Annotated in this window: 65 protein-coding genes (2 of these 65 running past the window's edge); 43 read left to right on the top strand and 22 right to left on the bottom strand. The window is 39.7% G+C overall.

What is annotated here, in order from left to right:
* The 5 genes from QI30_RS08410 to QI30_RS08395 all read right to left on the bottom strand — a co-directional run.
* Positions 1–874 carry the 5' portion of a sigma factor regulator N-terminal domain-containing protein gene (locus tag QI30_RS08410; RefSeq protein WP_126990490.1) on the bottom strand. It extends 26 nt beyond the left edge of the window, so the window shows 874 of its 900 coding nt (coding positions 1–874); the start codon lies at positions 872–874; the stop codon falls past the left edge of the window.
* Positions 847–1,365 (bottom strand): RNA polymerase sigma factor, encoded by a 519-nt coding sequence (locus QI30_RS08405; RefSeq protein WP_126990489.1) that lies wholly within the window; start codon positions 1,363–1,365, stop codon positions 847–849. Before QI30_RS08405 ends, QI30_RS08410 begins: the two co-directional genes overlap by 28 nt.
* A 141-nt stretch (positions 1,366–1,506) precedes the next feature.
* A complete protein-coding gene (locus QI30_RS20425; protein WP_158621006.1) occupies positions 1,507–1,650 on the bottom strand; it encodes a hypothetical protein in 144 nt (47 codons plus the stop codon).
* 104 nt (positions 1,651–1,754) lie between these two features.
* A complete protein-coding gene (locus QI30_RS08400; RefSeq protein WP_126990488.1) occupies positions 1,755–2,054 on the bottom strand; it encodes a hypothetical protein in 300 nt (99 codons plus the stop codon).
* Between the two features lie 180 nt (positions 2,055–2,234).
* Positions 2,235–2,531 (bottom strand): hypothetical protein, encoded by a 297-nt coding sequence (locus tag QI30_RS08395; RefSeq protein ID WP_126990487.1) that lies wholly within the window; start codon positions 2,529–2,531, stop codon positions 2,235–2,237.
* Between the two features lie 206 nt (positions 2,532–2,737).
* On the opposite strand from QI30_RS08395, the gene QI30_RS08390 reads away from it, so the two are divergent.
* Complete coding sequence (locus QI30_RS08390) at positions 2,738–4,048, top strand: polysaccharide deacetylase family protein (RefSeq protein ID WP_126990486.1); 1,311 nt, start codon at positions 2,738–2,740, stop codon at positions 4,046–4,048.
* 39 nt (positions 4,049–4,087) lie between these two features.
* On the opposite strand, the gene QI30_RS08385 is transcribed toward QI30_RS08390, so the two are convergent.
* Positions 4,088–4,375: a hypothetical protein gene (locus QI30_RS08385; protein ID WP_126990485.1), complete on the bottom strand. Its 288-nt coding sequence runs from the start codon at positions 4,373–4,375 to the stop codon at positions 4,088–4,090.
* Between the two features lie 225 nt (positions 4,376–4,600).
* Between QI30_RS08385 and QI30_RS08380 the strand changes: the two genes are divergently transcribed.
* The 4 genes from QI30_RS08380 (at position 4,601) to QI30_RS08365 (ending at position 7,953) form a co-directional block, all read left to right on the top strand.
* Positions 4,601–5,359 (top strand): SH3 domain-containing protein, encoded by a 759-nt coding sequence (locus QI30_RS08380; RefSeq protein ID WP_126990484.1) that lies wholly within the window; start codon positions 4,601–4,603, stop codon positions 5,357–5,359.
* 237 nt (positions 5,360–5,596) lie between these two features.
* Complete coding sequence (locus tag QI30_RS08375) at positions 5,597–6,205, top strand: hypothetical protein (protein WP_126990483.1); 609 nt, start codon at positions 5,597–5,599, stop codon at positions 6,203–6,205.
* Between the two features lie 214 nt (positions 6,206–6,419).
* Positions 6,420–6,779, top strand: coding sequence for a VOC family protein (locus QI30_RS08370; RefSeq protein ID WP_126990482.1), 360 nt, complete (start codon positions 6,420–6,422; stop codon positions 6,777–6,779).
* 196 nt (positions 6,780–6,975) lie between these two features.
* On the top strand, positions 6,976–7,953 hold the full coding sequence (locus QI30_RS08365; RefSeq protein ID WP_148113857.1) for a hypothetical protein: 978 nt from the start codon (positions 6,976–6,978) through the stop codon (positions 7,951–7,953).
* Between the two features lie 51 nt (positions 7,954–8,004).
* Here the strand turns inward: QI30_RS08365 and QI30_RS08360 are convergent, their stop codons facing one another.
* Genes QI30_RS08360 through QI30_RS08350 form a run of 3 tightly spaced genes read right to left on the bottom strand, consistent with a single transcriptional unit; the run spans position 8,005 to position 9,852 of the window.
* On the bottom strand, positions 8,005–8,613 hold the full coding sequence (locus QI30_RS08360; protein WP_158621005.1) for an ABC-2 transporter permease: 609 nt from the start codon (positions 8,611–8,613) through the stop codon (positions 8,005–8,007).
* Positions 8,597–9,475 (bottom strand): ABC transporter ATP-binding protein, encoded by an 879-nt coding sequence (locus QI30_RS08355; protein WP_126990479.1) that lies wholly within the window; start codon positions 9,473–9,475, stop codon positions 8,597–8,599. Before QI30_RS08355 ends, QI30_RS08360 begins: the two co-directional genes overlap by 17 nt.
* Positions 9,475–9,852 (bottom strand): GntR family transcriptional regulator, encoded by a 378-nt coding sequence (locus tag QI30_RS08350; protein ID WP_126990478.1) that lies wholly within the window; start codon positions 9,850–9,852, stop codon positions 9,475–9,477. Before QI30_RS08350 ends, QI30_RS08355 begins: the two co-directional genes overlap by 1 nt.
* A gap of 140 nt (positions 9,853–9,992) precedes the next feature.
* On the opposite strand from QI30_RS08350, the gene QI30_RS20925 reads away from it, so the two are divergent.
* The 3 genes from QI30_RS20925 (at position 9,993) to QI30_RS08335 (ending at position 12,083) form a co-directional block, all read left to right on the top strand.
* Positions 9,993–10,316, top strand: a complete 324-nt coding sequence (locus QI30_RS20925) for a CPCC family cysteine-rich protein (protein ID WP_233600557.1) — start codon at positions 9,993–9,995, stop codon at positions 10,314–10,316.
* Between the two features lie 694 nt (positions 10,317–11,010).
* Positions 11,011–11,559: a chromate transporter gene (locus QI30_RS08340; RefSeq protein ID WP_126990477.1), complete on the top strand. Its 549-nt coding sequence runs from the start codon at positions 11,011–11,013 to the stop codon at positions 11,557–11,559.
* Positions 11,556–12,083, top strand: a complete 528-nt coding sequence (locus tag QI30_RS08335; protein WP_126990476.1) for a chromate transporter — start codon at positions 11,556–11,558, stop codon at positions 12,081–12,083. The genes QI30_RS08340 and QI30_RS08335 overlap by 4 nt, the downstream gene beginning before the upstream one ends.
* A gap of 681 nt (positions 12,084–12,764) precedes the next feature.
* On the opposite strand, the gene QI30_RS08330 is transcribed toward QI30_RS08335, so the two are convergent.
* On the bottom strand, positions 12,765–12,986 hold the full coding sequence (locus tag QI30_RS08330) for a hypothetical protein (RefSeq protein ID WP_126990475.1): 222 nt from the start codon (positions 12,984–12,986) through the stop codon (positions 12,765–12,767).
* A 66-nt stretch (positions 12,987–13,052) separates the two neighbouring features.
* Positions 13,053–13,367: a hypothetical protein gene (locus tag QI30_RS08325; protein ID WP_126990474.1), complete on the bottom strand. Its 315-nt coding sequence runs from the start codon at positions 13,365–13,367 to the stop codon at positions 13,053–13,055.
* A 328-nt stretch (positions 13,368–13,695) separates the two neighbouring features.
* On the opposite strand from QI30_RS08325, the gene tnpB (QI30_RS08320) reads away from it, so the two are divergent.
* The 3 genes from tnpB (QI30_RS08320) to QI30_RS08310 all read left to right on the top strand — a co-directional run bounded on the left by tnpB (QI30_RS08320) (position 13,696) and on the right by QI30_RS08310 (position 16,008).
* Positions 13,696–14,841, top strand: coding sequence for an IS200/IS605 family element RNA-guided endonuclease TnpB (tnpB, locus tag QI30_RS08320; RefSeq protein WP_126990473.1), 1,146 nt, complete (start codon positions 13,696–13,698; stop codon positions 14,839–14,841).
* A gap of 221 nt (positions 14,842–15,062) precedes the next feature.
* Positions 15,063–15,650 carry a hypothetical protein gene (locus QI30_RS08315; RefSeq protein ID WP_158621004.1) on the top strand — a complete coding sequence of 196 codons (588 nt, stop codon included), beginning with the start codon at positions 15,063–15,065 and terminating at the stop codon, positions 15,648–15,650.
* Positions 15,651–15,792: 142 nt separating this feature from the next.
* Entirely contained in the window at positions 15,793–16,008 is a 216-nt protein-coding gene (locus QI30_RS08310; RefSeq protein WP_126990471.1) for a hypothetical protein, read from the top strand.
* A 47-nt stretch (positions 16,009–16,055) separates the two neighbouring features.
* Here the strand turns inward: QI30_RS08310 and QI30_RS08305 are convergent, their stop codons facing one another.
* The 3 genes from QI30_RS08305 to QI30_RS08295 all read right to left on the bottom strand — a co-directional run bounded on the left by QI30_RS08305 (position 16,056) and on the right by QI30_RS08295 (position 17,614).
* Positions 16,056–16,310, bottom strand: a complete 255-nt coding sequence (locus QI30_RS08305; RefSeq protein WP_126990470.1) for a hypothetical protein — start codon at positions 16,308–16,310, stop codon at positions 16,056–16,058.
* 20 nt (positions 16,311–16,330) lie between these two features.
* The gene (locus QI30_RS08300; protein WP_126990469.1) at positions 16,331–16,627 is read right to left on the bottom strand and encodes a hypothetical protein; all 297 of its coding nucleotides are present in this window, start codon (positions 16,625–16,627) and stop codon (positions 16,331–16,333) included.
* A 255-nt stretch (positions 16,628–16,882) separates the two neighbouring features.
* Complete coding sequence (locus QI30_RS08295; protein ID WP_126990468.1) at positions 16,883–17,614, bottom strand: sulfite exporter TauE/SafE family protein; 732 nt, start codon at positions 17,612–17,614, stop codon at positions 16,883–16,885.
* A gap of 99 nt (positions 17,615–17,713) precedes the next feature.
* Between QI30_RS08295 and QI30_RS08290 the strand changes: the two genes are divergently transcribed.
* The 21 genes from QI30_RS08290 to QI30_RS08190 all read left to right on the top strand — a co-directional run bounded on the left by QI30_RS08290 (position 17,714) and on the right by QI30_RS08190 (position 38,176).
* Positions 17,714–18,595 carry a LysR family transcriptional regulator gene (locus tag QI30_RS08290; protein WP_126990467.1) on the top strand — a complete coding sequence of 294 codons (882 nt, stop codon included), beginning with the start codon at positions 17,714–17,716 and terminating at the stop codon, positions 18,593–18,595.
* 2 nt (positions 18,596–18,597) lie between these two features.
* The gene (locus QI30_RS08285; protein WP_126990466.1) at positions 18,598–19,272 is read left to right on the top strand and encodes a hypothetical protein; all 675 of its coding nucleotides are present in this window, start codon (positions 18,598–18,600) and stop codon (positions 19,270–19,272) included.
* 4 nt (positions 19,273–19,276) lie between these two features.
* Positions 19,277–20,080 carry an HNH endonuclease gene (locus QI30_RS20920; protein ID WP_233600556.1) on the top strand — a complete coding sequence of 268 codons (804 nt, stop codon included), beginning with the start codon at positions 19,277–19,279 and terminating at the stop codon, positions 20,078–20,080.
* 69 nt (positions 20,081–20,149) lie between these two features.
* Entirely contained in the window at positions 20,150–20,767 is a 618-nt protein-coding gene (locus tag QI30_RS08275; protein ID WP_126990465.1) for a TerD family protein, read from the top strand.
* 25 nt (positions 20,768–20,792) lie between these two features.
* A complete protein-coding gene (locus QI30_RS08270) occupies positions 20,793–21,371 on the top strand; it encodes a TerD family protein (protein ID WP_126990464.1) in 579 nt (192 codons plus the stop codon).
* 14 nt (positions 21,372–21,385) lie between these two features.
* Positions 21,386–22,138, top strand: coding sequence for a TerC family protein (locus QI30_RS08265; RefSeq protein ID WP_126990463.1), 753 nt, complete (start codon positions 21,386–21,388; stop codon positions 22,136–22,138).
* A 155-nt stretch (positions 22,139–22,293) separates the two neighbouring features.
* Positions 22,294–23,412: an HpcH/HpaI aldolase/citrate lyase family protein gene (locus QI30_RS08260; RefSeq protein WP_126990462.1), complete on the top strand. Its 1,119-nt coding sequence runs from the start codon at positions 22,294–22,296 to the stop codon at positions 23,410–23,412.
* Between the two features lie 11 nt (positions 23,413–23,423).
* Positions 23,424–24,755 (top strand): phosphoribosyltransferase domain-containing protein, encoded by a 1,332-nt coding sequence (locus tag QI30_RS08255; protein ID WP_126990461.1) that lies wholly within the window; start codon positions 23,424–23,426, stop codon positions 24,753–24,755.
* Positions 24,721–25,800, top strand: a complete 1,080-nt coding sequence (locus QI30_RS08250) for a cysteine protease StiP family protein (protein ID WP_126990460.1) — start codon at positions 24,721–24,723, stop codon at positions 25,798–25,800. Before QI30_RS08255 ends, QI30_RS08250 begins: the two co-directional genes overlap by 35 nt.
* The gene (locus QI30_RS08245) at positions 25,800–26,588 is read left to right on the top strand and encodes a hypothetical protein (RefSeq protein ID WP_126990459.1); all 789 of its coding nucleotides are present in this window, start codon (positions 25,800–25,802) and stop codon (positions 26,586–26,588) included. Before QI30_RS08250 ends, QI30_RS08245 begins: the two co-directional genes overlap by 1 nt.
* A 94-nt stretch (positions 26,589–26,682) precedes the next feature.
* Entirely contained in the window at positions 26,683–27,849 is a 1,167-nt protein-coding gene (trpB, locus tag QI30_RS08240) for a tryptophan synthase subunit beta (RefSeq protein ID WP_126990458.1), read from the top strand.
* A 344-nt stretch (positions 27,850–28,193) separates the two neighbouring features.
* On the top strand, positions 28,194–29,132 hold the full coding sequence (locus QI30_RS08235) for an ABC transporter permease (RefSeq protein ID WP_126990457.1): 939 nt from the start codon (positions 28,194–28,196) through the stop codon (positions 29,130–29,132).
* Positions 29,129–30,055 (top strand): ABC transporter permease, encoded by a 927-nt coding sequence (locus QI30_RS08230; RefSeq protein WP_126990456.1) that lies wholly within the window; start codon positions 29,129–29,131, stop codon positions 30,053–30,055. The genes QI30_RS08235 and QI30_RS08230 overlap by 4 nt, the downstream gene beginning before the upstream one ends.
* Positions 30,056–30,059: 4 nt before the next feature.
* The gene (locus QI30_RS08225; RefSeq protein WP_304999925.1) at positions 30,060–31,094 is read left to right on the top strand and encodes an ABC transporter ATP-binding protein; all 1,035 of its coding nucleotides are present in this window, start codon (positions 30,060–30,062) and stop codon (positions 31,092–31,094) included.
* 54 nt (positions 31,095–31,148) lie between these two features.
* A complete protein-coding gene (locus QI30_RS08220; RefSeq protein ID WP_158621003.1) occupies positions 31,149–32,774 on the top strand; it encodes a peptide ABC transporter substrate-binding protein in 1,626 nt (541 codons plus the stop codon).
* 79 nt (positions 32,775–32,853) lie between these two features.
* Positions 32,854–33,777 carry a S66 peptidase family protein gene (locus QI30_RS08215; RefSeq protein ID WP_126990454.1) on the top strand — a complete coding sequence of 308 codons (924 nt, stop codon included), beginning with the start codon at positions 32,854–32,856 and terminating at the stop codon, positions 33,775–33,777.
* 17 nt (positions 33,778–33,794) lie between these two features.
* Positions 33,795–34,799 (top strand): ABC transporter ATP-binding protein, encoded by a 1,005-nt coding sequence (locus QI30_RS08210; protein WP_126990453.1) that lies wholly within the window; start codon positions 33,795–33,797, stop codon positions 34,797–34,799.
* A gap of 264 nt (positions 34,800–35,063) precedes the next feature.
* The gene (locus QI30_RS08205; RefSeq protein WP_233600555.1) at positions 35,064–35,687 is read left to right on the top strand and encodes a hypothetical protein; all 624 of its coding nucleotides are present in this window, start codon (positions 35,064–35,066) and stop codon (positions 35,685–35,687) included.
* A 54-nt stretch (positions 35,688–35,741) separates the two neighbouring features.
* Positions 35,742–36,344 carry a hypothetical protein gene (locus QI30_RS08200; protein WP_126990452.1) on the top strand — a complete coding sequence of 201 codons (603 nt, stop codon included), beginning with the start codon at positions 35,742–35,744 and terminating at the stop codon, positions 36,342–36,344.
* A gap of 1 nt (position 36,345) precedes the next feature.
* Positions 36,346–37,485 (top strand): ABC transporter substrate-binding protein, encoded by a 1,140-nt coding sequence (locus QI30_RS08195; RefSeq protein ID WP_126990451.1) that lies wholly within the window; start codon positions 36,346–36,348, stop codon positions 37,483–37,485.
* 109 nt (positions 37,486–37,594) lie between these two features.
* The gene (locus QI30_RS08190; protein ID WP_126990450.1) at positions 37,595–38,176 is read left to right on the top strand and encodes a GNAT family N-acetyltransferase; all 582 of its coding nucleotides are present in this window, start codon (positions 37,595–37,597) and stop codon (positions 38,174–38,176) included.
* Here QI30_RS08190 and QI30_RS08185 read toward each other — a convergent pair.
* Positions 38,173–38,769, bottom strand: a complete 597-nt coding sequence (locus QI30_RS08185) for a DUF4166 domain-containing protein (RefSeq protein ID WP_126990449.1) — start codon at positions 38,767–38,769, stop codon at positions 38,173–38,175. The genes QI30_RS08190 and QI30_RS08185 overlap by 4 nt on opposite strands.
* Before the next feature lie 162 nt (positions 38,770–38,931).
* On the opposite strand from QI30_RS08185, the gene QI30_RS08180 reads away from it, so the two are divergent.
* The 5 genes from QI30_RS08180 to QI30_RS08160 all read left to right on the top strand — a co-directional run bounded on the left by QI30_RS08180 (position 38,932) and on the right by QI30_RS08160 (position 43,265).
* Entirely contained in the window at positions 38,932–39,525 is a 594-nt protein-coding gene (locus QI30_RS08180; RefSeq protein ID WP_126990448.1) for a class I SAM-dependent methyltransferase, read from the top strand.
* A 380-nt stretch (positions 39,526–39,905) separates the two neighbouring features.
* Positions 39,906–41,072, top strand: a complete 1,167-nt coding sequence (locus QI30_RS08175; protein WP_126990447.1) for an RNA-guided endonuclease InsQ/TnpB family protein — start codon at positions 39,906–39,908, stop codon at positions 41,070–41,072.
* Positions 41,073–41,242: 170 nt separating this feature from the next.
* The gene (locus tag QI30_RS08170; RefSeq protein WP_126990446.1) at positions 41,243–41,452 is read left to right on the top strand and encodes a helix-turn-helix domain-containing protein; all 210 of its coding nucleotides are present in this window, start codon (positions 41,243–41,245) and stop codon (positions 41,450–41,452) included.
* A gap of 77 nt (positions 41,453–41,529) precedes the next feature.
* Entirely contained in the window at positions 41,530–41,844 is a 315-nt protein-coding gene (locus QI30_RS08165; protein ID WP_126990445.1) for a hypothetical protein, read from the top strand.
* Positions 41,845–42,239: 395 nt separating this feature from the next.
* Positions 42,240–43,265, top strand: a complete 1,026-nt coding sequence (locus QI30_RS08160) for a threonine aldolase family protein (RefSeq protein WP_126990444.1) — start codon at positions 42,240–42,242, stop codon at positions 43,263–43,265.
* Positions 43,266–43,570: 305 nt separating this feature from the next.
* Here the strand turns inward: QI30_RS08160 and QI30_RS08155 are convergent, their stop codons facing one another.
* Both QI30_RS08155 and QI30_RS08150 read right to left on the bottom strand, forming a co-directional pair.
* Positions 43,571–44,611 (bottom strand): beta-carotene 15,15'-monooxygenase, encoded by a 1,041-nt coding sequence (locus tag QI30_RS08155; RefSeq protein ID WP_126990443.1) that lies wholly within the window; start codon positions 44,609–44,611, stop codon positions 43,571–43,573.
* A gap of 220 nt (positions 44,612–44,831) precedes the next feature.
* Positions 44,832–45,233 (bottom strand): DUF3139 domain-containing protein, encoded by a 402-nt coding sequence (locus QI30_RS08150; RefSeq protein WP_126990442.1) that lies wholly within the window; start codon positions 45,231–45,233, stop codon positions 44,832–44,834.
* A 75-nt stretch (positions 45,234–45,308) separates the two neighbouring features.
* Here QI30_RS08150 and QI30_RS08145 point away from each other — a divergent pair, with 75 nt between their 5' ends.
* Together QI30_RS08145 and QI30_RS08140 are read left to right on the top strand one after the other, a co-directional pair.
* Entirely contained in the window at positions 45,309–45,527 is a 219-nt protein-coding gene (locus QI30_RS08145) for a hypothetical protein (RefSeq protein WP_126990441.1), read from the top strand.
* Positions 45,528–45,627: 100 nt separating this feature from the next.
* Positions 45,628–46,317 carry a ZinT/AdcA family metal-binding protein gene (locus QI30_RS08140; RefSeq protein ID WP_126990440.1) on the top strand — a complete coding sequence of 230 codons (690 nt, stop codon included), beginning with the start codon at positions 45,628–45,630 and terminating at the stop codon, positions 46,315–46,317.
* A gap of 127 nt (positions 46,318–46,444) precedes the next feature.
* On the opposite strand, the gene QI30_RS08135 is transcribed toward QI30_RS08140, so the two are convergent.
* Positions 46,445–47,470 carry an ABC transporter permease gene (locus tag QI30_RS08135; RefSeq protein WP_126990439.1) on the bottom strand — a complete coding sequence of 342 codons (1,026 nt, stop codon included), beginning with the start codon at positions 47,468–47,470 and terminating at the stop codon, positions 46,445–46,447.
* The gene (locus tag QI30_RS08130) at positions 47,467–48,189 is read right to left on the bottom strand and encodes an ABC transporter ATP-binding protein (protein ID WP_126990438.1); all 723 of its coding nucleotides are present in this window, start codon (positions 48,187–48,189) and stop codon (positions 47,467–47,469) included. The genes QI30_RS08135 and QI30_RS08130 overlap by 4 nt, the downstream gene beginning before the upstream one ends.
* A 117-nt stretch (positions 48,190–48,306) precedes the next feature.
* Between QI30_RS08130 and QI30_RS08125 the strand changes: the two genes are divergently transcribed.
* Entirely contained in the window at positions 48,307–49,158 is an 852-nt protein-coding gene (locus QI30_RS08125) for a Rossmann-like and DUF2520 domain-containing protein (RefSeq protein ID WP_158621002.1), read from the top strand.
* A 604-nt stretch (positions 49,159–49,762) separates the two neighbouring features.
* Here QI30_RS08125 and QI30_RS08120 read toward each other — a convergent pair.
* Entirely contained in the window at positions 49,763–50,959 is a 1,197-nt protein-coding gene (locus tag QI30_RS08120) for an MFS transporter (RefSeq protein ID WP_126990436.1), read from the bottom strand.
* Between the two features lie 219 nt (positions 50,960–51,178).
* Here QI30_RS08120 and QI30_RS08115 point away from each other — a divergent pair, with 219 nt between their 5' ends.
* The 3 genes from QI30_RS08115 (at position 51,179) to QI30_RS08105 (ending at position 55,074) form a co-directional block, all read left to right on the top strand.
* Positions 51,179–52,174, top strand: coding sequence for an Ldh family oxidoreductase (locus QI30_RS08115; RefSeq protein ID WP_126990435.1), 996 nt, complete (start codon positions 51,179–51,181; stop codon positions 52,172–52,174).
* The gene (locus QI30_RS08110) at positions 52,174–52,380 is read left to right on the top strand and encodes a hypothetical protein (RefSeq protein ID WP_233600554.1); all 207 of its coding nucleotides are present in this window, start codon (positions 52,174–52,176) and stop codon (positions 52,378–52,380) included. The genes QI30_RS08115 and QI30_RS08110 overlap by 1 nt, the downstream gene beginning before the upstream one ends.
* A gap of 81 nt (positions 52,381–52,461) precedes the next feature.
* Entirely contained in the window at positions 52,462–55,074 is a 2,613-nt protein-coding gene (locus QI30_RS08105) for a hypothetical protein (protein WP_126990433.1), read from the top strand.
* Positions 55,075–55,196: 122 nt separating this feature from the next.
* Here QI30_RS08105 and tnpB (QI30_RS08100) read toward each other — a convergent pair whose 3' ends face one another.
* Positions 55,197–56,342 (bottom strand): IS200/IS605 family element RNA-guided endonuclease TnpB, encoded by a 1,146-nt coding sequence (gene tnpB, locus QI30_RS08100; RefSeq protein ID WP_126990432.1) that lies wholly within the window; start codon positions 56,340–56,342, stop codon positions 55,197–55,199.
* A 604-nt stretch (positions 56,343–56,946) separates the two neighbouring features.
* On the bottom strand, positions 56,947–57,147 hold the 3' end of the coding sequence (locus QI30_RS08095; protein WP_126990431.1) for a vWA domain-containing protein. 468 nt of this gene lie beyond the right edge of the window; only the last 201 of its 669 coding nucleotides appear in the window; the start codon falls outside the window, past its right edge; its stop codon occupies positions 56,947–56,949.

Here is a 57,147-nt window from a genome sequence, read left to right as displayed (position 1 = left end):
CGACGGGAGCGGTTACGCCTACAGATGCTCCTCGAATAAAGTCTTTCCCTATTAATTCATGAAAGTTTTTTGTTTGTCCCGTAACCATTACACCTAATACGGTCACCTCATTAAATGGTTTATGCTCATTTTCGTTAATGTAACGTTGAATGGCTTCCATTGAATTATTGCTGTCATATGTTTTTAAATCATCAATAAATGTCTCGAAAGAATCCTTTGATAGCTCCGTATCTGCATAGCCATATACTGGTAACCCCGCTGGACCTTTCGATTCGTCAGCAATTTCCGAATGCATATAAAGCCATGCAATATTTAAATTTTCAGGAATGCGATCCTTTACTTGTTTCATCGTCAAAGGTTTTTTAAATGAAATCGCCACTTCTGCTACATGATTTTTCAATTCTCCAACTGCTTCAAGCTGATTTTGAACCCCGCCATAATAGTCTTTGATTGCTGGATTATAAAACGTAGCTACCTTTTGTTTCGTTTGTTTATCGTATTCGTAATCAGTCTTTCCGCTTGAATGGGAACCTGGTGTTAACTCATTAAAATCTACAGAGGAACCCATCCAGGAATAGGAACTTGTAAGCGTACTCCACGGAATTAAATAACCATCTACGTTTTTCGAGCGATTCGTAATAATGTTACCACCAAAAGCTGTGTTATTCGCCGTCACTTGCGAATCAATAGTCACATTTGGCTGAGATATACGATGTTCTAAAAATAAACGGTCATGCAATTGAGTTGTATGCCTAGTCGATAAACTATCAGAAATAAAAATGAGTATAAGGCAACTAGCCATAGAAATAACAACAATACTAAGCCAGTGCTTTATTTTCGCTTTTTTTAATGCTTTTTGAATCGATGAACCCATGCTTTGATTCCTCCAACCTCTTTTTGAATTGATTTTCGTGCTCTGTATAATTTTTTCTTCACCGTTTCTGTCCGTAGCTGCAATAATTGACCAATTTCCTTGTAGGATAATTCATAATAATATTTCAAGACAAATAGTTCTCGATATTCCTTTTTGACATTTTGTAATAAATACATTATTTCGTCCTGATTAAAAAGCTTTTCGAAGTCATCATCGCCATTTGCTAATTTTGATTGAAGCTCTTCTGACAGTGGTATGTTCGTTTTAAATTTTTTTCGTTTTAAATCAATGAGTTCATTTAATGCTACGCGGTAAAACCAAGGACGAATCGTTTTTTCATCTAAATCTGGTAATAAGGAATACGTTTTAAAAAATGTATTTTGAATAATATCCTCGGCATCGTCCTTTGAAGCGCCTTTTGAGCGTAAAAGTATAATCACTTCCTCTCCAAGTTGAATTAAATAAGAGGCGAACGCGTCTTTTTGATTCATTTCTCTCCCCCTCATGTATACAACGGTTGAAACCGTGAAAAAGTGGACGCATAGAAATCATTTATTTTTAGTCACGCACATTAAAAAGCCGCTTCCTCCAGAGACGAGGTTACGGCTTTTGTGAAATTATGTATGAGATAGCTAAAATTCGACAATATAAGTATGACTGTCCTTAAAATGCCCTATACCAATAGTTACATCAAAAATAAATAACATAAGAATAACCAGCAGCATCAAAACAGCAATGGCTAAATCTCTACTAGTCGAGTCTGGATTTTTCCGCATCAATATCCCCTCTTTTAATTGTAATATTTTCCATAATATCATAGTTATTAATGACTGAACAAAAAAACAGCCAAAACACGATGTGTTCTAGCTGTATATCAGGCTTAAGAATAAAACGCTTTTATTTTTTTAGGCGAGAAATGATGCATCACCATGCTACCACACGCCAATGCGATAACGATGCAAAAAATCGTGAATAGATTTCGTAACCACATTGTTTCCATCATTGACGTGAGTTTCGAGGCCCCCATAACAATGAGGATGGCGACCGTCCAGGCTAGTAAAAATACACCTATTGTTTGTAGCCATTCTTGTCGTGTAAGTTTCTTAAAGAGTGCGCGGCTTTTATAAAGTTTTACGAATGTAAATAACCCTAATACTATAAAGATTATCGTACTAATCATCTAACCAACCTTCCTTTACCATGACTGTAATCCATTCTTGAAATTCATTCAAGCTGTTTATAAAAACTTTCTGTGTCTTTAGCAGATGAGGTTGACTTAATTTGACTTTCCCTTTTGCCAAACGACGCGCCTAAAATAAACAGATCCTTTTTCTCGTTCCTAAAACATGATGTTATCTTATTATAAAGGGGGTTGTGTTCGTTTCCGTATAAAGAAAGCAACCGCAACGACAAAAGCCACTACGGTTAAATTCCAAACAAGGATAAAGAGTAGTCCCAAGCCAATATTCGCATCTGTATAGTTCATTACATCATCAGAAATGACGGTAATTACGAGTAAAACTGCCACAATGCCATAAATAATACCGGAAATCCATTTTGCGCGTATTTTGTGCGTGCGTACGTTTTTTACAATAATGAAAAATGGGATGAAGAAAACGACCAATGTCGCAAGAAGCATAATGTAATTGTAATACATATAAAGCCCTCCCTTTATTGATTATACGTAAAAATGGGTGGTGAAGTTTCAAGTCATCTACCTAAATAATTCGTTGATTAGAAATTTTTTATCCATAGGTGTATATCATATGAGTTCTATTGTTTTTGTTTATTTACAAAAACGTAAAACTTTTAACATCATTATTACGTCTAATTAATGATATTGAAAAACAGGTGGTGTGTTCCATGCAATGGCTTCCTAAAACAAAATTAGGAAAAGTAAATTTCGTACTCTTTTTCATCGTGATTATAGGGTGCGGAGCGTTGTTCTTATTGTGGCAGCACAACAAGACAAGCTACGATTCAGTAGATGCTGCACAAGATGCGGTAAAGGACCCGAAAGTGACGACCAAAGAATCGCCCTTTAAGGGAATTTCGTATGTCGAAGAACGCTCAAAAACGCATCATTACACACTGACCTATCCTAAAACAGGGATAAAAGCGGTGGATAATGCCATTAAAAAATCAATTTATGCAAAACGTGATGCTTTTCTAGCTTCTAATGCAACACGTTTTCATGCAACAGTTTCAGCAACAACTTCAGGACATTATATTAGCTTTTTAATTAAAAATGATGTCTTTTTACCAACGAAACAGGTGGAAAGCTCTGTACAGACGTTTACATATAATCGCCAGGATAAAAAACTTGTGACATTAAAGCAGTTTATCAAGACAGAAGCGCGTCTGAATCGTCTTTCAAAGGAAATTCGTACAGAAATTCAGCGTCAAAATGACCATTTACAATGGAGTGCCAAAAAGATTGATCACTTAACACAAGATACATGGGAAACGTTTTCCGACTTTGGATTAGACGGCAAAAACTTTATCGTGTATTACGAGCCAAATACATTAGTGAATCATCTTTCCGTTATTAGTATTCCGATTACAGCCATTGACAAAAAACGTGATACAACGGTATTCCGTTTAAATACACATGATAAAAAATACGTTGCGCTAACTTTTGACGATGGTCCGAATAAAACGGTAACACCACGTATTTTAGAAACATTAAAAAAACATGATGTGAAAGCAACCTTCTTTATGCTAGGAAGCTCGGTGGAAGAAGCACCAGAATTGGCGAAGGAAGTATTAAAAAATGGCCACGAAATTGGCAATCACTCCTATGGACATGAAAATTTATCAAAAATGACAGGTGTCGAGGCAGAAGCCAATATTAATAAAGCTAATCAACTAATTAAAGATGCAACGGGGCATGAACCATTGACGATTCGCCCGCCGTACGGAGCGCGTAATGCGGAACTAGAGCAGCTATCTGCACAACCTATGATTTTATGGGGAGTGGATACGTTAGACTGGAAAACGCGAAATGCCGCTTCCACACTCAAAGAAGTACAGCAACATGTTTATCCGGGCGCAATCGTATTAATGCACGATATTCACCCAACGACCGCAGATGCATTAGATGCGGTACTAACTTATTTACAACAGCAAGGCTATACATGTGTAACTGTTTCACAACTAGAGGGCCTACAATAAAAAGCAGCAATCGTTTTCGAAGCGATTGCTGCTTTTTTTCTATGCGCGTACTTTTCGAATGACTAAAATAATTGCCATGATAAATGCGACAACGGTTAAACTCCATATGAGTAAAAACAGGAAGCTGAGCTCAGGTGATGCATCAGTAGGCGCCATCACTTTGTTGGCAATCACCATGCTAATTAAAGGAACTGCAATTACTGCATAGGCAATCCCACAAATTCTTGCCGATTTCTGTCTAGCATACGGTGTATTTTGTACAATGATGAGCAATGGAAGCATGAAAATCAGCAGAGACATCATAAGGATTAGTGGAATCGGTAGCATGATGTGCCCTCCTTTTTGTAAAAATCACTATTTTTCTTCTCTCAAGTAGGTCAAAAGATTAAAGTGTCTTGAAAAAAACAAAATTTTTAGGATAAAAAAATTTTTTTAACTTTTTTTTAACCTTTCGTCCTCATACTGAACTATGTTAGCGATAGTTCAATCTATCGTAGTAGTCTTATTTACTACTATTCATCTAATTAAACATACACTCAGGAGGATAATTTTATGAAAAAATCGACATTTTTAACAATCGCGCTGTCAGGAAGCTTAGCCTTTTCTTCACTAGCACTCCCTACGATTTCTCAAGCAGAGGTAACAAAAGTATCATTAAAAACGACAACAATGTATACAACACAAGGAGTCTATGCGCGTGATGCACCAAGCTTGAATTCAAATGTAGTGACAACACTTCCACGTAATACGGCCATTAAAGTATTAGGAACCTCACAAAAATCATGGTATCGCGTTTTACTTAATAAAGAAATTGTCTATGTCTATAAAGAGTATGTTTCAGCAAAGCTACTACCAGCCATTGTAAAAACGGGCTATGTAAAGCAAACAAATAACCTTGCTGTAAGAACAACCGCATCGAATAAAGGGACAAAAATTGGCACCCTTAAAAATGGCGCTGCTGTCCAACTAACAAAAAATTATACAGCCGCTTCAAAGGATGCCTTTTTCCAAATTATTTATAACAACCAAGTAGCATACGTTTCTTCTAGCAAAATCGGCTTTTCTAAAGCAGCACCTGCTACACCGACGACAAAAGTAGGCGTCGTTCGCAATACGAGTAGCGTTGTGTTAAAAGTACGTGAAAAGCCTTCTACACAAAGCACAATCGTTGGCACGCTTAAAAATGGTGCTACTGTAAAATTTGCTAAAGCGTATAAAAAAGGCGCTACGGATTCTTGGTACAAAATTACTTACAAAGGCAAAACAGCTTATGTTGCAGCACAATATGTTTCTCCTTTATTTCCAGAATAACAAAGAGAAATGGTGTAATGAGAAAATGAAGCCAACGTTAATTAAAGCTGTCAGCGCGGCAGTATTAACGAGTACATTACTGGTATCTTCTTATACACCTTTTACAAGCCAGCAAGTAAGTGCGAAAACAGCATCTGACGTAAAAAAAGATGTGCAAGTAACAATGCAAATAAAAACGATAAGGCAGCACATAAACTACCACCAGGCACCTATGTTAAAAAATCAGATACTGTAGAAGTGAATGGCGAAAAATATTACACTATCACATATTCCAATGCCTATAAAATCACATCTGAAACTAATTTTTATAAAAAATTCAAAGTGTTAAAAGGCTATGTAAAGGTCGCAGATACTACAAAAGAAAAAATAACAATTAGCGGCTTCAAGTCCCTATTTTCAAATTATCCAGAGAACATAACGAATTTAAGCACCACGACTCGATATGTAGTGTTAGACAATCTCGTTTCGTATCTATCATCTGCTCGTTTTGATGACTTTGAATACCCTAATCATTTTATGTTTATAGAAAAAGGGACTATTTTAACAGTTCTTGATACATTTACGATTAATGGCCAAACATATGATGCAAGAAATTATGGCTTACTGCAGCGTATCATCCCCGCTACTTCGATTAAAAAAGTCAAAACACCAACAAAAGTGTATACAGCTGCAGAACGTAAAATAGTCTATAAAACAACAAAAGATACATTTAGTCGTGAATCTTTCGGTAAACAATTTTTAACAGAAGATCATAAACTAAATAAAATCAAAGCAGGTACACAACTGCAAGTATTAAAAGAAGTAACAGCTGATAGAAAGAACTATGTCTTTATAAAAGTGAAATAATGAAAAAAGAGGCTGGGACATAAGCGTAAAAACAACCTCTCCTATAAGCATAAGAAAAACTGGAATTGCGCTGTGGCGCGGTTCCAGTTTTTCGTTGCGAACCCTAAAAGAAGGAAAGTAACATGTTTTGTCCTAGTCTATTTTAATTTTGTAAAAAAGGTATATGTGATTTTAAATGGTATAATTAACCAAGTGGTATAAGGAGGTTTTTTTGATGTTTAAAGGAATAGATCATGTACAACTAGCCGCTCCAAAAAATAGTGAACAGCAATGTCGTGCTTTTTTTGGCGACATTCTAGGAATGACTGAAATTGAAAAACCAGAAAATCTAAAAAAACGAGGTGGTGTTTGGTTCGAATGTGGCGCGCATCAGCTTCATATCGGCATTCAAGAGCCATTCACCCCAGCCTTAAAAGCACATCCAGCATTTTTAATGACAGACATTAAGGCATTCAAGCAACAATTACAGCACCACCAAGTCGACATAAAAGAAGATGAGCCATTAGAAGGCGCTAGTCGCTTCTATTTGGACGATCCATTTGGTAATCGCCTTGAATTTATTCAATGGCTATAGGCGGGTGTTGATTGTTTAAGAATTACAAAAATGAACCGTTTACACTACTTCAAGAAATCATTTTGATAGGTACTAATGCTTGTTTTAAATACTTTGCGTGTTAATTCATAGTTTCCTCTACTAAATATGACAAATTTATCATAAAATTATTAATATATACTAAACAGTATATGAAAACATATGAATTGGGGCTATTATGATGACATCAACATTCGTTAAAACTGCAAGTGCGGCAGTGTTAACAGGTACATTACTTGTATCTTCTTACACACCATTTACTGCTAAAGCAAATACAACAAGCGTACAATTAAAATCAACTGATAAAGAAGACGTAAAAGTAACCACTCAAGTAAAAACAACAACGGCTACAAATGTATATGCAAAATATGCAGATATTAAAAAAGGTAAGGTAGCTCATACATTACCAGCCGGTACGTACATTAAAAAGATAGACACTGTTGAATTAAACGGTAAAAAATATTACAGCATTACGTACTCGAATGCGCATGAAATTACATCTAAAAAAGATTTTGATAAAAACTTTGATATTTTTAAAGGCTATGTGAAAGTATCAGATACCCTTAAAGAAAAAGTAACAATTAGTGGCTATGACTCACTATTCTCATCATGGGATGATATTGAGGAAGCAGACTTAAATAAATTCGTAAAAAGCTACATCGGCAATACAACACGTACTGTCGTAACAAAAAATACGATTTCAAATTCATTCTCACCACGTTTTGATAACTTTGAAGATGCCGTTTTCTTCGATTTCACTAAAAAAGGTGAAATTTTAATCTTAGCGGATAAGATTAAAATCAACAATAAAACGTATTATGTAGGCATTACACAAGAAACACTTGCAATGATCCCTGCGACTTCAACTAAAAAAGTAAAAACACCGACGAAAGTATACACTACCGCAGAGCGCAAAGTATCATATAAAGTAACAAAAGATACATTTACACGCTTATCTTTCGGTAAACAATTCTTAACATCCGATTATGCAATGGATAAAGTCAAAGCTGGCACGAAAGTTCAAGTATTAAAAGAAGTGACAGCGGATGGTAAAAAATATGTCTTTATTAAACTAAAATACTCTAAAAAACAATTAGATGAAGGATACACGCCTTATGGTTGGATTTTAAAAGACCGTATTAAAAAAGTGAAATAATAACAAAAGCAGCCTAAGTGGCTGCTTTTTTATTACAATTTAATAATGCACTTATAAAGCTTTTTTTTCATAAATTTTAATGGATAAAAACCATGAAATAACATAGAAGATTAAAACAATGATTGCAGCACTAAGTAGGAATCTAACCTCCATAAATTTCATAAATAACCCTACCATAATGCGGATTTGATCATTTATATCATGAATAAATACGCTCATTGTTAAAAAATAAAGCGCGCATAAAATAATACCTGCAAACATCAAATACTTACTTGAAAATTTATATGAAAATGGATAGATACATGAAATAATAAGCAATGAGCAAATAATGATTAGACTAATATTAGTAAAACTCGGGAACCCTTTTTGAATAATCAAACTGTTAATTACTAAAATTATGCTAATTAATAATACATATAAGAAAGCAGAAATATATTTTGAACTCACTATTTCTTTACGCGTTAATGGTAGTGAGCTCAAAAGAATTCGAGCTGTATTTTTTTCATCACTCGAAAAAATATGCATCGCCATTGTAGAAGCGAATAGTATGCCAATGAATAGCAAGGATATACCCGTAAACATGTATATACTAATTGTAGCAAACATAATAATAATAATGTTTTTATGAATTAAAAAGTCTTTTTTAATCAATTGTAGCAAACGTATCACTCCTTTTCTTCGTATAAAACATAATATCTTCTAGTGAAGCTGATTCATACATGGCTAAATTACCGAATAGAGACATTATGTGCTTTTTATCTTTTGCTAAACCTTCAAAACCTAACTCTGTTTTATGAAGAGAAATAAATTCTTTTTCAATGTCTCTATCAAGTAAATCGAGGGAGCCTTTTACTAAAGTAAAGTTTTCATCTATTGTTAAAAGCTCGTCTACAAATTGTATTTTGCCATCATGTAAAAAGACAATGTAATCCGCAATATGCTCTAAATCAGATGTGATATGTGTTGAGAAGAAAATTGTTTTTTCTTCATCTTCAACCAGCTCATGTAAAATTGCTAAAAATTCTCGACGAAATATGGGGTCTAACCCAGCAGTTGGCTCATCCATAATAATTAATTTAGCATGATGTGATAGAGCAATCGCGAGGGAGCTTTTCATAAGCATTCCTTTTGAAAATGTTTTTAATTTTTTGGTAAGTGGTAATTGAAATTTTATTACATAATGTTTAAACAATTCTTCATCCCAATTAGTATATAAAGGGGCAATTATTTTTTTCATATTGTTTAACGTCAAATTTTCATAAAAGACATGATCATCATAAACAAATGCTATATGTTCTTTAATTTCTTTCTCATGTGTTTTATAATCTAGTCCGAAAATACGAATTTCACCACTATCTGGCTGTAATAAATTCATAATTAATTTAATAACTGTTGATTTCCCAGCGCCATTTGCACCTACAAATCCCGTTACAAAGCCTTTTTTTATTTGAAAGGATACATTATTTATTTTAAAATCTTTAAATGTTTTTGTGACATTGGATAATTCAATAACTGTGTCCATTACACTTCCTCCTCATATAAAAGTGCAACAAGCTCTTGCACATCTTCTAAACTAATTCCTAATTCTTTACTATTTACAATAGCCTGCGTTAATTGTTCTTCAATCATTTTTTTCTTACGCTCTTTCATCATTTCTATACTTTGTTCTGCTACGAATGAGCCCTTACCTACAATTGAGTAAATCATATTCAATTTTTCTAGTTCTTCAAAAGCTCTCTTAGTTGTGATAACACTAACATCTAAATCTTTTGCCATTTTTCGCATTGATGGTAATGCAAACCCTGGTGCTAGAGTTCCAGCTAAAATATTTCGTTTGATTTGATTAACAATTTGTTCGTAAATTGGCTCTTTTGAATTATGAGAGATTATAATTTGCATGCACATTCCTCAATTCACATTGTATATATATTACATATACAATATATATATTTCTTTATATTGTCAATAATTAATTAATAATCCATTAATTACAAAATATAAGTAAAATTTGCTACAATAAATTTAAAGAAGGTGATTTTTTGAATAATAAAAAAAGACGTAAGAAGATATTTGCATCCTATTTGTCTAAGGTAGAACCACTTATAGAAGAACCAATAGTTAAGGCTACGCATCCCTGTCCCTGTTGTGGTTATATTACGATGCCGGGTATCAGTCCTACTGCATATATTTGCCCCGTATGCTTTTGGGAGATAGATGATTTTATTGATAGTGATGATGAGCCTAGTGATTCGAATCATGGCATTTCATTAAATATAGCAAGAAAAAATTATCAGGCCTACGGTGCTATGTCACAGCATTTAATCAAATATTGTCGATCAGCAACGCTCGAAGAACAGCCATAAAAAAAGAGGCTTTGACATACGTATAAAAACAACCGTTCATATGAGCATAAGAAAAACCGGAATCGCGCTGTAGTGCGGTTCCGGTTTTTCGTTGCGAACGCTAAAAAAGGAAAATGACGTGTTTTGTCCCAGCCTTTTTTTATTACAATTTAATGGTTTCATGCTGTCTATTAAGCGATTTCAACACATCTTTTGCTACGACTAAGCGCGGCTCGTCTGCAATATGCTGCATCTCTGTAACCATTTTATTTGATGAATCTGCTAATACATTAGAGTTTGCGCCATCTGTTGAATACCTGTCATGATTTCCTCAAGCACTATTGATGATTTAATAGCTGTTGCTCTGCTACTTTATTAGTTGATTATTGATTGTAAAATTCCATTTCTACAGAAAAAATAACAAACATAATCAAAACAATTAAACTAATCCGTTTTTAATCGTCCTATTTAGAAATCTTTTAATCATAGTGCACCTTATTATCTTATTTTAATTCTGTTACATAGTTATCTTTTTTCTACAAAAATTAAGTATACAATACGATTCAAAATTTTATTTATTATGGTTTTTCTAATAAAAAAAATTAGTTAATATATTAATTAGTAAATTGTTTTATTTATTAATTTATAAATAGCTTGGTAAATTAGGCAAAATAACGATACTATAAGAAGAGATTTGTTTAGAAAGTGATAGATTATGATTCAGAAACAATTATTTTTAGCTTTTTTCCGCTCCGGGTTAGTTGGTTTTGGCGGAGGCCCAGCGACGATTCCGTTAATACAAAAGGAAGTCGTCGAACAATACAGCATGCTTACTGCTGATGAATTTTATGAAATTATGGCAATTGGCAATACATTACCGGGACCCATTGTTACAAAAATGGCTGGCTATATCGGCTTTCGGGTTGGTGGCGTGTTAGGTATGCTAAATGCAATTTTAGCTGCCATTTTACCATCCATTTTTATGATGTTTATTGGCTTTCAATTATTATTTCAAGTGAAGAACCCTAGCATGATTCAAGGAATGTTAAACGGTGTATTACCGGTTGTTAGTGTCATGATGTTTATGACCTTCCTTGACTGCCTGAAAAAAACTAATCGTTCCTTTGGCGTATATAAAGGCATTGCGACCATTTTTGGCTGCTTGATTGCCATTGTTGTCTTACATATTGATGCATCACTTGTTATTTGCGCGGCCATTCTGCTTGCGCTGTTACTCCCTGTAAAGGAAGTGGCAAAAGCATGATTTACCTACATTTGTTTTTAGCCTTTTTCATTCCGGGTTTAATTGGCTTTGGTGGTGGACCTTCGACAATTCCACTGATTCAAAAAGAAGTTGTCGATCATTATCAAATGATGACACTTAAGGAATATAGTAGTGTCATCGCAATCGGTAATATTTTCCTGGGGCCTATTGCTACAAAGCTCGCAGGCTATATTGGCTACGAATTAGCAGGCATTCCCGGCGCAGCCATTGCGATTTTTGCGACAGTTGCACCAACAACCTTGATGATGATTGGATTACTTAGTGTTATTGCGAAACACCGAAAATCATTACGTGTCAAACGCTTAACAATGTTTGTCATTCCAATCGTTGGCGTATTGATGCTACAGCTGACATTGAAATTTTTTATGCAAGCCGTGCAAACAAACAGTTGGATTCCAACAGTACTCATTGCCATCTTTGCTTACTTTGCACTTCAACGGTGGAAAATTAATCCGGCATGGGTCATCATCAGTGCATTAGTCGTTGGCGCGATTTTTTTATAAAAGCGCGTATTTCGTTTTCTAGCAATAGCTTATTACGCTAGAAAGCGCTTTTTGGCTACAACATATTTTTTAATAAGTGTCATCTGTAAGCGAATAGGCTCGATTGTTTAGTAATCATTTGTTTCCATTTAGCAAATACACATATAGTTATTAATACATTGCCGATAACTATCAAAACATTGCACAAAGCATCCGCAAAAATGGGCCCTTACAGTGGCTCTAACGGGTGTTTTCTGTCTATTTACGGTCATTTTAGGGGCTTTTCCACACAGAGATCTGACATAAAAAGCTTCTATCGTGCAAAAATGTCGTTTTTTTGAATAAAAATAGATTTAGTTATGTAAGATGCCTTTTAAACGTATGAAAAAGGCTACTTTTTTCAATAAAATTACCCCTCAGAGCTCCTATTTCATGTTGAAAATGTTTTTTCCGGTAATTAGCAATTGTATTTATTTGTGATGATGTCGTGAAATAACTGTTTTTGTTGACAGGTTTTACAGTATTATTAGGGAAAAGCTGCATTTTCATCAAACAATAGTCATAAGTTGGCACATATTTAAAATTATGTCGTATCCAAAACCCGCTTCTTGAGGTCATCAGCGATTTCTAGTAAACGATTTTGTGATGCTAATAATTAAATGAATACAAAAAAGGAAGTGTGATTTTATTCACACTTCCTTTTTAAATTCCAGCTGTATTCATTAAAACGACACGCCAGCCATCTGGATCTGCGATAGTGACACCCTTTTCCGCCCAGTACGAATTTTCAGGTGGAACTGCAGGATAACCCCTATGACCACCAAACTCGCCTACTTTTTCAAGGCCTAACCCCTCGCAGTAAAATTGTTCAAGTAATTGAATCTGATCCGTTGGTCGTGCAATACGGAATTGTGTAAAGTTCATTGTCATCCCCTCCTCTAGTTAGTTTACAAAGAAAGGCATGCAAAAACAGTTAGACCTTTGAATGAATTATCGGCCTTTACGTTCTTCAAATGTAATATGATAGTCCGTCGCAAGTGCGTAAATTTCACTTTTAGCGCCATCTTGATATTGGCGAGTAACCGGAATCTGTATCGCGGTTTTATCATTTTTCGTGAATGTGTAGGTTTCATAGCCGTCTTCGTCATATTCAAGTACAATATCGTGAATATCATCCCATTCGAGCGTCGTTTTCTTTAGGATTTCTTTAACGACAATTTTATTATGTCTGTAGCAGAAGACGCTCACCTCAAGGAGCGAAGTGAGTAGGTGGGCGATGCATGCTGTGCTTTTGACGAATAGCACGTTTCAGGAGATAATCCGTATGATAAGTATGAAAGATTGATGTGGCAATGAAATTAGATAGTAATAACCAGTCCGTATTTTCGTTAAAATACCATTCAATCCGGACTGTTACAAATCGAAAAAGGGTATGGAAAGACTAGAAATCCACTTACGCAAAGGATATTTTCGAAAGAATAGGCGCTAAATATCCTATTCAAAGCGCCTCCTAACACGGGAATGTCAAAATTCATTTATGCCTATTAATCGGCAAATTCTAGGTGAATAAAATGAGACTAGCGGTGCTTCAATCGAAACGATTAAAAACGAACGAGCGGAAGAGGTGAATGTCATGTCACAAAATAAAGCCTACAAATTTAGGTTATATCCAAATAAGGAGCAGCAAGCACGCATCCATCAAACACACGGTCATTGTCGTTTTGTCTATAACCATTTTCTTGCACTTTGGAACACTTCCTACAAAGAAGAAGGTAAAGGGCTCAATCGCTCATTGATGTCTAAAGTTCTCACGAAGATGAAGAAACAAGATGAAACAGCTTGGCTGAGAAACGTAGACAGTGTGGCATTACAAGCCTCTTATGAATGGTTAATCGATGCCTTCAATCGATTCTTTAAGAAGCAAAACAATTATCCTCGTTTCAAAAGTAAAAAGAATCCCGTACAAAGCTATACAACCAAAAATACAAATAACAATATCGCGATTGTCGGCAAACGAATCAAACTGCCGAAGCTTGGGCTTGTGAAGTTCAAACAAACTTGTGTAGTGGAAGGTCGGATTATGCGCGCAACGATCAAATATCATGCGAGTGGCCATTTTTACGTATCGATTGCATGTGAAGTACCGGACGTTCAGCCGTTACCGAAAACCAATCAAGCTGTCGGCATCGATTTAGGTATCACCGATTTTGCGATGCTGTCTGATGGCCGTAAAGTGGATAACCAACGCTTTACGGCGAAGATGGAGCAGCAGCTCAAGCGGGAACAACGCAAGTTATCACGTCGCTACGAACAAGCAAAAAAAGAAAACCGCGATTTACGTGACTGCATGAACTACCAAAAGCAACGCATGAAAGTTGCGCGTTTGCGTGAACGTGTTGCATTTCAACGGGAAGACTTCTTGAACAAGCTATCGACAGAGTTAATACGCCAATATGACGTTATTTGTCTAGAAGACTTACACACCAAAGGCATGTTGAAAAATCATAAACTAGCAAAAGCGATTTGTGACGTTTCGTGGTCTTCGTTTGTGCAAAAACTGATGTATAAGGCGACATGGTATGGCCGAAAAATAATAAAGATTTCACGTTTCTATCCATCAAGCCAACTTTGTCATGTCTGTGGGCATCGAGACGGTAAGAAGTCCCTCGACATTCGTGAATGGATTTGTCCGTCATGCGGGGCGGTACTAGACAGGGACATCAACGCAAGTCGGAATATTTTAGCCGAAGGGCTCGCGCTGTTAACACAACAACCGTAGGAACTACGGGGCTCGCCTACTCAAGAAGTGAAGCCGCTGTTCGAGCTGTCGGAACAAGCAAGCACTGTTCGTAGGAATCCCCCACTTCAAGCGCATTCAAAGAATGGCTAAGTGGGGGTAGTTCAATACTGCATACAGAAGAAATTATTTTAGATATAGCACTTGAATGCCAATTTCAGTCCCAAGAATCGTTTGCCCGTGCATTTAAAGAATTGTATAGCATGCCACCAGGGAAATATCGCCAAATGATGCGTGATTTATACGTGAAGGAGGAAAAAGAGATGGTACAAAATGAAGTGAAGGGCTGGTTACTGACAGGAACCAATCCAGCTCTCTATACAATAAAGGCAGATTATGAAGTGTTTCATACAGGCTCAAAATCAGGTTATTTAGGTGCTATTCAGCCTGCTGAAGAGGGTCAGTTCGGTACGATGATGCAAGTTTTTTCAGCTAAAAATTGGCTTGGTAAACGTATGAAAATGTCCTGCTTCATTAAAACAAAGGATGCTATGAAATGTGGAGCTTGGTGTCGAATTGATACAAGAAATGGTGATTTACTTCAGTTTGATAATATGGATAACCGTGCAATCAACGGCACAACAGATTGGAATTATTACTCGATTGTTTTAGATGTAGTAGAGGAAAGTGCTGCCATTCATTTTGGTGTACTACTCGTTGGGTCAGGCGAAGTATGGATTGATGGCATTGTGTTTGAAGAGGTAGACACATCTGTCCTTTCTACAAATTTAGCGAGCTCTGCAGAGGAACTGCCTTTAGAGCCCGTGAATTTAGGATTTGATGAGCTATGATACTTGTTGAAGTGTGGGGGGATTTTAATTGAATTGTACATGTCATTAGGGAGAAAAGTGAAAAAATAGTCTATTATTGAAAAATGCTAGTTTCTCATATGATATACTAAAAATTGACATAATATTCAAAAGGAGCGGTGTCATGCCACAAATTAGCCGTCGTACCTCTGGAGGTTCAATCATTTTGATTGTACTGATTATCACGTCATTATTGCTTGCTTTAGCCTGCCAATATTTCAATACCCAAGAAATAAATGCGCTTGTAAGTGGGGCAGAAGCGAATGATTTAGCATATGAAGTCGTGATTCATAACGAATTTTTACAAACGTATAGCTTCCGAATAATTGAAGGTAAGTAGACAAAAAAACCAGCTCAAATGGATGCGCTGGTTTTTTGTCTACTACTTTATTTTTGTTTGTAATGAGGTAGTGTCTCTTTTGTATCAGAAAATAGCATTTCTTTTATGAGTACGGCACAGCCATTAACTGTTTCAAAATAGTTGCCACTTTTTATGTTATACCAAATATCATGTTGGTTATCATTTTGATCAAGTGCTGAAAAATAAAGTCGTGTATCTTTTTTTCTAATATATTGTACATGATGATACTTTAAAATGCTTCGGATTTTACTCATGGATAGCTGAATGTCTGTATTTTTCATAAAAACCTCCAAATATTTTTTTAATAAACATTAAATGGTACCTTATAATCTCGTTCACTAGAGGCTGCTAAATCTAAGCGTTCATTCAAATATAATTGATACGATTTTCCGGCTGTATAACCATTCACCGGTGCATGGATAATCAATGTGTTGGGATCTTTAATGGCAATTCTAATCGGTACCATTACGTCTTTTTCATCTAAGACATATATACTGCTGTTTAAAAGATTATTTCGATTAAAGCCATTATCAAATAAAATCACCCAATTACATGTCGCATCTACATTTTGTGGGCGTAGCTTAATTGGACGTTTCATTTTCATATTCGCTTTGATTTTTAAAAATATATGTAGGATAAACAAAAACAAGCAAATGCTATTTGCGATATAAAGAAAAGTAAAATTCAACTGTCGTCACCCCACCTATAAAATCAACTTCCTCAGATTAACGGATAAAGGTTAAATTAACGTTAAAAAATTACTTAAACTTTCAACAAGAATCAAAAGAGTATTATTTTCCAGCGCATACAAAAAACTAGCTCACATGGATGCGCTAGTTTTTTGTATGCGTAATTAAAGTAACTTCCATAACACTTGCCCAATTAACACTAAAAAGATAATCGGTAAAATCCAGCGTAGCCAAGCACCTTTTAAATAAGGGGTCAGGCGCATGCCGATATGTGAGCCGACAATAGAGCCCAGTGTGACAGGAATCGCGATGTCCCAGTGAACAATGCCGTATAAATAATAGAAGCCAAATGCGCCCATACAGCTTGCGAACATAAGGAAGCGCGTGTGCTCGGCGGCTTGTACATAGGAATAACGTTGCTTTAAAAAATACGTAATGTTCATGAGCGCAGAACCGGGGCCAAAGCCACCGTCATAAATGCCAATGAAAAATGGTGTGATGGAGCGGTGATGTCGAATAGACTCCTTGTCTTCTAGTTGCGATGAGGGGGTTCCTTTTAACACAACGAAGAACATCGCAATCAAAATGATGCAGGCAACGATATTCATCGTGTCATCGCTAAGGCGTGTCGCTAAAAATGCGCCACTAATCCCGCCCAAAACAGCGAGTAGCATCAGTGTGCTCATTTTTTTGAGGGATACTTTTTTATGTAGTATGAGAGTGAGTGCGGTCGTGAGAGATGAAACGCCGGTTGCAAATTTATTGGCGGCAATTGTTGTGTGAATCGGGATGCCAAATAAGAGCATGGCGGGTAATAGCACAAAGCCTGCCGCACCAAACATAACGCCGATGATGGCTGCGAAAATACCGATAAAAAATAATAATAGGAAATCCATAACTGTCACCTCTTACAATTATCGTAATGCTATACTACTTATAAATCTAATAGATAGTTATCGATAATTTATAAATTAAATTGATAAATGGAGGGCTAAATGAATTTACATGCATTTAAAATTTTCACAGCAGTGGCGTCCTGTGGTAGTGTGACAGCGGCCGCTGAAAAACTTAATTTGACGCAGCCGGCTGTAACGATGCAGCTTCGAAAGCTCGAGCAGGAGCTAGATACGGCACTCGTTGAAGGAAGAGGTCGAGGCATTCAATTAACGGAAGCGGGCGCGTATTTATACGAGCACGGGGACTCGTTATTTAAGCATGAGCAGATGATTGAGCAAAAATTTCATACTTTCTTAGCGGGGCAACAGACGATTAAAGTGGCTGCTTCATATATTTCCACGAATTATGTACTGCCACATGTGATGGCGATGTATCAAAAACAGTATCCGACAACGAAATTTGAGCTCTCGCTCGGCAATGTGCAGTCTGTGAAGGAGCGGATTTTGCGGCATGAGGTTGATTTTGGCTATGTTGTACAGCAGCAGGTTAAAGACGATGAGCTACGATTTGAGCATGTGCGCGATCTCGATTTTATTTTCATCGTGCATCCGAGCCACCCGCTAGCCAATCAAAAGGTATCACTAGAAGCAATCTGTGCTGAGCCCTTTGTCTATCGTGAAAAGGGAAGCTCTACACGAACATTATTAGAAAGTGTTTTTGCGGCAAATAATAAAAAGCTACCACCAGCTTTTGTGGAAATTCAAGGAGTAGAAGAGTCTATTCGCGTTGTAGAGGCCGGACTTGGGATGACACTTGCGCCGCTTATTAGCATAGAGGAGCGACTTGCGCAGCAAAAGCTCGCACGCGTTTTGATTGATTGCCCAGCCATTCAGCAAAGCTTGTATATTTGTACACGCAATGAGGATGTAGCAGAGCATCCATTTAATACGTGCTTGAAGCAGATGATGAAAGGAGAATAACGATGACAAATTTATATTATTATTGCTCGCACTCATTTCCGACAACAATCAAAATGGTTCGCTATTTTGACCAGCTAAAGCTGATTCCAAAGGGCTTTACAATTGGAGAAGAGCGAGAACTAGCCTCTTGTTTGAAACAGTTACATTTCACAAAAGGGAATCAGTCCACTCATCTGTATGTCTATATGAATGAACAGTTAAATGAATTATTTCTATTTGTACAAGAAGGACCGCTGAAGGAAAAGCTAATCCGTTATGCACCAAAGCCTTTTTTAACGCTTGGGTTTTCCGAAGAGCTATTTATAGATGAAACGACGCCTCAAGGAATCATAACTCGGATTGATACGCATTTAGCAGCACTTGATAAGGAAATGACGGATGCGCGACCAGATTGTTTACATCTCTATGGGCAAAGTCAGTGGCATGACGATGCATACATTGTTGGGAATGGAGCTGCGCTTGAGCGATTACATAAAAGTATTGGAGAGGCACTGCAGTATGGTGAAAGTCGAAAATGCTTCGTACCAAGTGATGACGAGGCATATGACGTCTATATTAGCTGTGTGGACGATACGTTTGATTTTGAAACGCTACCGCTGCAGTATCATGATACAGAGTTCTTCCCAAAACAAGTACCGCCTCTTGAAGCCTTTAAATTCTATAAACTAGAGGAGTGATTCAATGAGAAAATGTGCAAATTGCGCGCGCGAAAATCGACCGTTATCGTGGCTTGATGCAACTACACCTTATTTCGGGAGTAAGCTCTGTGCAGCATGTCGTATCGAAAAGCTCCTCGCAAAGCCGTCGATTCCGACTGCGCATGTGACGGGTCTTTATTTTGCACTCCTAACATTAGTAGAGCAACCGGAGTTACAGCCACGTATTTCAAAGACGATTCAGCGGAAAATGCTGCCGTTTCTTGTGCTTCTTTATGAAGATACGGCGCGTGATAGCTTTCAAGAATTTTGTGAGCAGTTTAAAAAGCCAGATAATACAGCGCTTGCGGCATATGTTGACGAGCCAATGCGTGTTTTAACATGGTATGAGGTAGAAGGGGTGGCGCTTATGCGAACGACTCCTTCAAATGAAGAAAAGGCATTTTTAGCTCAGTTTCTTGCGTCCTGGCATCTTGACATGGGGCTGATTGAGCAGATGACACAAACAGAAGCGGCAGTAGCGCCTGTTGAAGAGATATCAGAAGAGGAAAGCTTCTCTGTGCCACCTCATTTATACGGTGTTTCATGTGCCTACTGTGGTGAACAGGCAGAGAGCATTGACCATATTGTGCCGCGCGCTTTTGGTGGGCCAGACCATGAAAGTAACTATGTAGCTTCTTGTCTTTATTGCAACCAACTAAAAGGGCATGATACATTTCAGCAGTTTTTGATGTTTCGTATTCACTTTGATTTGGAACAATGGCGGCAGTTTAAACGTCATCATTGGACAAAGCAGGAGATTGCTGCGTATAAATCGCAGCAATCTTAGCCTTTAGGGTAGAATTTCAGTTGGTAGTTACTGTAAAATAGAAGTAACTTCATATAAAGGGGGTTCTGCATGGTTAATTTAGATAAAATTGAGTTGACGAAAAAAGGGCAGTCGATTAATCTCGACAAAAAGCAGGAGCTTGGTCCGATTACCGTTAACTTGAATTGGAACCAGCAAACTGGCAAGTCAGGTGGATTTTTGAAGTCACTGTTTGGTGGCAATCAAGGTATTGACCTCGACTTAGGTTGTTTAGTCGAATTAACATCAGGTGAAAAAGGCTGTGTACAGGCGCTTGGCAATGCCTTTGGTGCGTACGAGCAAAAGCCGTTTATTCAGTTAGACGGAGATGATCGTACAGGTGCGGTTTCTGCAGGTGAAAATCTGCGTATCAACGGCTTACAGGTGGCAAGGATTAAACGTATTTTAGTCTACACGTTTATTTATGAAGGTGTGACAAATTGGACCGAGGCAGATGGTGTCGTCACACTCAGCTATCCGGGCGGGCAGGATATTGTGGTGCGTCTTGATGAGCATAGTAAAGACAAGCGCATGTGTGCCATTGCGATGATTGAAAACGTCAACAATGAAACCTTTAGTGTCAAACGACTTGTTGAGTATTTTGATAGTCATCAAAACCTTGACAAAGCATATAGCTTTGGTATGAAGTGGCAAGCAGGTAGCAAATAATATACTTATAATGGAGGAATTTCTCATGGCAATTCAACTAAGTAAAGGGCAACGTATTGATTTAACGAAAGACAATCCAACGTTAAGTAAAATTATTATTGGTTTAGGATGGGATATTAAAAACTATGATGGCGGGCAAGATTATGATTTAGATGCTTCAGCCTTCTTATTAAATAGTGCAGGCAAATGCCGCCAAGATTTAGATTTTATTTTCTATAACAATCTACAAAGTACAGATGGTTCTGTTCGCCATACAGGGGACAACCGTACAGGTGAAGGGGATGGCGATGATGAGCAAATCACTGTCGATCTATCAGCTGTACCAGCGGATGTCGATAAAATCGCCTTTACGGTAACGATTCATGATGCGGAAGTACGTAATCAAAACTTCGGTCAAGTATCTAATGCGTTTGCACGTCTTGTAGACGAAAATACAGGACAAGAAATCTTACGCTTTGACTTAGGAGAAGATTTCTCAATCGAAACAGCAGTCGTATTCTGTGAGCTATATCGTCATAATAGTGACTGGAAATTTAATGCAGTAGGCGCAGGCTTCCAAGGTGGCTTAGGTGCATTAGTAAATGCATACGGCTTATCTGTTTAATCCGGTAGCCCTCTATGGAAATTATTAATCAAATTTTATCTACCTACGCGTTATTTTTTGATTGGGATCACTGGGTAGAGGTTTTATCCAATCCAGTCAACTGGGGCTTAATTTTATCACTTGTTGTACTGGAAGGCCTTTTATCAGCCGATAATGCATTGGTGTTAGCTGTTCTCGTCAAGCATTTACCAGAAAAACAACGAAAAAAAGCATTGTTATATGGTTTACTAGGTGCCTATATTTTCCGCTTCATTTTTATCGGAATCGGCGTCTACCTTGTGAAGTTCTGGTTTATCAAAGTGCTAGGTGCCGCATATTTAATGTGGATTAGTATTGATTATTTCCGCAAAAAAGGCTCAGGCGATGATGAGGCGAAAGAATTCAATAAAAAGGGACTGCTTGTTAAGATGTTTGGGATGTTTTGGGGAACGGTTGTAGCTGTTGAGTTAATGGACATCGCGTTCTCTGTGGATTCTATTCTAGCAGCATTTGCGATTTCAAGTGAGGTATGGGTGCTATTAATTGGTGGAATGCTTGGTATCTTAATGATGCGTACCATTGCCGGCGTGTTCGTCAATTTAATTGACCGGGTACCAGAGCTTGAAACGACAGCCTTTGTGTTGATTTTCATTATCGCATTAAAAATGCTCCTTGGCGTCTTCGGTATTCATATTTCGCATTATGTATTCTTTGCGATTTTAGTAATTGCATTCGCCGCAACCTTTGTTGTGCATAAAATAAATAAAAAAAGGGAAGGTACTTCTTAGAAGGGGTGCCTTCTTTTCTTTTTACAGCACAAATTTGATTTGAAGATTATACTCACCGTATAATTAAAAAAAGATATTTCAAGAAACGATGATTTCAAATGAAGGGGGGGCTGTTCGAATGAAAAACAGCCCCTTTTATTAAGGAGGCGTTACATATGCGATTTCACAATCATTTATCAGAGCAACAACTAACGATGATTTTATCGAAACTGCCGAAGCCTTTTACAAAGCACACTAACAAAGAGGATTTAGCTCTTGGTTTAGGCGCTGCAATGTATACACCAGGAACACGCACACAAATTTCTGAGGATGTGCGTACGAAAAAGTTTCCACAGCTGACGACGCTCATCATCGATTTAGAGGATGCTGTCGCCGATCATGATGTGGCGCTAGCACTTGAAAATACGTATGCAACATTATTAGAAATCGACCGTTTTTTAGCAACAAACCAGCTGACAGAAGATGAACTGCCGTTATTATTTGTGCGCGCACGAACACCGAAGCATCTTGAAGAGGTAGTGACGAAATTGCGCCCCGTCCAGCATCTTTTGACAGGTTATGTCATGCCAAAGTTTGAACTTGAAAACGGAGCGGCTTATTTGCATGTGTTAAAACGTGAACGGGCGAAGGGCTACCAATTGTATGCGATGCCTGTACTAGAAACAGCGAATTTATTGTATAAGGAAAATCGTCTTGCACAGCTAAAAAATTTACATGAATTATTACATGAACACCGAGAAATGATTTTAAACGTGCGTATTGGCGCAACGGATTTCTTAGGGGTTTATGGCATTCGCCGCAAGCGCCATCAAAGTCTGTATGACGTCTTAGTATTACGGGATGGGCTAACGGATATTTTAAATATTTTTGGGCGCCAAGAGGATGGCTTTATTATCTCTGGTGCGGTATGGGAATATTTTGATTCACCAACAACATTGCAGGATGGCCCTGTCGCAACGAAGACGCTGACACCGGCACTGCAAGGTCTGCAAAAAGAATGTGAGCTTGATAAATTGAATGGCTTCCAAGGGAAAACCGTCATTCATCCAACGCATGTTCAATTTGTAAATGCCTATTATGCGGTATCACAGGAGGACTATGCCGATGCACTAGCCATTCTTGATCATGCTGAGGATGCAGGCGTATTAAAAAGTACGTATGGCAATAAAATGAATGAAATGAAGCCCCATCATTACTGGGCAACACGAATTGTACGCCAGGCAGAAATGTATGGTGTCTTACTACCACAAAAAACACATCTTGATTTAATGTAGGGGGCTATAAAATGGGTGCTTTTTCAATTGACGAGCGGCTACGTGTCACAACGACAATTCGCGACAATCCATATGAGTTTGAGGAAAAACAATTATTTGATTTGGCGCTACGCATTAATAAAAAACGCCAATTTTTATTCGTATCAAAGGTGCTCGGGAAGCATTTACATGTAAAGCCATTCGTACCACTTTATACAGGCTTTTTATTAGCGTGTCGCTTTTTAGAAACACAATATGGTCAAATGCATCCGGCCGCTAAGCAATTAGTCGCTGGTCTAAAGGCAAATGAACCAACCGTGTCGCTTGCTGAGCAGCGTATGGCAGCTCCTGAAAAAATCGCGGTCATTGGCTTTGCGGAGACCGCAACAGCGCTTGGACATGCCTTTTTTAATGCATTTTCAGCTAATGCCACGTATATCCATACGACACGTGAGAAGATTCAGGAGCGCGCCTCTTCAATTGCCTTTGAAGAGGAGCATTCTCATGCGACAAGTCATCGTCTCTATGCGCCGGAGGGTTTTTTTGACGAGGCTGCACAAATCGTACTTGTAGACGATGAAATGTCGACAGGAAAAACGAATTTGAATATTATCGCAGAACTTGCGGCATATTATCCGCATATTAAGCGCTATACGGTCGTATCCATTTTAGATTGGCGAAATGAAGCGGAGCGCGCGGCATATGAAACGTTTGCGAACGAGCATCACATTACGCTAAATGTCGTGACCTTAATGGCTGGGGAAATGGCGGTTGAGGGTGCCTTTTACGATGAAGAGGTTGTACCAGAAGCGCCTGTCTATGACGTGAAGGAGGTAACAATTTCAGAAAAAGCGTTTGTCGAAGTGTTGCCGCTGACAAGTCAGAGTGAGGATGGTTCAGTTTGTACGAAGGGCTATGCCTACGAAACAGGGCGCTTTGGTTTAACAGCAGAGGAAAACGTGCAATTCTTAGCACAGCTTGCGAAGCGGTCATTACCAAAACGTGGGAAAACACTCGTTGTCGGTACCGGTGAATGCATGTTTTTACCGATGATGTTAGGGCTGAATCTAGGTGAGGACGTGTATACACAATCAACGACACGAAGCCCAATTTTTGTAGATGAACAGTCGGTTATTTATGAAAAATATCGTTTTGGAAGCCTTGAGAATGCAGGTGTACCAAACTTCTTATATAGCGTGTCAAAAGGAAACTTTGAGCAAATTATCATCGTAGTAGAGCGTATTGCGGACCAGCAAGGACTAGATACGCTTATTGCGCAATTATCTGTACCTGTACTAGTAGTTGAATTAACGAGAGGGGTGTTGCAGTATGACGGTCAACACATTTATGAAAACGAGTTATAGTGCTGATGATGTTATTTTTTTATTGAAGGATTTAAGTGATATTGAGCTAGAAAAAGATACATTTGCGCGTGAGCAACTGATTCAGCAAGGGGTGCATTATTCGACAATGCTTCCAAAGGAATTTCAGCCGAGTGAGGCATATATTGAACTTTTCCATAAGACGCTCGCACAGTACAGTAAACGTATTGCTGATGCGGTCGCGGTTGTAGCGGAAATGATTGTGGCGCATAAATCGATTGACCGCGTAGTGCTCGTAAGCTTAGCGCGAGCTGGTACGCCAATTGGTATTTTAATTAAACGTTATTTAGAGCAGAAATATAAGCGTACAGTACCACATTATGCGATTTCAATCGTTCGTGATCGCGGCATTGATGAAGTGGCGATTCGTTATATGCTCGCACAGCATCCGGAGGCAGAGCTACAATTTGTTGATGGCTGGACAGGTAAGGGCGCGATTACGCGTGAATTGACAGAGGCTTGTAAAGGGCTGAAGCAGCAAGGCATTGAGCTAGATGATACGCTCGCAGTGCTTGCGGACCCTGGGCATTGCTCATCGATGTATGGCACACGTGATGACTTTTTAATTCCTTCCGCTTGCTTGAACTCGACTGTATCGGGTCTTGTCAGTCGTACTGTATTAAATGATGACTGGATTCATGAGGGCGATTTTCATGGGGCAAAGTATTATGCGCATTTAGTAGACCAAGATGTTTCAAACTTGTATATTGCCACGATTGCACAGCATTTCTCAGAGACTACACCAGATGATTTAACGACAGAGCCTGTAACATGGCTTGGCATGCAGTCTGTAGAACGCATTCAAAAGAAATTTAATATTCAAAATACACATCATATTAAACCAGGTGTTGGCGAAACGACGCGTGTGCTACTGCGTCGTGTGCCATGGAAGATTCTCGTAAATCCAGCGCATGATGCGGACCTACAGCATATTTATATGTTGGCTGAGGAGCGCGGTGTGCCGGTGGAAGTATACACAGATATGAGCTATTCTTGCTGTGGTTTGATTAAGGAGCTAACAGAATAATGCATGTATTAACAACAGATTTAGATCGTACCTTTATTTTTTCAGAACGTACAATTGGTATTCCGCTTGAAGAAACGCGCTGTATTGAGCAGCTAGATGGCAAGCCGATTTCCTATATTTCAAATAAAACGGCGCAGTTAATGGAAGAAGTGACTGCACGTAACATTGATATTATTCCCGTGACGACGCGCTCGCTTGCACAGTATGCGCGCATTGAATTATTTCAACAAAAAGTACCACACTATGCGGTCGCTTGTAATGGTGGCTTTGTATTACGTAATGGTGAGGTAGATGAGGAATGGTCAAAAATTGTCGCAAAAAATGTTTCAACTTGTTTGAGTTTCGACGATTTTCGTACGCGCTTTGCGGCATGCTGGGAAATGGAGATGTTTCGTAAAATTAATGGCGTCGATGAACTATTTTACGTGCTGCTAATAGATGAAGCGAAAAAAGATATTGATGCCCTCAATGCGCTGCATGAACAATTCCAACAAGCAGACTGGACGACGTATTTACATGGTAAGAAATTTTATGCACTGCCAAAAACATTGTCTAAGGAGGCGGCAGTGACATATGTTCTAGACAAAATTCAGCCGACTGTCCACTATGCAGCAGGAGATTCCTTTATGGATTTAGGAATGATGCAGCTAACGGATACGCATTTTTCACCACAGCATGGCGAGATTTATGAGAAGTTAGGCGATGCGTCACCGGTACGTGTACTTGACGCACGCGGAGCAGCCTTTACCGAGCAGATGTTAGAAGAGCTTATAGCGAATGTGCAGTAATTTGCTTAGTTTGACCGTTTAGATTGAAAAAGTTGAGATAGTCTATTAGAATATACTGAATATTCAGTTTTGGTTATGAGAGGAGCAGGTTGAGATGAGTTTAGAAAAAACACAAGCAGGTTATTTTGGTGAGTTTGGTGGTAGTCAGGTCCCACCTGAATTGCAAAATGTATTATCGATTTTAGAGGAAAACTTCAATAAATATAAAGATGATGCAGATTTCAAAAAAGAGCTTGATTATTATTTCAGTGAGTATGTTGGGCGTAAGTCACCCCTTTACTTCGCTGAAAATTTAACGACTCGTTTAGATGGCGCAAAAATCTACTTAAAGCGCGAGGACTTGAATCATACAGGCTCTCATAAAATTAACAATGTATTAGGACAAATTCTTTTAGCAAAACGTATGGGTGCGCACCGTATTATTGCGGAGACAGGTGCTGGTCAGCATGGTGTCGCAACGGCAACCGTTTGTGCAATGTTTAAAATGGATTGTGTTATTTATATGGGTGCGGAAGATATGAAACGCCAAGCGCTAAATGTATTCCGTATGGAGCTCTTAGGTGCGAAAGTTGTTGCGGTAACAGATGGGCAAGGTCGCTTAAAAGAAGCGGTTGATGCGGCATTTGCCGATTTAGTAGAGAACTATGAAAATTCATTTTATCTACTAGGCTCGGCTGTCGGCCCACATCCATTCCCAACGATGGTGAAGCATTTCCAATCCGTCATTAGCCGCGAAAGTCGCGAACAAATTTTAGAAAAAGAAGGCAAATTACCGACAGCTGTTCTAGCATGTGTGGGTGGTGGGAGTAATGCCATTGGTTCGTTTGCAGAATATATTGATGATGCAGCGGTACGCTTGATTGGTGTTGAACCGGACCAGGCACCATCGCTTACACAGGGAACACCGGGTGATTTACATGGCTTCCGCTGCCTTGTGCTACAAGATGAGGCAGGGAACCCACAGCCAACGTATTCGATTGCGGCAGGTTTAGATTATCCTGGCGCGGGTCCTGAGCACTCGCAATTAAAGGTGACAGGGCGCGGTGAATATGTGACCGTATCGAATGAGGAAGTATTAGAAGCCTTTATGATACTTTCAAAAGAAGAAGGTATTATTCCGGCGTTAGAAAGCTCACATGCCGTGGCATATGCGCTGAAATTTGCACCGACACTATCAACCGATGATGTCATTATCATCAATATTTCAGGGCGCGGGGACAAAGATGTGGAGCAAGTCTATGCAATGTTAAACAAGGACTAATTGAATAGATAGGTAAAAGCGATTGATGGACTTTTTTCATCAATCGCTTTTTTGCTGTTTAAAGAAAGATTAGCTAGCTGAATTTTGATAAATTCCGTATGACGAAAAATCTTAATATATTAACAAAAATACTGAACAATAGTATTTTTATCCAATGAAAAAAGAGTGATAAATGGAATTTGGAATGTTTCTAGCATTTTACAGCGTAACTAAGCATATTTCGAATATTTTTGTAGAATAAAATTGTAATAGTAGGAAAATTCTGATAATATATTTTTAACAAAAATAACCATAAAAGATTTTTGTTTCCTTTTAAATTTAGCTTGAGTAGGAGGTGCACACAGATGGTTTCATACATTATTAAACGTTTTCTTATGATGATTGCGACGATTTTTATTATTGCGACCTTGACTTTTGCGCTTATGCATTCGATTCCGGGCTCGCCATTTGACAGCGATAAAACGTCGAATCCGGTCATTCAACAAAACTTAGAAAAGTTTTATCATCTCGATGATCCGCTTCCGGTACAGTATGTCAGTTATTTGAAAGCCATTGTGACATTCGATTTTGGCCCATCGATTAAAAAGCCAAATGAAACAGTGAATTCGCTGCTAGAACGAGGATTTCCAATCTCGCTTGAGCTCGGCATGATTACGATTATTGTCGCCTGTATTTCCGGGATTATTTTAGGAACGCTCGCAGCGCTGCGGCATAACGGGCTCATTGATTATTTTGCGATGGCGATTGCGGTTATTGGAATATCCATTCCAAACTTTATTTTAGCGACGGTACTGATTCAAGTATTTGCGGGTCAGCTTGGCTGGTTGCCTGCTGCTACATGGTCGAGTCCAAAGCATATGATTTTGCCAACACTTGCCCTCGCTACAGGCCCAATGGCGATTATCGCCCGTCTAACACGCTCAAGTATGCTTGAGGTGCTGACACAGGACTACATAAAGATGGCAAAGGCGAAGGGGCTGAAGCCATGGCGCATTGTATTCCGACATGCACTGCGTAATGCAATGATGCCGGTCGTGACGATTATGGGCACGATGCTCGCATCCATTTTAACGGGAACATTCGTTATTGAAAAAATCTTTGCGATACCAGGGATGGGGAAATACTTCGTTGAGAGTATTAATAACCGTGATTACCCCGTTATTATGGGCACAACGGTCTTTTACAGCGCCTTCTTAGTATTCATGCTGTTTATCGTCGACATTGTATATGGCTTGTTAGATCCACGAATTAAACTGCATAAAAAAGAAGGTGAAACTTCATGACAAATATCGATGTAAAAGACGAATGGTTTCGTCCTAAAAAAAAGGATGGCGATGAAAAAGAACAGGTCATGCGGCCGTCGCTCTCTTACTGGAAAGATGCGTGGCGTAGGCTTCGTAAAAATAAACTTGCGATGCTTGGCTTGATTTTTCTTGTGTTGTTAGCACTCTTTGCGGTTTTTGTACCGATTTTTTCACCCCATTCGGTGACGACAACAGACTTACCGAATCAAAATCAGCCCCCTTCAGCAAAGCACTGGTTTGGAACTGATGAAATGGGGCGCGATGTCTTTACGCGAACATGGTACGGCGCACGGATTTCCTTATTTGTTGGCTTAATGGCCGCGTTAATCGACTGTATCGTCGGCATTATTTATGGCGGTATTAGCGGCTATAAAGGTGGCCGCGTCGATATGGTCATGATGCGTATTGTTGAAGTGCTATATGGCTTACCCAATCTACTTGTTGTTATTTTATTAATGGTTGTGATGGGGCCAAGTTTAACGACGATTATTATTGCTCTGACCATTACCGGCTGGGTCGGTATGGCACGTATTGTACGTGGGCAGGTGCTACAAATTAAAAACTACGAATTCGTCACCGCTTCGAAATCCTTTGGTGCGAGCTCATCCCGCATTATTCGTAAAAACTTATTACCAAATACAATGGGGCCCATTATTGTTCAAATTACATTAAGTGTCCCAAGTGCCATTTTTGCGGAAGCATTCCTTAGTTTCTTAGGACTTGGTGTACAAGCACCGTATGCCAGCTGGGGCGTAATGGCGAATGATGCCTTACCGGTTATTTTATCTGGCGACTGGTGGCGGTTATTCTTCCCAGCATTATTTATTTCGATTACGATGTTCGCATTTAACGTACTCGGCGATGGTCTACAAGATGCGCTAGATCCGAAGTTAAGGGGGTAACGACATGATGACACAAGCACAGCAGCATGAGCATGTTGCTGCCCGTGAAAAAGTATTAGAAGTGCATAATTTACATGTAACCTTCAAAACATTTGGAGGCGAGGTAAAGGCCGTGCGTGGCGTTTCTTTTGATTTGTATAAAGGCGAGACACTAGCCATTGTAGGCGAATCGGGTTGCGGTAAAAGTGTAACATCGAACGCCATTATGGGCCTTATTCCACAGCCACCGGGTCGCATTGAAAATGGGCAGATTGTATACAACGGCAAGGATTTATCAAAGATGCCGAAAAAAGCACTGCGTAAAATTCAAGGTATGGACATTTCGATGATTTTTCAAGATCCGATGACGGCACTAAATCCAACACTGACGATTGGTGAGCAGCTAACAGAAGGGATTCGTACCCATCATGGTTTATCAAAGGATGAGGCGAAAAAACGGGCAATCGAGATGCTGAATCTCGTTGGAATTCCAAATCCAGAAGAGCGCTTAAAGCAATATGCCCACCAATTTTCAGGTGGAATGCGCCAACGAATTGTCATTGCGATTGCGCTTATTTGCGAGCCGGACGTGCTCATTGCCGATGAGCCGACGACCGCGCTTGATGTGACGATTCAAGCACAGATTTTAGAGTTATTCGCATCGATTCAGGAGCGCATGGGCATCTCCATTATTTTAATTACCCATGATTTAGGCGTTGTCGCGAAAATTGCTGATCGTATTGCGGTCATGTATGCTGGGCAAATTATTGAAATTGGCACGAAGCGGGATATTTTCTACCGCAACACGCATCCATATACGCGCGGCTTGCTTAATTCTGTTCCGCGTCTCGATTTACTAGAGGAGGAGCTCAAGCCAATTGATGGCACACCACCCGATTTATTTGACCCACCAGTAGGCTGTGGCTTTGCGGCACGCTGTCCATTTGCGATGGATGTCTGTGAGCACGTAGAACCACCTGCGACATATATAACGGAGGAGCACCGTAGTTATTGCTGGCAGCAAGATGAGCGAGCAAAGGGGCTTTTCGCTAATTATTAGTGACTCGTACAGTTGTACATCACATACATCATTTGAATCAAAAGGGGGATTTTTATGAAGAAGTGGCTATTACTTACGCTATTGGCGCTTGCAATGGTTGTCATGGCGGCCTGTACCGCAAATGAGGATGCAGGAAAAAATGAAGGCAGTGAGTCTTCTGGCGATAAAAAGTCAGAAAAAGTGTTGTATTTAAACAATGGTGTCGAGCCGACATCCTTTGACCCGTCTGTGGCATTTGATGCGGTATCGTGGAATCCATTAAATAACTTAATGGAGGGCTTAGTTCGTTTAGATGAAAACAACGAGCCAAAAGAAGCCATTGCTGAAAAAATCGATATTTCAGATGACCAAAAAACATATACCTTCACATTACGTGAAGGTGCGAAATGGTCAAATGGCGATGCAGTAACAGCTGGTGACTTCGTATATGGCTGGACGCATATGCTAGACCCTGAAACAGCGTCACCTGCAGCATTTTTAGCGTACGGTATTGTTGGTGCTGAGGACTTTAATACAGGTGAAGGGAAAGCAGATGGTATTGGTATTAAAGCAATTGATGATAAAACATTTGAAGTAACATTAACCGATCCAACAGAGGCATTTCTAAATATTATTTCAAATCCGAGCTTCTTCCCAGTAAATGAAAAAGCAGCGACAGACAATGCGAAATGGTTCGCTGAGGCAGATTCTTTTGTTGCGAATGGTCCATTCAAATTAGCATCATGGGATCACGACTCAAAAATGGTCTTTGAGAAAAATGACCAGTATTGGGATAAAGACAATGTAAAGCTTGATAAAGTCGAGTGGGCAATGGTCAATGATACGAATACAGAATATCAAATGTATCAATCAGATGAGCTGGATATTTCATCTGTACCAGGTGAAATGTATTCGAAATTAAAAGATAGCGATGAATTAGTCAATTCAGAGCAAGCGGGTGTGGCATTCTACCGCTTTAACGTAGAAAAAGAGCCATTCACAAACAAAAAAGTACGCCAAGCATTTGCGTATGCAGTAGACCAAGATAATATTGTGGAATACGTAACGAAAATCGGTCAAAAACCAGCGCATGGCTTCGTATCATATGGCTTCAAAGGGCCAGATGGTAATGAATTCCGTGATACAGTTGGCGATTTAATCGGTCTTGATAAAGAAAAAGCGAAGAAATTATTAGAAGAAGGTATGAAGGAAGAGGGCTGGGATACACTTCCGAAAGTAACACTGACGTATGGTACATCACCAGATAACCAAAAAGTGGCGGTTGCCTTACAAGACCAGTTCAAAGAAGCATTAGGTGTTGAAGTGAAGCTACAAAGCGTGGAATCAAGCGTATTTATGGCGGAGCAAAAAGAATTAAAGCATCAATTATCTCGTTCATCATTCTTATATGACTATGCAGATCCAGTGAATGCATTAGAAAGCTTCATTACGGATTCTTCAATGAACCGTACAGCGTGGTCAAATAAAGAATATGATCAGTTAATTGCGGATGCGAAATCAGAGCAAGATTCTGAAAAACGCTGGACACTACTACAAGATGCAGAAAAATTATTAATTGAAGAAGCACCAATCGTGCCTGTTCATTTCTACAATCAATTAAGCGTGCAAAAGCCTTCTGTATCAGGCATCGTGCGTCACCCAGTTGGTTATTTAGAGTTGAAATTTGCGGATAAAGAATAATGGAAGCTGGCAGTGCTCGTCACTGCCCTTCGCTGTAGAAATAACGTGTTTGTTTCTACAGCGAAGGGGGCGTTCTTATATGCAGAAACCACAACGATTAAAAAAGGGCGATAAAATTGGCATTATCGCACCAGCAAGCTCACCCAATCAAAAGGCATTGGAAAAGTCGCTCGCATTTTTAACAGCGCTAGGTCTCGAATACGAATTTGGAAAAACAGCACATAGCGAATATGGCTATTTATCCGCGACCGATGACCTGCGTAAAGCGGACGTAGAGGACATGTTCCGCCGCGAGGATATTGCGGGCATTATTTGTGCGTGCGGTGGCTATGGGAGCGCACGTTATACGGATACGCTCGATTTTGAGCTCATTCGTCAAAATCCGAAAATTTTCTGGGGCTATTCAGATATTACATTTTTACATAATGCATTTCAGCGTCACGCAGACCTGGTGACATTCCACGGGCCGATGCTTGGCTCAGATATTGGACATGACACCTTTTTAGAACAGTCAGCCGCACAGTTTCAGCAGCTATTCACACCTACAGCGCTTGTTTATGATGACCGCTTTTATGCGGGTATCGAAACGGTAGTTGAAGGTGTAGCCCACGGCAAAATTGTTGGAGGTAATCTGAGCTTACTCGCGAGCGCTGTCGGTACAGATTATATGCCACTGACGGCTGGTAATCTTTTATTAATTGAGGATGTAGATGAGGAGCCGTACCGCGTGGATGGCATGCTCAATCAGCTCCGAATGGCTGGTGTACTCAATGAAGTAAGTGGGGTTATTATTGCGAGTTTTTCCGGTGCTGAGCCGAAGAAACGAAAAAAATCACTAATACTAGATGAGGTTTTCGCACATTACTTTGCATCACTACAGGTGCCGGTCGTGAAAGGGGTGCAAATCGGGCATTGTCAGCCGCATTTTGCATTGCCACTCGGGGTAAATGCGGTACTAGATGCGACAAATAGAGCGATTACGATTGAAGCGGGTGTGCAATAACGAAGGGGGATACAACGATGAATGATAAAATTTTAGAAGTCAAAGCGCTGCAAAAGCATTTTTCATTAGAGCGAAATCAAACATTAAAAGCAGTGAATGGTATCTCATTTGATGTAAAAAAGGGCGAAACATTTGGCCTCGTTGGCGAATCAGGCTGCGGGAAATCGACAGCCGGCCGTACAATTATGGGCTTATACAATCGCTCAGGTGGCGAGGTGCTGTTTAAGGGGCAGGATGTGCATAAGAAAACCGACAAAGAGCGTCATCAATTTTTACGTCAAATGCAGATGATTTTTCAGGACCCGTATGCCTCACTAAATCCGCGCTCTACCGTATATGAAATTATCGCAGAGCCGCTGCTTGTACATGAAATCTATCAATCAAAAAAAGAGCTGTCAGCGAAAATTTATGAGCTACTGGAATCCGTTGGGCTAAACCGAGATCATGCCAATCGCTATCCGCATGAATTTTCTGGTGGACAGCGCCAGCGTATCGGGATTGCCCGCGCACTCGCATTAGACCCGGAGTTTATTATTTGTGATGAGCCGATTTCAGCACTCGATGTATCTGTACAGGCATCGGTCGTGAAGCTCCTGCAGCGTTTACAAAAGGAAAAGGGTTTCACCTACTTATTTATTGCGCATGATTTATCGATGGTAAAATATATTTCGAGCCGAATTGCGGTAATGTATTTAGGGAAAATCGTCGAGCTGACGACGAGTGAGCAGCTGTATCATAATCCACTGCATCCGTATACGCAGGCATTATTATCTGCCATTCCGATACCTGACCCAGATATTGAGGAGTCCCGCCGTCGAATTATTTTAGAGGGCGAGCTACCGAGTCCGATTGATCCACCAACAGGCTGTGTATTTCATACGCGCTGTGCTCATGCCTGTGAGGCGTGTGTCACAGTGGAGCCTACGTGGCGTGAGCAGGAGGGCGAGCATTTTGTGGCCTGTCACTTAATGGATGATTCGATTGAAATGGGCAAACCATTACGCGTGCAACAGGAAGTGTAAAGAGGCGGTTTTAACCGACCTCTTTTTATTTTGTCAATTTTTGTCGAAATGTTTATTTTTCTTTTAAATGCTATAAAATCCCTTTTAAATGCTGTATTATCGACTGTTTAAAAAACAGTATTTATTCGTTTAAATCATTTTTTCGTTAAAATTCGACAAGTTTTCAGCGTTCGCACAGTTTGATTTGCAATTGAAAATCATTATCAATAAAATAAGAGTGTATTAAACGATAATCGTTATCAATTAGAACTGAGGGACCTTACTATGATGAAAAATATTGCCTACATGGGCATCGACATTCAATTTGCACGTCTGAATGCGCTTGATGCAAAACGTGGCCTTGTGTTTTTATATGAATATGATTTACCATACACGGATTTAATGGCTTTTGATGGCGTCATTATTTCAAATCATGTCGACGAAGCATTTTTAGTCGAGCATAATGCGGTGTTAACGGACTATTTAGCAAAGGGAGGCGTTATTTTCACACTTGCTGAAAAGGGACTGCCTTGGCTAACGGAAGTGGCAAATTGGAAGCGTTCTCCAATTCCACTAAAAGATCGTGAAGCACGTATTATCGCAACAGACCATACATTATTTGAAGGCGTTACGTCATATGATATTGAATATCGTAAAGGCGTACGTGGCTTCTTCTCACGTGGCTACTTTGAAACGGTGCCTGCACATGCGAAGAAATTAATTGTGGACCAACAAGATAATGTCATCGTTTATGTGGACCGTGAATCAACAAATGGCACAATCTATGCGGGTGCAGGGACAGATATGTACCGCATTTACATTCATGAGGACAATTCATCAAGTCAAGTAAGTCTGCAAATGCTTGAAGCAATTCATACAGAAGCAGCACGCAATCGAGGTGACAACTAATGACACGTCGCGTATCAGAAGAAGAATTTACTGTATTGAAAGGAGCTCTTTAATATGAGTATTGCATTAATTGTGAATGGTACACCGTATCAAAACCGCTTCCTAGAGGAAGAAGAGTTTCACTATGTCTACGATGATGTGCTGCATATTCGAGATTTACATAACTATGATTTAACACAATATGACACCGTGTTACTATCATGTCGTTTGGATATTACGTTATTAAAACGCTATCAATCGAAATTATTAAATGTATTACATGCGGGAAAACGTATTGTTATTTTTGGCGAAGTATTAGATCACTTTATGCCAACAGTAGACTGGGAAGATTCTGAAGTAAACTTTAGCTGGTGGGTACGTCCAAACGGCGATTTACCACTGAATCAACAGCACGCTAATCATCCACTCTATCATTTCTTAACAGTGCCTGATATGAAATGGCATTATCACGGGACGTTTATGCCGCCAGAAGGTGCAATGTCGCTACTAGATACACCAGATGGTCGCTCGATTTTCTATGTAGATGATAGTAGCTTTAATGGACAATTAGTCGTAACATCACTTGACCCAATGTTCCATATCGGACTGGGCTTCATTAATCAATCAAAGCCATTTTTAAATGGCTTAGCAAAATGGCTACGAGAGGAAGAAAAGTAATATGAAGAAAAAATTGGGCTTCTTAGCAGCGGCGACACTTGCGGCAGGACTATTAGCAGCATGTGGCAATGATGATACGAAAGAGACAACATCGACAGGCGAAAAACAAACAACAGCCGAAGAAAAAATAATTCAAGATCAACTTGGCCGTGACGTAACCGTACCAGGCGAAATCGATCGTATCGTAGTTGGCGGTATTTTACCGTACTTCTCAACTTGGTATGTTGCAACGAATTCAACAAAAGAAATTGTTGGGATGCATCCAAACTCATATAATGCAGCAGAAAACTCAATGTTAGCAAAAATTTCACCAGACGTGTTAAAAGCATCTACAAAGTTTGTGCAAAATGGTGAAGTGAATGTTGAGGAATTAATGAAAGTGGACCCTCAAGTGTATTTTGAAATTGCAACCGACCAAAAATCAATTGAAAAAGTAGAGGAAGCGGGCATTCCAACAGTAGGCGTAAAAGCCATTGATGCAGCAGCGGCAGAGCCTCTTGCGACGTTTAATAGCTGGCTAAAATTAACTTCTGATATTAAGGGTGGCGACACAACGGACCGCGCTGATAAATTCATCAAAGAAGGTACAAAAGTACAAAAAGAAATCGATGCTAAATTAGCGGATGTAAAAGAAAAAGACAAGCCGAAAGTACTGTTCTTATTCCAACATAATGATAAATCCATCGTCGTTGGCGGGGCAAACTTCTTCAGTGAGAAATGGACGAAAGCAACAGGGGGTATTGATGTTGCTGGTGATTCAGGTGCTCAAGGGCAAAAAGAAGTAAATATGGAGCAAATTTATAAATGGAATCCAGATATTATTTACATCACAAACTTCACACAGACACAGCCAGAGGACTTACTAGAAAATAAAGTATCTGGTCAAGACTGGAGCGATGTTGCGGCTGTTAAAGAAGGCAAGGTCTACAAAGTGCCACTTGGTATTTATCGTTGGTTCCCACCATCAGGTGATGCACCACTTATGTTGAAATTCTTAGCACAGCATAATCACCCAGATGTATTTGATTACGATATGAAGGAAGAAATCAAAACATATTATAAAAACTTCTATGAATTTGATGTGACCGATGAGGAAGTAGAAAGTATTTTACATCCATCATCAGATGCGGCAAAATACTAGAATGAAAAAGAAGTCTCTTTACGGAGGCTTCTTTTTACATGTTCCGATAGCCAAACGTCTTCAATCAAGCTAAACTGAAGATACCATAACAAAAAGTGAGGGGATTATGATGATGATTCGTCCATATACGGATGCTGATGAGCAAGGTTGGTTGCGCTGTCGGGTGCTCGCCTTTTTAAATACTGCTTATTTTGATAATGTACTGCAAAAAAAGGAGCATTATGAAAACCCATCAATCGAGCTCGTCGCAATTGAAAATAATCAAATAGTGGGCTTGATTGATATTGAATACGAAACGGAGCCTCAGACAATTTGTACGGCACATGATACGGTTGGCGGCATGATTTGGCATATTGCGGTGCACCCAGATTATCAGCACCGACATATTGGCGAAGAGTTAATCAAAGCCGCGCTGAAGCAGGCAAAAGCCTTGAAATTAACGTATTTAGAAGCATGGACACGCGATAATGCGAAAATCCAAAAATGGTACGAAAAAATGCGTTTTGTGCAAACGTACACGTATCATCACTTGTATTTTGATGAACCAGCACTTGAAAAATATGATTTATCGGTGCCTGCACAGGTTCGTCCAGTGACGATGTTTGCGCATTATACAGGTAGTGACCCAGATGTATTAAATCGTGCCTCGCGAAGACATTTATGCATGTGCTATGTGAAACGTATTATTTAAATTTCATTGAAATGTCCGCCATACATGATGATGGTGCCAAGAAGTTCATTATAAACGGTCGCGTAAATCGTGTAGCATTGTTGCTCGTCATCATAGCCATCTTCGACAATGGCCTTGCCTTTAAAAAAACCGGGTAGTGGCACAAGACCTAGTAAGTGCTGTGCGTTTGTACGGGTAATTAAATGCCCATCTCGTGTGACATCAAGCAATAAATTAGAGCGCATCATCGTCGGTTTGCCGAGCAAGTCATAGGCATGGTTTGTCGCTAAATCAACGCGCGTAATCGAATCGAATTGACGTGTTTTCTCAGGGAAATAAAAGTTGCGATGCCAGTCAATATCAAATAAATCGTCGCCCGTTTGGATGCAGTGGTGTTCTAAATCAAATGGAATATCATGGCCCTCTTCTGGGAAGAGGAAATCCATCGTAGTCGCTGCATAATAAAAGGGAGTAAGAAGCGCAGAGCCATGTGAAATCTCATGCATAACCCCTTTTGCGCGAAAGACATCGCCGGCATTTGTGGCATAGCGGTGCTGTAATTTTGGATGCATTCGTTCAAAACGATCGCCAAGCAGTTGTTTATATACAGACATTTTTATCATTCCTTTCGAAAAATAGGGGCTCCGTACGAATGACGGAACCCCTGTTTTTAAATGTATACCCGCATTTTTTGCTTCCTAACAAAGTAGTCTGTACAGTGTTTCATTGCATCTCTACCCTTTTTACGTTATATATGAGTGTGAGGAGTGATAAATATGAATCGATGGGATGACCGCTATAAACATGACCGGTATTTTTATGGCACAGAACCGAATGCCTTTTTAGCGCGGCAGTATACGGTATTTGAGCAATCGCCACATGTGGCCTGCTATGCAGAGGGAGAGGGACGGAATGCCGTTTTTCTAGCGACAAAGGGGCATCAGGTGACGGCGTATGACTATGCACAAGAAGGCCTGCGAAAAACAGCAGAGCTTGCCGCGCAGTTTGACACCGTAGTGGAGACGAAGCATCATGATTTATTGAATGATACGATAGAGCCAGCGCAGTATGACGGGGCAGTGATGATTTTTGGGCATTTTGCGAAGGACCAGCAGCTACATGTGCTTGAACAAATAATGACTTCACTGAAGCCAGGCGGCATTTTTCTTATGGAAGTGTATGAGGAAGCGCAGCTCGCATATAAAACAGGAGGCCCACCGAATATAGATTACTTGTATGCCGAAGAGACATTACGTGATTGGGCACAACAATATGAAGTACTGCATTTTGACTGCGTAGAAGTTACGCGTCATGAAGGTGTTGGTCATAAGGGACTTTGTAAGGTTGTTCAGGTTATTGTGAAAAAATAAAAAAAGCAGGAAGCGCAAAATAAAATGTGCTTCCTGCTTTTCTCATTAGACGTGGGATTTTATAAGAAAGGCTTGAAGTTCTTCGGCCATTTCCGATAAATTAGCTGTTGATATGATAATAAAAATGAGAATATGTTTTGATTATAAACACACTTAATTTTAACTTAATACATTATTCATTTAATTATAATCATTAAAAAGATGTTGGTTCATTAAAAAAACAGGGTATAGACTTTTAAAGAGTTGTTTAATTAAACGGCATTCTTACAACAGGAGCGATTGAACAGTAAACAAAAACATTAACAAATGTGGATAAAAGCATCAATAGGTGTTTATGGCTTACGCAAGTACAAACAAAAAATACAAAAGGATGATGAGTTGTGAAACGTGCATACAAATTAGAAATCAAACCAACTAAAGAACAACGTGAAAAACTCATCAGAACCTTTGGTGTTTGTCGCTATGTCTATAACATGTACATTGCGACGAATCGTGTCAATTACGAAGAAGGTAGAAAATTCATGAGTGGTTATGACTTCTCGAAATGGTTAAATAATGTTCATACGAAACAAAACCAACAAGACTTATGGATTAAAACGGTATCAAGCAAGGCGGTTAAGCAAGCTATTATGAACGCTGAACGTGCTTATAAAAATTTTTTCAAAGGATTAAGTAAGCATCCTCGTTTTAAGAAGAAAGCTAGACAAGATGTGAAATCGTATTTCCCCAAAAATAATAAGACTGATTTTGCACTAAAACGTCATCAAATCAAAATCCCTACGATTGGGTGGGTAACACTAAAAGAGTTTCGTTACTTACCGCAAAATGCAATCATTAAAAGTGGAACAGTATCACAAAAAGCAGACAGATTCTATATCTCGGTCTTATGTGAAGTTCCTGAATGTGAGAAGCAAACACCTGAATCAGAAGGCATTGGCATTGATTTAGGTATCAAAGATTTTGCCATTATGAGCAACGGTAAGGTTTATGAAAATATCAATAAAACAGATAAAGTAAGAAAACTTGAAAAACGACTAAAACAAGCTCAACGGAAATTGAGCAGAAGTTATGAACAAAATAAATTTAAAAAGGCAGGTGAAAACTGCTACTTTAACAATCGACAAAAACAAATCTGTCGAGTACAAAAGTTACATCAGCGTCTAGCAAATATTCGAGAAAATTATCATAAGAACATTGTGAGTGTATTGGTAAAAACCAAACCAGCATTCATTACACTAGAAGAGTTAAATGTTCGAGGTATGATGAAAAACAGGCACTTATCAAAAGCGATTGCAAAACAAGGATTCTTCCATTTTAGAACAAAATTACAGATGAAATGTGAAGCGTATGGAATTGAATTACGCCTTGTGCATCGTTTTTATCCTAGTTCTAAGTTATGTAGCTGTTGTGGGCATAAAAAAGTAGATTTAACACTGAAAGATAGGGTTTATGAATGTGTAAACTGTCATGCAGTGTTAGATCGAGATTTAAATGCTTCTATCAATTTAAAACAAGCGACAGAATATGCGTTGTTAGTGTCCGTTTAAATGAATAGAGTACGGTGGGCTACATCGGAATTGAAGCCTGTGGAGAGTGATACAAACGTTAGTAGGGAGTACGTGCCGAGAACGCATTCTGAGAAGCAGGAAAAAGCTAGATGTATACTTTTGTATATGTTTTAGTAGCAGTATGATGCAACAGTATAGGAAGTGAACGTATGATTATTATTCGGTTAGACCGTATGCTGGCAGATCGCAAAATGCAGCTTAGTAAATTGGCGGAGCTTGTAGGCATATCCGTTGTTAATTTATCTAATTTAAAAACAGGTAAAGTAAAGGCGGTTCGTTTTTCAACGCTAAACGCCATTTGCAAGGCGCTTGATTGCCAGCCAGGGGATATTTTAGAGTATGTGGAAGAGGACGAATAGGAAAGAAATGCGCCGTGACATTTTGCTACATCTCACTATTAGAAAATATTATAATGTAATTTTAGAAGGAGCAATACATGATTACTTTTTTGTGGTACAGCACATTCGGGTTAGTTGTACTTTGTTTTATACCGATAATGACTGGTAAATTGGAGAATAGTGATGCGTTTAAAAACATAATGTACGGTGCAATGATTGTGATTGTACTAGGCATTGTCCTCGTGAATTTTTTAGAGGCAGTTGATATCATCAAATCATTGCGGATGTTTTTCGTGCTTATTTTAGGAATTATTCTTTTAAATTACACGAAAGTATTTGGCGGAAAATCGTGGAAATGGTGGCTGCTTTATGCTGTCGTGAGTATGGCAGCAATCATTCTTTCTAATTATTGATGAAATTTTTCATATAACTAAGTTAGCGATGTTTACTCGTATTTGCGGCCATTGCGCTAGCGTGCGTACCATCACAAGCACATGCTAAAGAGGCGGTATCAGTAGTCGAATAGAAAAACGTGCATTCCTTTTATAGGGTGCTCGTTTTTTTATGCGTTGGAATCGAACGCTCCCGCGTGTTGTTCACCCACTTTAGGTAGTGCTGACTTCAGCTAGTAAAATAGATGTGAGCGTTGATGAGCTATTCTTACATTGCTAAATTTTTTTAATTAATTGGTTAACTTCAACAGCTAATTTGCTAGGATAGGAATACAATAGAGAGGAGTCTAAAAGCTTCCGTAATAAAAGTATGCACAATATCCAATCTGTGCTAGAAGAAAAGGTGTGACAGAATAATGTTGAATTTTGAATGTGATTATTTAGAAGGTGCGCATCCACGCATTTTAGAAAAATTAATGGAAACCAATATGGAGAAAACATCGGGCTATGGCCAGGATCCTTATACAGAAAGTGCCGCGCAAAAAATCTTGGCGGCCTGTGAATGTCCAGCAGGGGAAGTACGCTTTTTAGTCGGCGGTACACAAGCAAATGCGACGGTCATTAATTCGATTTTACATACTTCTGAGGGCGTAATTGCTGCAGATACAGGCCATATTAGCACACATGAAGCAGGTGCTATTGAGGCGGGTGGACATAAAGTTTTAACAATTCCACAGGTAGATGGTAAGTTAACCGCAGCAGGCATTACCGCATATATGCAAGCTTTTTTAGCCGATGCAAGCCACACGCATATGCCACAGCCCGGTATGGTCTATGTATCGCACCCAACAGAATACGGTACCTTGTATTCAAAGGCGGAGCTTGAAGCGATTCATGATGTATGCCACGAATATGATTTACCATTATTCTTAGATGGCGCGCGACTAGGCTACGGCTTAGCGGCAGTGGATACTGACGTGACATTACCGGTTATCGCTAAAAACTGTGATGTCTTTTATATTGGTGGCACGAAGGTTGGTGCGATGTTTGGCGAAGCGGTTGTTGTGACGAAGGCCAATCGCATTAAACATTTCTTCACAACCATCAAACAAAATGGTGCACTATTAGCAAAGGGGCGTATGCTAGGTATTCAATTTGATGTATTGTTTACCAATGACTTATATATGGATATTTCAGCACATGCTATTCGTTTAGCGGAAAAATTAAAGGCTAATTTACGCGAAAAAGGCTATCAATTTTTCTTTGAATCACCAACGAATCAGCAATTCGTTATTTTAGAAAATAGCGCGATGCAGGCACTTTCTGAAAAAGCGAAATTTAGCGTTTGGGAGCCCTTTGATGATACACATACAGTCGTTCGTTTTGCGACAAGCTGGGCTACAGAGGAACAGGATTTAGACGACTTACTTGCGCTATTATAATTGAAAATCTGAGACACTATAAAAAGACACTTTCAAAGGGATCCGATCCATTTTTGGAGGTGTTTTTTCATGGGTAAAAAACGAGTATAGTCATACAATGTAAAAGGAACAAGCGTGGCAGTTAGTGAAATAATCCATTTATTCGTTATGTGAAAGAGCGATAGATAAGATAAAGGCGCATGAAGTAAACAAAAAAGGCGTTATTATGAGCATGTCCTCTAAAGGCAGCCCGCTATAACGCCAGCATGAAGCATTCGATTAGGGTGATAAGTACATGTTGATAAACGAATGCTCACTTTCAGATGTCAGTTCTGTGCGAGTAGTTTTTCTTTTGCATGCAATAGCTGTGCTTTAAATGCGTGCGGATCATCGGTTTTAATTGCGACATAGTGATAGTGCTTTTCAAAACCCATTGCGAGCGTCACTTTTTGTGGTTCGCGCATTTTTAATACTATATCTGGGTAGACCTTTTCAAAATCGCGGGTAATAAATTCGACCGTATCTTTTGTTTTCTTACGCTGTAGAAGAGCATCATCCTCAATGATTTCTTCAATCATCGCGACATCAATTTTGGCACGCTTCATAAGACCAAGTGAGAGATAGACTGTTTGCCCTCGCATAACGGAAGGAGTCAGGCGCATTACTTGTAAGTCTGCAATAAAGAATAGCACCGAGTATATATTAAATGCTAGCAGAATCAGTGAGATAATCGGCGCCTTTTCGTGCAACCAGTAATGAATGCCAATCGTTTCAATAACAATCGCATGAATCATCATTAGCTGAAAGGCAACAAAACTCGATTTTTTGTGTAGTGTAATGCCGTGTGGAATGGGCTTTTTCCAGCTTGCAAAGGCATAATAGAGCATTAATAATTCTGAGCATAGCACATGAATTATCGGGTTTTTTCGTACATGCTTATCGAGTGCATCACTGAAGGCGAAAAGTATCGGCAGCGAGCTAGTTTTTACATAGGCTATAATACGCGGGAAATACGTGATAAACCGAATGAGAAGAAAAAGCTCAATGACCACTAACCCCCCCTCTATCGCAATGCCTACCCATGTAATTGTCGCATAGGGCGCGAGTAGATGCCCTGGAATCAAAAAACGTACAAACACACAGCCGATTGCCGAAAATAAAATTGCTTGCTTCCACGACAATCGATTGCGGTATAGCATCAACATAAGGGGGACGACAATTAATAAATCAATGAGCGAGCCTAAAACGACGCCATTTGAATCCGTTGGCATAATATGTGTGCCAAATTGATAGAGCCAGATATTACTTAGCACAGTCAACAATAATAACCCAAGCCACAGAGGTTTGGTATATGTAATCCACGTCATTCTGAAAAACCTCCCTTACGATTATATATATTCCAATTATTACATATTGAGGGTTTTATGAACAGAAAAATAAAGAGGCCGGGACATACGTGTAAAAATGCCCCCTCCTATGAGCATAAGAAAAACCGGAATCGCGCTGTGGCGCGGTTCCGGTTTTTCGTTGTGAATACTAAAAAAGGAACATGATGTGTTTTGTCCCAGTCACTTTATCTCACCGCGCTTAATCGCGATTTGCGTACATTGAGACACAGCTTTTTTCTGCATGCTTTGTTTCTTTTGTAATGGTGTCTATTACGCCATCTTTATCAAAATCTTTTTCACAAAACTGCGTAATTTTTTTATCTTTTTTAGATAAACCATAGTAATAATGCATATGAGGTTCATCTTTAAATTCAAGCGTATAAATATCACCGTAATAATCATTGTTTATAAGGAATTTTGGATTTGCGAACAAATACATTGATGTAGCCGCCTTTGATTCCCCAGCTGTTTCAAGATGCGTTGGTAATTCCTTGTCCATTTGATATTTCACATATGGATTCCCGTTGATTTCTGCGTAAACAAACCACGCAATCGCACAAATAATCACAACAGGAATACCAATCATAAACCATTTCTTCATAATAATCTCCCTTTAAATACAATATATGGTACAATTTATTATATCAGAAAAATGACAAAAAGGGAGGATTTATAAATGATTTGGATAAAAATTTGCTTATTAATCGTGCTATGGGCGATGTTGATTGGCAGTTTTATTACCCAAAACTTTACGTATATGCCGATTATTACATTATTTGTTGGCTTATTTTTCACACTTATTGCATACGATATGTACAAGCGAAAAGCGAAGCGTGCATTTTTTTACGGCATTGCCAGTGTAGTCATTATTTTGTTTGCATTGTTTAGCTTTTAAACCATTCAGCGATGAGTGGTTTTTAATTTATCTATTTACAAATCGTAATCATTACGATATATTATAAAACGTAACAATTACGATTTAAGGAGTGGGACAAATGAAAAAGTGGAGAGCAGCAACAGCAGTAGTAGCATTAGCTTTCGTACTTGCGGGATGTGGGGAGGAAAAAACCGAGACACAGGAGCAAAAAACGGTTGCACAATCGACTGAAAAGGAAGAGACACACGCACATGATGAAAAAAGTGAAGCAGCTCAAAAAATCTATGAAGGCTATTTTGAAGATGGAGATGTACAAGACCGTCCGCTAACAAATTGGGCGAATAATTGGCAATCGGTCTATCCGTATTTGCAAGATGGGACGCTAGATGAAGTGTTTGAACATAAGGCAGCGGATGGGGATAAGACCGCTACAGCCTACAAAAAATATTATAAAGTGGGTTATAAAACCGATGTCACAGCCATTGATATTACAGCGAATACAATGACATTTTATAAGGGAAAAGAGAAAGTGACGGGTACATACGAGGCGGATGGCTATGAAATTTTGACGTATGAAAAAGGAAATCGCGGCGTGCGCTATATTTTCAAGCAAGTTGATGACGCATCCACTGCACCGAAATATGTGCAATTTAGCGACCATATTATTCATGACGAAAAATCATCTCATTTTCATCTGTATTTTGGCGATGACCGCGCAAAATTATTAGAGGAAATGGATAATTGGCCAACGTATTATCCAGCTGATTTATCAGGGCATGATATTGCACATGAAATGATTGCACATTAGAAAAATGAGGCTAGGACAAAACTAGCGTTCACAACGAAAAACCGGAACCGTGCCACAGCGCGATTCCGGTTTTTCGTATATTCATAGGAAAGGCTGTCTTTACACGTATGTCAAAGCCTCTTTGTTATTATAAACGGCGGAATTTTTTCATGGCCTGCATATTAATGAGGAACAAAATAAGCACAAAGCCAAGTAGCCCTGCTAAATACATCCAAATGCCAGCGAAGCCGTCCCCATAGACCATGATGCCCTTGATCGCCGCTGCGCCGTAGTAAATTGGCATAATATAGCATAAGTTGCCGAGATGATATGGAATTAAATCGAGCGGGATAAGGCCGGAGAAAAAGACCTGTGGAATAATGGTAAACGGAATAAGCTGGACGACTTGAAGCTCTGAGCGTGCAAAGACGGAAATCATCGCACCAAATGATACCGCAACAATTGCCAGTAGCACCATCATGACAAAAATCCAGCCAATATGCCCGGCAGAGCTTAAATCGAGTACATAAACCGCATAGAGGACGATTAATATCGCCTGCACAACCGCAAAAACACTATAGCCAAGCGTATAGCCTAAAATAACTTCACTGCGCTTAATGGGTGTCATTAATAGCCGTTCAAGTGTCCCGCCACTACGTTCGCGTACGAGTGCCATCCCGGAAATAATGAAAATAAGGAAAAACGAGAAAAGTGCTAAAAATACGTAGCCAAGCGAATCAAAAAGTGTTTGGTCTGCATCCCCGTATACATAGGAAATGTTCATTTTTGCTGCCGGATTGACGTCTGCCAGTGCATCCTGTATCGCGGTCATTGCCTTTGCGCCCTTTGTCGAAGATTCAACTAATGTAATCGACACACTACTGTCATTCATTTCAAACAAGGCATCCACTGCTTCATGCTTTTTCAAATAACTTTCCGGTTCGTCAAATGCCTCGCTAGGTAATTTTTTGATATGCATATGCTGCTCTTCCATCGCTGTTACGAGTGGTTCAGGCAGACTTCCTTTTTCAATGCCAACAGTCGGCTTGTAGTTGGAATCCCCTAATAAAAAATAAACGAGCGTCAAAATGAGCAAGGGAGCGACTAAAATCATCATTATACTGCGTTTATCATTGACGGTTTGCTTGATGACGCGCTTCGCTAAATCCATCATAGACGAGCACCTTCTTTTTCACTCGCCATAATAAACAGCTCCTCTACTTTTCCAGAGGTTGTCTCAGCTAATAACGCAGTAACGGCATCGTAAGCGATTAGCCGACCGTTGTAAATGAGTGCAGCCTTGTCACATTCTGTCACCTCATCCATGACATGCGTTGAAACGATAATCGTTGTCCCCGCATGTTTTAGCTCCTGAAATTGATTCCAAATCGTGCGCTTTAGCACCGGGTCAATGCCAACAGTTGGCTCATCTAAAAATAATATTTTTGGAGAATGTAAAATGCTTGCGGCGAGTGATAAGCGTTTTTTCATACCACCGGAGAAATCACGGACCATTTTTTTTCGGTGCGCGGTTAAATCCACAAGTGCTAGTACGTCATTCATCCGCGCTTCAAGTGCCGCCTTTTTCATTTGCTGAAGCCCGCCGAAAAAGCGTAAATTATCCTCAGCAGATAAATCATCATACAGCGCATCATTTTGCGGCATAAAGCCAATATCCCCTAGCATAGATAAATTAGGCATGTTGACGTCGTCGATTTTCACAGTTCCCTCGTCACCTACAATCACACCAATCATTAGGCGAATGAGTGTCGTTTTTCCAGAGCCAGATGGACCGAGTAGACAGCAAATTTCACTCGGTGGAATTGTCATCGAAATACCTTGAATGACCGGATGCTTTCCGAACTTTTTATAAAGATTTTCAACTTCTATCATCGTAAAACCCCCTTTGTTACAGCTTATGTACCCGTTCATTGGATCGAAATATCACGCATTCGTTTTACAATCTTTACGTATAGCCCGTAAACTAAGGACAGAGAAGGGGGAATGAACATGACAATTGGATTTATTGGTGCAGGAAATGTGGGGACATCGCTCGGGCGTTATTTCATCACGCAGGGGGAAGCGGTTGCGGGTTACGCAAGTCGCACATTCGAGCATGCGCAGGAAAGTGCGATGCTGACGAATACAGACGCCTTTGCCTCGACTGAGGAGCTTGTAGCGGCCTGTGATTGGCTATTTTTAACGGTGTCAGACAGTGCGATTGCCACTGTATTTCAAGAAATTGAGCCGCTGCTACGACCAGGGATGATTATTTTTCATTGCTCGGGTGCCGCATCGGCTCAAATAATGGCGATGAATGACACGCGCTCGTACGCTGTTGTGTCATTGCATCCGATTTCAGCGTTTCCAGCAAAAACGACCGCACTTGATACATCTGTTATTTTTACGTTAGAAGGTGACAGCCAAGCTTGCGAAGATGTACAGCAAAAGATTATGTGCTGGGGGAATGAGGCACCGATTATTGACGCACCGCAAAAGGCGCTTTACCATGCGGCCTGTGTGACATGTAGCAATCTTGTGAATGGCCTTGTGCATACGAGCCAGCAGCTTTTCGGTGAGGCAGGATTTTCCGGGGACATTGCACAGCAAGCCTTCCGTCAATTATTTTTACAAAATGCTCAAAATATTTATGACAAGGGGCCAATAGCCGCACTGACAGGTCCTATTGAGCGCGGCGATCAGACGACAGTAGACAAGCATCTAGCGGTTATACCAAAAAAATATCAAAACACCTATCGAGTCATGTCAAAATCTGTACTAGAGGTAGCGAAATTAAAGCATCCATCACGTAACTATGAGGCACTCAGTCGTTCACTTGAAATGAACGAAAAGCCCAACTAGCGTGTTTTGGATACGACATAATTGAAAATATGTGCCAGTTCCACAAATGATTATCCTTTTTAAGCACATACAGCAAGTAATTATGAAAAAACTGACATTTATTGAAAAAACACATAGCAAAAAAGGGACTAAAACGGCTTAAAATCAGCTAAAATGGGTTAGAAATAAGCCTCTGACGGGTGTTTTTGAATCGCTTTTAATCGCCTAACGAAAATCGTTGAGCTGCTGGCATGACATTTATTAAAAAAGGGTGTTTGGGTGTTTCAACTGCCCATTTCTGTCCCGAAATCGACCGTTTCAGGACCAAAAAGGACCGTTTTCAGCCGTTTTTGGGAAGCGTTTTGTTAAAAACCGCGTTGTCAATGCGCAAATCATTCGCATGAAAATGGCATTTTTCTTGTATTTAGCATGATGTAATCATATTGTTACTAGCACGCTAGGCCATTTTACAGCGTGCTGACGCTTATCAAAAAATAAGTCGTATCTAAAACACGCTTCCTGAGGTAATCAACGATTTCAAATCAATTATTTCAAATGAATGAATGCTAATAAGCAATAAAAATATTCCTCGCCAGTCTATAAAATAAAAATAAAACACGACATCTTACATACGATGTCGTGTTTTATTACGCATTTTTAAAGAAAGCCAGACTACAGGCAAAAAGAAAATCGCTGTCGCCGCAATGCCATGTGTAACAGATGTATAAAGGGCAATGAAGCCAATAAGAGGACCGCCTGCAATTTGACCAAGCGCATCCACTTGTCCAAACATTGACAAAGTAGTAGCGCGTCCATTTGCAGGTAGACGTGTATTAATCATCACTGCAAGTAAAGGTTCATTCGTTTCTCGTAATGCAGAAATCAACCAGTAAAATAGAACAGCTAGAAGGAAATTACCACTATAGGCAAAGCCAATTAAGCATAGTACTAACAGGCTGTTTAGTAGCCCGAGCAATCGCGCATAATCCTTTTTAACATACAGTTCAATCCACTTTAATAATACGATATTGAGAATGTATGCTACGGCAAAAAGGGCACCAAACCAGTAAATCGCCTTTTCCTCATCAAGGTGAAACCCCTCAATAAAATGAGCACCTGATAATCGGTCGAAGCCTTCACTCGCAAGGCCAATAAACAAGGTGATCCAAACAATTGAGCGAAGTGTAGTTTGCTGTTTGATTTGCGCCCAGCCTTCTAGTAAAGTCGATTTCATTTGAGAGAAAGGGGATACTTGCTTGATCGAAACAGGTATATAGTTTGTTTCTGGTACAATGCATAAAGAAATGATGGCAATGAGTAATAAAAAAGCACCTGCTAGGATAATCGCAAGTTGCACAGATAAAAATAGCGCTAATACGACACTCATTATAATACCTAAAAAGCTACCAATTGACCGCCACTGAGCACCTTTTAAAAAAACACGTTCAAGCGCTTGGTTTTCTAATTCGTCTGCAATCCAAGCCTCTTCTGATCCGCTAATAAATGTCCAGCCAATACCCCATAGCATGGATGCAAGCGCAATCGCCCAAAATTCGGGGGTACTGCCTTCTAATAAATGCGCGCTACCAATTATTACAGTACCGAGTATAAATGATTTTTTACGGCCAAAAAAATCAGCAAATAGCCCAGTTGGTATTTCACAAATAAAGACAGTTAATTCTAAAATGGTGCCAATTAATACGAGCTCTAATGCGTTTAATTGTGCAACGGATACATAGTAAATGGCGCTGATTGTAAAAACAATGTGAATGCTAAACGAGCGCGAGGATGTTAAAAAATAATAAATGGTTGTTAACTTCAAAAGAGACCCCTCCGATTTAGATGAGGGCGCTTTTTTCTAAGAATTGCTACCCTCCAATTGATGATCGATGTTCTGGTCGTATTGCTGCATATAATCACTCCTAAGAAAATAGTTCCCTCCACTATACAGGGAATAATTGGAAAGATAAAGCTTTATTTTGTACAACAAAGGAAGCCTACCAATATAATGGAAAATAGCTACTAGAAAGGGTGATGGAAAATGCCAAAAACAACAGTCGAAAATTTAAAACGAGCAATACAGCAAAAACTACAGCAAGCAGATGTATTAGAGGAGCATGCAGAAATTGTCGCGGATGTATTAGCCTTTGCGGAAACACGCGGGGTGCAGTCACATGGTGTCATTCGCCTCCCGATTTATTTACGCCGCGTGGCACAAGGACATATTAATATTCGCCCTGACATTGCGATCACCCAGCTAAATGAGGCCGTTTGTAAGGTGGATGGTGATTTTGGATTTGGGCATGTCGTGGCGAAAAAGGCAACGGATGAGGCCATTGCCTTAGCGAAAAAATCAGGCATTGGCCTAGCGGTTGTATCCAATTCGACGCATTGCGGAGCTGTCGGCTATTATGCACATGAAGCGGCAAAAGAGGGAATGATTACGCTGCTACTAACGCAAGCGGATGCGTTAGTAGCACCATTTGGCGGTCGGGATGCTTACTTAGGTGTTAATCCAATTACATATGGTGTGCCAAATGAAGAAGAGCCGATTGTGCTCGATATGTCGACGAGTAATGCAGCATTTGGGAAGGTGTTACTCGCACGCGAGCAAAATACTGAAATTCCTACGGATTGGGGCCTTGATGCAGAGGGTAATCCAACGACGAATCCACATGAGGTAAAAGCTCTGCAGCCAATTGCAGGGGCGAAGGGATCAGGACTAGCGCTGTTTGTTGATGTGGTGGCGGGGCTTTTACCAGGCGGCAATGAGACAATGTACAATGATTTATCGCAAAAGCGTCATTTAGGGCAATTTATTATTGCGATTAATCCAGCGCTCTTTATGCAACCAGAGGCTTTTGCAAAGGGTGTGCAAAATATGGTTGATGGGCTACATGAGGCAGTGCCAGCACCCGGCTTTGATAAGGTACAGCTGCCAGGAGAGCGCTCTGCTCAAAAGGCGAAAAAGGCGCAGGAAACAGGGGTTGAACTGTCGGAGAATGCGTATGACTTACTAAAGGAGCTATTAGAATAATGTATGAACAGGATGACTTACGAGAAGCAAAGCGACAAATTGATTCGACGCTGCATAAGCTACGTGAAACGGTCAAAACGTTAGAGGGAAAAGAGAATCCGTCGCGTTATAAATCACAGATTACGTTAGCGAAGCGCCGTATTAAAGCTTTTACAATTGCAGTAACGTTAATAGAGCAGCAATTAGAAAATGGAAAGAATGGGTAAATAAGCCCATTCTTTTTTATTTTGATGAAAGATGAAAAAGGGAATGGGATAATAGCATGAAGAGAACGGAGGAGAAGCTAGATGAAGAAAAAGATAATGGCTACGACACTAGCAGCCATTGTAATGGCGAGCACCATACAGGAATCACAACTTGCAGAGGCAGCAACGTACAAACTAAAAAATGGCGTGTTAATGAATAGTGCTACAGGTAAAGCAGCCGCTGGTTATGTGCTGTATAAAGGTAGATTATATAAAAATGGCAAATTGAATAAGGGCTATGTTGTGTATAGTGGGAAGCTTTACCGTCATAGTGTGCTGAATACAGGCTATAAAATTATGGGGACGGGCAATAAAATGAGGCTGTACGACAATGCGACACTGAAAAAAGGCAATAAAACAGCGCGAGATAAGACGTTATTATTCAAAAATGGCATACTGGCAAAGGGCTATGTGCAGACATCTACGAAGGAGCGACTTTATAAAGATGGCTTTTTAGCAAAAGGGACGACGATGTACCCACAAAAAGATGTTGCGACGGCTAAAAAATTGTATTTATATCAGGACGGCTATTTGTACAAAGGGCTGAAGCGCTATCGTTATTTAAATCAGTACACGTATTTATTTAATAACGGCTACCTTGATACAAAGGATTACCGCCTACATGACGATGTATTATTCCATGAGGGACGTAAGGTGCTGAAAAAGATGCTGTATCAGGGGAATTACTATGAGCGCGGCATACTCGCAACGGGTTATTATAAAGAGCTATTTTATATTAAAGGGATTCTTGCAAATGGGATGTATAATGGTGATGAATATAAGGACGGCAAACTACAGTTTACAGTCGATAGTATAGAGGCCATTGATCGTACCATTTTACGTGTGAAAGGGAAGGGCTTAACAGGTCTGCGCAAAGACGATGTAAAAGTAGATGGCACTGCATCAATTGGGCTATCGTATCCAGAGGACCGCGTAATGGAGGTTGATTTGGAAATGCCATTACCGCTGAATACACCGACTACAGTACGTATTGGGGACCAGATGTTTACGGTGAGCTATATAGCGGATATCCAGCGCTTTGGTCTATGGGAAGATACTTTTGCTGAAAATGAGCCTGTGACGCTACAGTTTAACGTAGAAAATACAATGCAAACAGTGGATATGTTAAAGCTACAAGGCTATGAGGTTACATTCGAGGCAGATGAGGCGATTTTTGAAGAGGGTACAACGTCTACAACAGGGAAATTACGTGGCGGTACTGGGACATCTTCTGTTAAAATTACGCTAAAAAATGCGGATAAAACGTATGAAAAAACGATACCGGTAACGTTCACTAAGCTTCAAGCAACAGAGGAGCAGGAGCCTTATACACTATCTGTGAAGCGTAAAGAGGGCTATAGTGCACTACAAAGTAATACATTAGTGATTGGTGAGCAAGGTTATATTTCCTCAGCTGCTTTTGGTGGAGGCCCGGGTCGTATTGATGGTTTTGGACTAGCGCTGACATCGTCAAATCCAGCTGTAGCGGCCATTGAGCAAAAGCCTGTAAAAGAAGGGCGTCTACCAACGGACCAAATTATTGCTAAAAAAGCAGGTAAGACAACCATTACGATTGCAACAAAAGGCTATAAGCAAGAGTTTGAGCTTACGGTTGTAAATGATGAGCGTAAGCTGACGACTGTGGACGCACCGAGTAAATACGAAGCGGTTGTTGGGAATGCGAATAAAGAAAAAATTCCGGTGACATTACTAGACCAATATGGTGATTTTATGGAGCTAGAAACGCCAATTCGCGTCGTCTACCCAGCGATTGTTGGGATGCCGGATGAAGGGAAGCTATATAATAGCTACGCACCATTAGAGTTTAATGTGAAGCAATCGGGGCAAGCCGGTGATATTTTGTATAAAGATGACGAGGGTAAAATTCTAGCAAAAACGACGGTAACGACGGAAGGACTTGCGACGAAGGAGCATCTTGTATTAGATCGTAAATCCGAAGAAACCCGGCATCATGTACAAATGTCGGCATTAACGCGCTTTGCTTTTGAGGATGCACGCGGGAAATATGCAGGTGGCGCGACTGTTGCGGATTTAAAAGGTTATCGTATTCAATATAATCCGGGAATGGTTATGATCAATGGGGTGAGTACGGGCGAATATGTTTTCACTGGAAATGAAGCGACACCAGATGTATCAATTGGTGGTAGACATGAGGGGCATACAACGCTGAATTTTTATAATCCACAAGGCGAAAAGGTGCTAACGACAACGTGGTATTTCTATGACGATCAGCCATCCATTATTCAGCTAACTACGCACGATATTGCGACGGTGAGAGCTCCGACGACGCTTGGCTTCCGTGATGTTCTTTATACGAGAGAAGAAGCTGGTAAGGATGACATCGTCGAAAAAATCACCTTATCGAGAGACAATGATTATCCTGTACGTAGTGCGAGCGAACGAAGAAGCTGGGTAGGGCAATACGACGAAGTAGATTCGCCTTATGTTAACTATGGTGATTTATATGTTGATTATGACAATGATGGACAATTTTCACCGTCAGACGAGCGTATAGCAGATCTTACAACAGAGGACGAAAAGAACTATGCGACGACTGGACGGATTGTAACGGAAAAAGGTCAAATTAAAATCAAGTATGGAAAAATCGTTTCAAAAGTAATTGATGTAGATTGAACTACCCCCACTTAGCCGTTCTTTGAATGCGCTTGAAGTGGGGGATTCCTACGAACAGTGCTTGCTTGTTCCAACAGCTCGAACAGTGGCTTCACTTCTTGAGTAGGCGAGCCCCGTAGTTCCTACGGTTGTTGGGTTAACAGTGTGAGCCCTTCGGCTAAAATATTCCGACTTGCGTTGATGTCCCTGTCTAGTACCGCCCCGCAAGATGGACAAACCCACTCGCGAATATCGAGGGACTTCTTGCCGTCTCGATGCCCACACACATGACAAAGCTGACTCGACGGATAGAAGCGTGAAATCTTTATGATTTTTCGGCCATACCATGTCGCCTTATACATCAGTTTTTGCACAAATGAAGACCACGAAACGTCACAAATCGCTTTTGCTAGTTTATGATTTTTCAACATGCCTTTGGTGTGTAAGTCTTCTAGACAAATAACATCATATTGGCGTATCAATTCCGTTGATAACTTATTCAAAAAGTCTTCCCGTTGAAACGCAACACGCTCACGCAAACGCGCGACTTTACGACGTTGCTTTTGGTAGTTCATGCAGTCACGTACATCACGTTTCTCTTTTTTTGCTTGTTCGTAGCGACGTGATAACTTGCGTTGTTCCCGCTTGAGCTGCTGCTCCATCTTCACCGTAAAGCGTTGGTTATCCACTTTACGTCCATTAGACAATATGGCGAAATCGGTGATGCCTAAATCAATGCCGACAGCTTGATTGGTTTTCGGTAACGGCTTAAAATCAGGCACTTCACATGTAATCGATACGTAAAAATGGCCACTCGCATTGTATTTAATGGTTGCGCGCAGTATACGGCCTTCTACTACACAAGTTTGTTTGAAATTCACAAGTCCAAGTTTCGGCAGTTTGATTCGTTTGCCGACAATCGCAATATTGTTATTTGTATTTTTGGTTGTATAGCTTTGTACGGGATTCTTTTTACTTTTGAAACGAGGGTATTTATTTTGTTTCTTAAAGAAACGATCAAAAGCAGCTAATAAGTGCTCGTAGGAGGCTTGTAATGCCACACTGTCTACATTGCGCAGCCAAGCCGTTTCATCTTGTTTCTTCATCTTCGTGAGGAGTTTAGACATCAAGCGACGATTTAAGCTTTTGCCATTTTCTTTATAGGAAGTGTTCCAAAGTTCAAGGAAATGATTGTAGACAAAACGACAATGACCATGTGTGTGATGGATGCGTGCTTGCTGCTCCTTATTTGGATATAATCTAAATTTGTAGGCTTTATTTTGTGACATGACATTCACCTCTTCCGCTCGTTAGTTTTTAATCGTTTCGATGGAAGTACCACCAGTAGAAATCCGACAGGCGTTTTTAGAGCAAAACAGTTCTAGTCTTTCCATACCCTTTTTCAATCAATAGCAAGCCCTATTAACGAGTATTTTAACGAGCATCTCTTGAAACGTACTATTCGTCAAAAGCATAGCATGCATCGCCCACCTACTCACTTCGCTCCTTGAGGTGGGCGTCTTCTGCTACAGACATGATAAAAATAAGATTGTCCCTGAATTTTCTTATATGAGCATTCAGGGGCTCTTTTTTGTTAGGAAAGGCTTTATACTAATCTATTTTTGCGATAAGGGACTTTCGTTGTTTTAATTTTTTTATTTAAATTAATAAAAAAATATCAAAATATGTTTAGAATAATCAGAAAACTGGTATAAAAGGTAATGTAAAGAATGGAAAGGAGGGGTTACGATGGATTTAATTTCAGGATTATTAGCAACGATTTTAGGAATCTTAGGTAAATTATTAGGTGGTTTATAAGAAGTAATGAATAATAGGTGTGGAATTCAAAAAAAGTAGGCATTGCGTTTGAGCGCAGTGCCTACTTTTTTTAGCTTATGAAAGAATGTTTTTTTCCTTCGCCTCTTTTAACCACATTGGGAATTCATCAAGTAGCTGGTCATACAATTCCTCATCACTTACCGCTTCCATTGCCTGTAGGTGGAAGAAGTTCGCATTATCCACAACGCGGCCCTCCATCGTATCGAGCTTTTGAAGTGTATCAAAGTTGCCATTGCCAATACCGATAAATTGCCA

It is taken from the genome of Candidatus Kurthia intestinigallinarum (assembly GCF_003991225.1).
In the GTDB taxonomy this organism is placed as follows: domain Bacteria; phylum Bacillota; class Bacilli; order Bacillales_A; family Planococcaceae; genus Kurthia; species Kurthia populi.
Note: the sequence above shows the minus strand (reverse complement) of the source record. Positions and strands in the feature narration are given on the sequence as shown.

Bases quoted from the DNA above. Each gene is read 5' to 3' on its own strand.
- QI30_RS08140 (WP_126990440.1), top strand. From the start codon at position 45,628: ATGAAAAAGTGGAGAGCAGCAACAGCAGTAGTAGCATTAGCTTTCGTA.
- QI30_RS08310 (WP_126990471.1), top strand. From the start codon at position 15,793: ATGCCACAAATTAGCCGTCGTACCTCTGGAGGTTCAATCATTTTGATT.
- QI30_RS08110 (WP_233600554.1), top strand. From the start codon at position 52,174: ATGTATGAACAGGATGACTTACGAGAAGCAAAGCGACAAATTGATTCG.
- QI30_RS08200 (WP_126990452.1), top strand. From the start codon at position 35,742: ATGAGTATTGCATTAATTGTGAATGGTACACCGTATCAAAACCGCTTC.
- QI30_RS08340 (WP_126990477.1), top strand. From the start codon at position 11,011: ATGATTCAGAAACAATTATTTTTAGCTTTTTTCCGCTCCGGGTTAGTT.
- QI30_RS08105 (WP_126990433.1), top strand. From the start codon at position 52,462: ATGAAGAAAAAGATAATGGCTACGACACTAGCAGCCATTGTAATGGCG.
- QI30_RS08115 (WP_126990435.1), top strand. From the start codon at position 51,179: ATGCCAAAAACAACAGTCGAAAATTTAAAACGAGCAATACAGCAAAAA.
- QI30_RS08355 (WP_126990479.1), bottom strand. From the start codon at position 9,475: ATGGACACAGTTATTGAATTATCCAATGTCACAAAAACATTTAAAGAT.
- tnpB (WP_126990432.1), bottom strand. From the start codon at position 56,342: ATGTCACAAAATAAAGCCTACAAATTTAGATTATATCCAAATAAGGAG.
- QI30_RS08390 (WP_126990486.1), top strand. From the start codon at position 2,738: ATGCAATGGCTTCCTAAAACAAAATTAGGAAAAGTAAATTTCGTACTC.
- QI30_RS08245 (WP_126990459.1), top strand. From the start codon at position 25,800: ATGCATGTATTAACAACAGATTTAGATCGTACCTTTATTTTTTCAGAA.
- QI30_RS08405 (WP_126990489.1), bottom strand. From the start codon at position 1,365: ATGAATCAAAAAGACGCGTTCGCCTCTTATTTAATTCAACTTGGAGAG.
- QI30_RS08295 (WP_126990468.1), bottom strand. From the start codon at position 17,614: ATGGATTTCCTATTATTATTTTTTATCGGTATTTTCGCAGCCATCATC.
- QI30_RS08165 (WP_126990445.1), top strand. From the start codon at position 41,530: ATGATTACTTTTTTGTGGTACAGCACATTCGGGTTAGTTGTACTTTGT.
- QI30_RS08180 (WP_126990448.1), top strand. From the start codon at position 38,932: ATGAATCGATGGGATGACCGCTATAAACATGACCGGTATTTTTATGGC.
- QI30_RS08290 (WP_126990467.1), top strand. From the start codon at position 17,714: ATGAATTTACATGCATTTAAAATTTTCACAGCAGTGGCGTCCTGTGGT.
- QI30_RS08305 (WP_126990470.1), bottom strand. From the start codon at position 16,310: ATGAAAAATACAGACATTCAGCTATCCATGAGTAAAATCCGAAGCATT.
- QI30_RS08380 (WP_126990484.1), top strand. From the start codon at position 4,601: ATGAAAAAATCGACATTTTTAACAATCGCGCTGTCAGGAAGCTTAGCC.
- QI30_RS08335 (WP_126990476.1), top strand. From the start codon at position 11,556: ATGATTTACCTACATTTGTTTTTAGCCTTTTTCATTCCGGGTTTAATT.
- QI30_RS08230 (WP_126990456.1), top strand. From the start codon at position 29,129: ATGACAAATATCGATGTAAAAGACGAATGGTTTCGTCCTAAAAAAAAG.
- QI30_RS08195 (WP_126990451.1), top strand. From the start codon at position 36,346: ATGAAGAAAAAATTGGGCTTCTTAGCAGCGGCGACACTTGCGGCAGGA.
- QI30_RS08185 (WP_126990449.1), bottom strand. From the start codon at position 38,769: ATGTCTGTATATAAACAACTGCTTGGCGATCGTTTTGAACGAATGCAT.
- tnpB (WP_126990473.1), top strand. From the start codon at position 13,696: ATGTCACAAAATAAAGCCTACAAATTTAGGTTATATCCAAATAAGGAG.
- QI30_RS08265 (WP_126990463.1), top strand. From the start codon at position 21,386: ATGGAAATTATTAATCAAATTTTATCTACCTACGCGTTATTTTTTGAT.
- QI30_RS08250 (WP_126990460.1), top strand. From the start codon at position 24,721: ATGACGGTCAACACATTTATGAAAACGAGTTATAGTGCTGATGATGTT.
- QI30_RS08285 (WP_126990466.1), top strand. From the start codon at position 18,598: ATGACAAATTTATATTATTATTGCTCGCACTCATTTCCGACAACAATC.
- trpB (WP_126990458.1), top strand. From the start codon at position 26,683: ATGAGTTTAGAAAAAACACAAGCAGGTTATTTTGGTGAGTTTGGTGGT.
- QI30_RS08275 (WP_126990465.1), top strand. From the start codon at position 20,150: ATGGTTAATTTAGATAAAATTGAGTTGACGAAAAAAGGGCAGTCGATT.
- QI30_RS08150 (WP_126990442.1), bottom strand. From the start codon at position 45,233: ATGAAGAAATGGTTTATGATTGGTATTCCTGTTGTGATTATTTGTGCG.
- QI30_RS08205 (WP_233600555.1), top strand. From the start codon at position 35,064: ATGATGAAAAATATTGCCTACATGGGCATCGACATTCAATTTGCACGT.
- QI30_RS08315 (WP_158621004.1), top strand. From the start codon at position 15,063: ATGCCACCAGGGAAATATCGCCAAATGATGCGTGATTTATACGTGAAG.
- QI30_RS08385 (WP_126990485.1), bottom strand. From the start codon at position 4,375: ATGCTACCGATTCCACTAATCCTTATGATGTCTCTGCTGATTTTCATG.
- QI30_RS08125 (WP_158621002.1), top strand. From the start codon at position 48,307: ATGACAATTGGATTTATTGGTGCAGGAAATGTGGGGACATCGCTCGGG.
- QI30_RS08235 (WP_126990457.1), top strand. From the start codon at position 28,194: ATGGTTTCATACATTATTAAACGTTTTCTTATGATGATTGCGACGATT.
- QI30_RS08170 (WP_126990446.1), top strand. From the start codon at position 41,243: ATGATTATTATTCGGTTAGACCGTATGCTGGCAGATCGCAAAATGCAG.
- QI30_RS08260 (WP_126990462.1), top strand. From the start codon at position 22,294: ATGCGATTTCACAATCATTTATCAGAGCAACAACTAACGATGATTTTA.
- QI30_RS08190 (WP_126990450.1), top strand. From the start codon at position 37,595: ATGATGATTCGTCCATATACGGATGCTGATGAGCAAGGTTGGTTGCGC.
- QI30_RS08135 (WP_126990439.1), bottom strand. From the start codon at position 47,470: ATGATGGATTTAGCGAAGCGCGTCATCAAGCAAACCGTCAATGATAAA.
- QI30_RS08145 (WP_126990441.1), top strand. From the start codon at position 45,309: ATGATTTGGATAAAAATTTGCTTATTAATCGTGCTATGGGCGATGTTG.
- QI30_RS08300 (WP_126990469.1), bottom strand. From the start codon at position 16,627: ATGAAACGTCCAATTAAGCTACGCCCACAAAATGTAGATGCGACATGT.
- QI30_RS08270 (WP_126990464.1), top strand. From the start codon at position 20,793: ATGGCAATTCAACTAAGTAAAGGGCAACGTATTGATTTAACGAAAGAC.
- QI30_RS20920 (WP_233600556.1), top strand. From the start codon at position 19,277: ATGAGAAAATGTGCAAATTGCGCGCGCGAAAATCGACCGTTATCGTGG.
- QI30_RS08330 (WP_126990475.1), bottom strand. From the start codon at position 12,986: ATGAACTTTACACAATTCCGTATTGCACGACCAACGGATCAGATTCAA.
- QI30_RS08220 (WP_158621003.1), top strand. From the start codon at position 31,149: ATGAAGAAGTGGCTATTACTTACGCTATTGGCGCTTGCAATGGTTGTC.
- QI30_RS08255 (WP_126990461.1), top strand. From the start codon at position 23,424: ATGGGTGCTTTTTCAATTGACGAGCGGCTACGTGTCACAACGACAATT.
- QI30_RS08130 (WP_126990438.1), bottom strand. From the start codon at position 48,189: ATGATAGAAGTTGAAAATCTTTATAAAAAGTTCGGAAAGCATCCGGTC.
- QI30_RS08160 (WP_126990444.1), top strand. From the start codon at position 42,240: ATGTTGAATTTTGAATGTGATTATTTAGAAGGTGCGCATCCACGCATT.
- QI30_RS08365 (WP_148113857.1), top strand. From the start codon at position 6,976: ATGATGACATCAACATTCGTTAAAACTGCAAGTGCGGCAGTGTTAACA.
- QI30_RS08155 (WP_126990443.1), bottom strand. From the start codon at position 44,611: ATGACGTGGATTACATATACCAAACCTCTGTGGCTTGGGTTATTATTG.
- QI30_RS20425 (WP_158621006.1), bottom strand. From the start codon at position 1,650: ATGCGGAAAAATCCAGACTCGACTAGTAGAGATTTAGCCATTGCTGTT.
- QI30_RS08225 (WP_304999925.1), top strand. From the start codon at position 30,060: ATGATGACACAAGCACAGCAGCATGAGCATGTTGCTGCCCGTGAAAAA.
- QI30_RS08370 (WP_126990482.1), top strand. From the start codon at position 6,420: ATGTTTAAAGGAATAGATCATGTACAACTAGCCGCTCCAAAAAATAGT.
- QI30_RS08395 (WP_126990487.1), bottom strand. From the start codon at position 2,531: ATGTATTACAATTACATTATGCTTCTTGCGACATTGGTCGTTTTCTTC.
- QI30_RS08210 (WP_126990453.1), top strand. From the start codon at position 33,795: ATGAATGATAAAATTTTAGAAGTCAAAGCGCTGCAAAAGCATTTTTCA.
- QI30_RS08350 (WP_126990478.1), bottom strand. From the start codon at position 9,852: ATGCAAATTATAATCTCTCATAATTCAAAAGAGCCAATTTACGAACAA.
- QI30_RS08400 (WP_126990488.1), bottom strand. From the start codon at position 2,054: ATGATTAGTACGATAATCTTTATAGTATTAGGGTTATTTACATTCGTA.
- QI30_RS08215 (WP_126990454.1), top strand. From the start codon at position 32,854: ATGCAGAAACCACAACGATTAAAAAAGGGCGATAAAATTGGCATTATC.